Origin of the sequence: Bacillus sp. S10(2024) (genome assembly GCF_050473865.1) — a bacterium.
In the GTDB taxonomy this organism is placed as follows: Bacteria; Bacillota; Bacilli; order Bacillales; family Bacillaceae_G; genus Bacillus_A.
In genome coordinates, this window is the sequence record NZ_JBFLUR010000002.1 from 3,072,672 (window position 1) to 3,130,342 (window position 57,671).

The 57,671-nt window shown below is 36.3% G+C and carries 50 protein-coding genes, 3 pseudogenes and 1 other annotated feature (1 of these 54 only partly in view); of the genes and pseudogenes, 17 read left to right on the forward strand and 36 right to left on the reverse strand.

Annotation, left to right across the window (positions count from 1 at the left end; all coding sequences use genetic code 11):
* On the reverse strand, positions 1-498 hold the beginning of the coding sequence (abc-f, locus tag AB1280_RS15640; RefSeq protein ID WP_429756383.1) for a ribosomal protection-like ABC-F family protein. Its footprint begins 1,431 nt before the window's first position; the window shows 498 of its 1,929 coding nt (coding positions 1-498); its start codon is at positions 496-498; its stop codon lies beyond the left edge, outside the window.
* 502 nt (positions 499-1,000) lie between these two features.
* Positions 1,001-1,828, reverse strand: a pseudogene (locus tag AB1280_RS15645) (DnaD domain-containing protein).
* Between the two features lie 377 nt (positions 1,829-2,205).
* Here AB1280_RS15645 and AB1280_RS15650 point away from each other — a divergent pair.
* Complete coding sequence (locus AB1280_RS15650; protein ID WP_429756384.1) at positions 2,206-3,651, forward strand: L,D-transpeptidase family protein; 1,446 nt, start codon at positions 2,206-2,208, stop codon at positions 3,649-3,651.
* A 115-nt stretch (positions 3,652-3,766) separates the two neighbouring features.
* On the opposite strand, the gene rlmD is transcribed toward AB1280_RS15650, so the two are convergent.
* From rlmD to AB1280_RS15675, 5 genes are all read right to left on the reverse strand, one after another.
* Complete coding sequence (gene rlmD, locus AB1280_RS15655) at positions 3,767-5,152, reverse strand: 23S rRNA (uracil(1939)-C(5))-methyltransferase RlmD (RefSeq protein ID WP_429756385.1); 1,386 nt, start codon at positions 5,150-5,152, stop codon at positions 3,767-3,769.
* A gap of 10 nt (positions 5,153-5,162) precedes the next feature.
* Positions 5,163-6,026 carry a DNA-3-methyladenine glycosylase family protein gene (locus AB1280_RS15660; RefSeq protein WP_429756386.1) on the reverse strand — a complete coding sequence of 288 codons (864 nt, stop codon included), beginning with the start codon at positions 6,024-6,026 and terminating at the stop codon, positions 5,163-5,165.
* A gap of 58 nt (positions 6,027-6,084) precedes the next feature.
* Positions 6,085-6,867 (reverse strand): delta-lactam-biosynthetic de-N-acetylase, encoded by a 783-nt coding sequence (gene pdaA / locus AB1280_RS15665; protein WP_272188953.1) that lies wholly within the window; start codon positions 6,865-6,867, stop codon positions 6,085-6,087.
* 188 nt (positions 6,868-7,055) lie between these two features.
* Entirely contained in the window at positions 7,056-8,582 is a 1,527-nt protein-coding gene (locus tag AB1280_RS15670; RefSeq protein ID WP_429756387.1) for a fumarate hydratase, read from the reverse strand.
* A gap of 118 nt (positions 8,583-8,700) precedes the next feature.
* Complete coding sequence (locus AB1280_RS15675) at positions 8,701-8,883, reverse strand: SE1561 family protein (RefSeq protein WP_020061169.1); 183 nt, start codon at positions 8,881-8,883, stop codon at positions 8,701-8,703.
* Between the two features lie 864 nt (positions 8,884-9,747).
* Here AB1280_RS15675 and yfkAB point away from each other — a divergent pair.
* Positions 9,748-10,875 (forward strand): radical SAM/CxCxxxxC motif protein YfkAB, encoded by a 1,128-nt coding sequence (yfkAB, locus tag AB1280_RS15680; protein ID WP_272188950.1) that lies wholly within the window; start codon positions 9,748-9,750, stop codon positions 10,873-10,875.
* Between the two features lie 46 nt (positions 10,876-10,921).
* Here the strand turns inward: yfkAB and AB1280_RS15685 are convergent, their stop codons facing one another.
* Together AB1280_RS15685 and cax are read right to left on the reverse strand one after the other, a co-directional pair.
* Positions 10,922-11,719, reverse strand: coding sequence for a YfkD family protein (locus AB1280_RS15685; RefSeq protein WP_429756388.1), 798 nt, complete (start codon positions 11,717-11,719; stop codon positions 10,922-10,924).
* Between the two features lie 72 nt (positions 11,720-11,791).
* Positions 11,792-12,847, reverse strand: a complete 1,056-nt coding sequence (gene cax, locus AB1280_RS15690) for a calcium/proton exchanger (protein WP_429756389.1) — start codon at positions 12,845-12,847, stop codon at positions 11,792-11,794.
* Between the two features lie 173 nt (positions 12,848-13,020).
* Here cax and AB1280_RS15695 point away from each other — a divergent pair, with 173 nt between their 5' ends.
* The gene (locus tag AB1280_RS15695; protein ID WP_429756390.1) at positions 13,021-13,437 is read left to right on the forward strand and encodes a pyridoxamine 5'-phosphate oxidase family protein; all 417 of its coding nucleotides are present in this window, start codon (positions 13,021-13,023) and stop codon (positions 13,435-13,437) included.
* A gap of 148 nt (positions 13,438-13,585) precedes the next feature.
* Here the strand turns inward: AB1280_RS15695 and AB1280_RS15700 are convergent, their stop codons facing one another.
* Genes AB1280_RS15700 through AB1280_RS15710 form a run of 3 tightly spaced genes read right to left on the reverse strand, consistent with a single transcriptional unit; the run spans position 13,586 to position 16,596 of the window.
* The gene (locus AB1280_RS15700) at positions 13,586-14,590 is read right to left on the reverse strand and encodes a FecCD family ABC transporter permease (RefSeq protein ID WP_429757353.1); all 1,005 of its coding nucleotides are present in this window, start codon (positions 14,588-14,590) and stop codon (positions 13,586-13,588) included.
* The gene (locus tag AB1280_RS15705) at positions 14,590-15,624 is read right to left on the reverse strand and encodes a FecCD family ABC transporter permease (protein ID WP_429756391.1); all 1,035 of its coding nucleotides are present in this window, start codon (positions 15,622-15,624) and stop codon (positions 14,590-14,592) included. The genes AB1280_RS15700 and AB1280_RS15705 overlap by 1 nt, the downstream gene beginning before the upstream one ends.
* 48 nt (positions 15,625-15,672) lie before the next feature.
* Positions 15,673-16,596 (reverse strand): iron-hydroxamate ABC transporter substrate-binding protein, encoded by a 924-nt coding sequence (locus AB1280_RS15710; protein ID WP_429756392.1) that lies wholly within the window; start codon positions 16,594-16,596, stop codon positions 15,673-15,675.
* 333 nt (positions 16,597-16,929) lie between these two features.
* On the opposite strand from AB1280_RS15710, the gene AB1280_RS15715 reads away from it, so the two are divergent.
* Both AB1280_RS15715 and AB1280_RS15720 read left to right on the forward strand, forming a co-directional pair.
* Positions 16,930-17,979 (forward strand): NAD(P)/FAD-dependent oxidoreductase, encoded by a 1,050-nt coding sequence (locus AB1280_RS15715; protein ID WP_429756393.1) that lies wholly within the window; start codon positions 16,930-16,932, stop codon positions 17,977-17,979.
* Between the two features lie 477 nt (positions 17,980-18,456).
* Positions 18,457-18,603 (forward strand): BH0509 family protein, encoded by a 147-nt coding sequence (locus tag AB1280_RS15720; RefSeq protein WP_141525097.1) that lies wholly within the window; start codon positions 18,457-18,459, stop codon positions 18,601-18,603.
* Positions 18,604-18,625: 22 nt separating this feature from the next.
* On the opposite strand, the gene AB1280_RS15725 is transcribed toward AB1280_RS15720, so the two are convergent.
* Positions 18,626-19,228: a DedA family protein gene (locus tag AB1280_RS15725; protein ID WP_272188943.1), complete on the reverse strand. Its 603-nt coding sequence runs from the start codon at positions 19,226-19,228 to the stop codon at positions 18,626-18,628.
* 363 nt (positions 19,229-19,591) lie between these two features.
* On the opposite strand from AB1280_RS15725, the gene AB1280_RS15730 reads away from it, so the two are divergent.
* Complete coding sequence (locus tag AB1280_RS15730; RefSeq protein WP_429756394.1) at positions 19,592-22,390, forward strand: dynamin family protein; 2,799 nt, start codon at positions 19,592-19,594, stop codon at positions 22,388-22,390.
* 51 nt (positions 22,391-22,441) lie between these two features.
* Here AB1280_RS15730 and AB1280_RS15735 read toward each other — a convergent pair whose 3' ends face one another.
* Both AB1280_RS15735 and lepB read right to left on the reverse strand, forming a co-directional pair.
* Positions 22,442-22,873: a hypothetical protein gene (locus AB1280_RS15735; protein ID WP_429756395.1), complete on the reverse strand. Its 432-nt coding sequence runs from the start codon at positions 22,871-22,873 to the stop codon at positions 22,442-22,444.
* A gap of 13 nt (positions 22,874-22,886) precedes the next feature.
* On the reverse strand, positions 22,887-23,420 hold the full coding sequence (gene lepB, locus AB1280_RS15740) for a signal peptidase I (RefSeq protein WP_429756396.1): 534 nt from the start codon (positions 23,418-23,420) through the stop codon (positions 22,887-22,889).
* Positions 23,421-23,812: 392 nt separating this feature from the next.
* On the opposite strand from lepB, the gene AB1280_RS15745 reads away from it, so the two are divergent.
* Positions 23,813-24,097, forward strand: coding sequence for a hypothetical protein (locus AB1280_RS15745; protein WP_429756397.1), 285 nt, complete (start codon positions 23,813-23,815; stop codon positions 24,095-24,097).
* 36 nt (positions 24,098-24,133) lie between these two features.
* On the opposite strand, the gene AB1280_RS15750 is transcribed toward AB1280_RS15745, so the two are convergent.
* Positions 24,134-24,814 (reverse strand): lysoplasmalogenase, encoded by a 681-nt coding sequence (locus tag AB1280_RS15750; RefSeq protein ID WP_429756398.1) that lies wholly within the window; start codon positions 24,812-24,814, stop codon positions 24,134-24,136.
* Positions 24,815-24,974: 160 nt separating this feature from the next.
* On the reverse strand, positions 24,975-25,925 hold the full coding sequence (locus tag AB1280_RS15755) for a DMT family transporter (protein ID WP_429756399.1): 951 nt from the start codon (positions 25,923-25,925) through the stop codon (positions 24,975-24,977).
* Positions 25,926-26,219: 294 nt separating this feature from the next.
* Between AB1280_RS15755 and AB1280_RS15760 the strand changes: the two genes are divergently transcribed.
* Together AB1280_RS15760 and AB1280_RS15765 are read left to right on the forward strand one after the other, a co-directional pair.
* On the forward strand, positions 26,220-26,423 hold the full coding sequence (locus tag AB1280_RS15760; protein WP_429756400.1) for a hypothetical protein: 204 nt from the start codon (positions 26,220-26,222) through the stop codon (positions 26,421-26,423).
* 58 nt (positions 26,424-26,481) lie between these two features.
* A complete protein-coding gene (locus tag AB1280_RS15765; RefSeq protein ID WP_429756401.1) occupies positions 26,482-28,410 on the forward strand; it encodes a heavy metal translocating P-type ATPase in 1,929 nt (642 codons plus the stop codon).
* A gap of 192 nt (positions 28,411-28,602) precedes the next feature.
* Here AB1280_RS15765 and AB1280_RS15770 read toward each other — a convergent pair whose 3' ends face one another.
* From AB1280_RS15770 to AB1280_RS15780, 3 genes are all read right to left on the reverse strand, one after another.
* Positions 28,603-29,466: a YihY/virulence factor BrkB family protein gene (locus tag AB1280_RS15770; protein ID WP_272188934.1), complete on the reverse strand. Its 864-nt coding sequence runs from the start codon at positions 29,464-29,466 to the stop codon at positions 28,603-28,605.
* 5 nt (positions 29,467-29,471) lie between these two features.
* Positions 29,472-29,957 carry a DUF4075 domain-containing protein gene (locus AB1280_RS15775; RefSeq protein WP_429756402.1) on the reverse strand — a complete coding sequence of 162 codons (486 nt, stop codon included), beginning with the start codon at positions 29,955-29,957 and terminating at the stop codon, positions 29,472-29,474.
* Between the two features lie 158 nt (positions 29,958-30,115).
* Positions 30,116-30,580, reverse strand: a complete 465-nt coding sequence (locus tag AB1280_RS15780; protein WP_272188932.1) for a low molecular weight protein-tyrosine-phosphatase — start codon at positions 30,578-30,580, stop codon at positions 30,116-30,118.
* Positions 30,581-30,884: 304 nt separating this feature from the next.
* Between AB1280_RS15780 and AB1280_RS15785 the strand changes: the two genes are divergently transcribed.
* Positions 30,885-31,109 carry a DUF1128 domain-containing protein gene (locus AB1280_RS15785; RefSeq protein ID WP_272188931.1) on the forward strand — a complete coding sequence of 75 codons (225 nt, stop codon included), beginning with the start codon at positions 30,885-30,887 and terminating at the stop codon, positions 31,107-31,109.
* A gap of 222 nt (positions 31,110-31,331) precedes the next feature.
* On the forward strand, positions 31,332-33,998 hold the full coding sequence (locus tag AB1280_RS15790) for a cation-translocating P-type ATPase (RefSeq protein ID WP_429756403.1): 2,667 nt from the start codon (positions 31,332-31,334) through the stop codon (positions 33,996-33,998).
* Between the two features lie 27 nt (positions 33,999-34,025).
* Here the strand turns inward: AB1280_RS15790 and AB1280_RS15795 are convergent, their stop codons facing one another.
* The 9 genes from AB1280_RS15795 to AB1280_RS15835 all read right to left on the reverse strand — a co-directional run bounded on the left by AB1280_RS15795 (position 34,026) and on the right by AB1280_RS15835 (position 45,066).
* Positions 34,026-35,105 (reverse strand): toxic anion resistance protein, encoded by a 1,080-nt coding sequence (locus AB1280_RS15795; RefSeq protein ID WP_429756404.1) that lies wholly within the window; start codon positions 35,103-35,105, stop codon positions 34,026-34,028.
* Between the two features lie 18 nt (positions 35,106-35,123).
* Entirely contained in the window at positions 35,124-36,755 is a 1,632-nt protein-coding gene (locus AB1280_RS15800; RefSeq protein ID WP_429756405.1) for a YceG family protein, read from the reverse strand.
* Between the two features lie 79 nt (positions 36,756-36,834).
* Positions 36,835-37,623, reverse strand: coding sequence for a TerC family protein (locus tag AB1280_RS15805; RefSeq protein WP_272188927.1), 789 nt, complete (start codon positions 37,621-37,623; stop codon positions 36,835-36,837).
* 73 nt (positions 37,624-37,696) lie between these two features.
* The gene (locus AB1280_RS15810; RefSeq protein WP_272188925.1) at positions 37,697-38,275 is read right to left on the reverse strand and encodes a TerD family protein; all 579 of its coding nucleotides are present in this window, start codon (positions 38,273-38,275) and stop codon (positions 37,697-37,699) included.
* A gap of 29 nt (positions 38,276-38,304) precedes the next feature.
* On the reverse strand, positions 38,305-38,889 hold the full coding sequence (locus tag AB1280_RS15815) for a TerD family protein (RefSeq protein WP_272188923.1): 585 nt from the start codon (positions 38,887-38,889) through the stop codon (positions 38,305-38,307).
* Positions 38,890-38,909: 20 nt separating this feature from the next.
* Positions 38,910-39,506 carry a TerD family protein gene (locus tag AB1280_RS15820; protein ID WP_272188921.1) on the reverse strand — a complete coding sequence of 199 codons (597 nt, stop codon included), beginning with the start codon at positions 39,504-39,506 and terminating at the stop codon, positions 38,910-38,912.
* 200 nt (positions 39,507-39,706) lie between these two features.
* Positions 39,707-42,586, reverse strand: a complete 2,880-nt coding sequence (locus tag AB1280_RS15825) for an SH3 domain-containing protein (protein ID WP_429756406.1) — start codon at positions 42,584-42,586, stop codon at positions 39,707-39,709.
* Positions 42,587-43,006: 420 nt separating this feature from the next.
* Positions 43,007-44,437 (reverse strand): proline--tRNA ligase, encoded by a 1,431-nt coding sequence (proS, locus tag AB1280_RS15830; protein WP_429756407.1) that lies wholly within the window; start codon positions 44,435-44,437, stop codon positions 43,007-43,009.
* Between the two features lie 44 nt (positions 44,438-44,481).
* Positions 44,482-44,686 (reverse strand) — a binding site (T-box leader).
* Positions 44,687-44,790: 104 nt separating this feature from the next.
* A complete protein-coding gene (locus AB1280_RS15835) occupies positions 44,791-45,066 on the reverse strand; it encodes a YesK-like family protein (protein WP_429756408.1) in 276 nt (91 codons plus the stop codon).
* Between the two features lie 141 nt (positions 45,067-45,207).
* Between AB1280_RS15835 and AB1280_RS15840 the strand changes: the two genes are divergently transcribed.
* A complete protein-coding gene (locus tag AB1280_RS15840) occupies positions 45,208-46,521 on the forward strand; it encodes an ectonucleotide pyrophosphatase/phosphodiesterase (protein ID WP_429756409.1) in 1,314 nt (437 codons plus the stop codon).
* A 96-nt stretch (positions 46,522-46,617) separates the two neighbouring features.
* Positions 46,618-47,904 (forward strand): MFS transporter, encoded by a 1,287-nt coding sequence (locus tag AB1280_RS15845; protein ID WP_429756410.1) that lies wholly within the window; start codon positions 46,618-46,620, stop codon positions 47,902-47,904.
* A gap of 42 nt (positions 47,905-47,946) precedes the next feature.
* Here AB1280_RS15845 and AB1280_RS15850 read toward each other — a convergent pair whose 3' ends face one another.
* Together AB1280_RS15850 and AB1280_RS15855 are read right to left on the reverse strand one after the other, a co-directional pair.
* Positions 47,947-49,143 (reverse strand): MFS transporter, encoded by a 1,197-nt coding sequence (locus AB1280_RS15850; protein ID WP_429756411.1) that lies wholly within the window; start codon positions 49,141-49,143, stop codon positions 47,947-47,949.
* Between the two features lie 66 nt (positions 49,144-49,209).
* Positions 49,210-49,794, reverse strand: a complete 585-nt coding sequence (locus tag AB1280_RS15855; protein ID WP_429756412.1) for a TetR family transcriptional regulator C-terminal domain-containing protein — start codon at positions 49,792-49,794, stop codon at positions 49,210-49,212.
* A 930-nt stretch (positions 49,795-50,724) separates the two neighbouring features.
* Here AB1280_RS15855 and sdaAB point away from each other — a divergent pair.
* From sdaAB to AB1280_RS15870, 3 genes are all read left to right on the forward strand, one after another.
* Positions 50,725-51,423 carry an L-serine ammonia-lyase, iron-sulfur-dependent subunit beta gene (gene sdaAB, locus AB1280_RS15860; RefSeq protein WP_429756413.1) on the forward strand — a complete coding sequence of 233 codons (699 nt, stop codon included), beginning with the start codon at positions 50,725-50,727 and terminating at the stop codon, positions 51,421-51,423.
* Positions 51,424-51,445: 22 nt separating this feature from the next.
* A complete protein-coding gene (gene sdaAA / locus AB1280_RS15865; RefSeq protein WP_429756414.1) occupies positions 51,446-52,336 on the forward strand; it encodes an L-serine ammonia-lyase, iron-sulfur-dependent, subunit alpha in 891 nt (296 codons plus the stop codon).
* A 275-nt stretch (positions 52,337-52,611) separates the two neighbouring features.
* Positions 52,612-53,931: an amino acid permease gene (locus tag AB1280_RS15870; protein WP_429756415.1), complete on the forward strand. Its 1,320-nt coding sequence runs from the start codon at positions 52,612-52,614 to the stop codon at positions 53,929-53,931.
* A 225-nt stretch (positions 53,932-54,156) separates the two neighbouring features.
* On the opposite strand, the pseudogene AB1280_RS15875 reads toward AB1280_RS15870, so the two are convergent.
* The 5 genes and pseudogenes from AB1280_RS15875 to AB1280_RS15895 all read right to left on the reverse strand — a co-directional run.
* Positions 54,157-54,297: pseudogene (locus AB1280_RS15875) on the reverse strand (IS6 family transposase); the annotation flags it as partial.
* Between the two features lie 314 nt (positions 54,298-54,611).
* Positions 54,612-54,742 (reverse strand): annotated as a pseudogene (locus tag AB1280_RS15880) (IS6 family transposase); the annotation flags it as partial.
* Positions 54,743-54,832: 90 nt separating this feature from the next.
* Complete coding sequence (locus AB1280_RS15885; RefSeq protein ID WP_429756416.1) at positions 54,833-55,654, reverse strand: GH25 family lysozyme; 822 nt, start codon at positions 55,652-55,654, stop codon at positions 54,833-54,835.
* Entirely contained in the window at positions 55,654-55,854 is a 201-nt protein-coding gene (locus tag AB1280_RS15890) for a hypothetical protein (protein ID WP_429756417.1), read from the reverse strand. Before AB1280_RS15890 ends, AB1280_RS15885 begins: the two co-directional genes overlap by 1 nt.
* A gap of 8 nt (positions 55,855-55,862) precedes the next feature.
* A complete protein-coding gene (locus AB1280_RS15895; protein ID WP_272188892.1) occupies positions 55,863-56,105 on the reverse strand; it encodes a hemolysin XhlA family protein in 243 nt (80 codons plus the stop codon).
* Between the two features lie 552 nt (positions 56,106-56,657).
* On the opposite strand from AB1280_RS15895, the gene AB1280_RS15900 reads away from it, so the two are divergent.
* Positions 56,658-57,542 carry a hypothetical protein gene (locus tag AB1280_RS15900; RefSeq protein WP_429756418.1) on the forward strand — a complete coding sequence of 295 codons (885 nt, stop codon included), beginning with the start codon at positions 56,658-56,660 and terminating at the stop codon, positions 57,540-57,542.
* Positions 57,543-57,671 lie beyond the last annotated feature (129 nt).

The following is a 57,671-nucleotide window of genomic DNA, read 5'->3' on the forward strand; positions in this document are numbered from 1 at the left end:
ATCAAATTTCAGCCCCGTGCAAACCTTGCCTAATTTTTCTTCTATATCATATCCGCCCTTCACTTCATATAACTGAACTAAGTCACTGTACTTTTGCAGGGATTTTTCTAAAGCGACATCTTCTAACGTCTTCATTTGTTCTTCTAATACACGCATTTCTTTCTCTATACAATGAACTTCCTCAAAAGCCATGTTTAAAACATCAATAACCTTTAAGCCTTGTGGATACGAAGGCGTTTGCTCAAGATATGCACAAGTTGCCCCTCTCGGAAAATGAATAAGACCCTCATCATATCCATAGCTTGAGGTTTGTGGATAACCTGGATAGTAATGCATAGGCTCTATCCCTGCAATTAACTTCAGGATCGTACTCTTTCCGCTACCATTTGCGCCAACAATCCCAACTTTCTCTCCTGCATAAACCTCAAAACTTATATTTTTAAGAACAAGTGTAGCATCCATATATTTCTTAATACCGTTTAATGTTAATTCAAACATACAATTCCCTTCTTTCATCCATAATACAAGTTACGCATTTTATGGACAGGACAAAGAAGACCTTCAATACTATTTTATTTTTTAAATAAAAAGGCTGTAAGAAGATGATGTCTTCTTACAGCCTAAATAATCTGTGAATATAATTTATGTAACTATACAAGCAGAAAATAAGTATATCAAAAACACATTGTTATGCCTGTATATCTCGCCTCCTAAACAGAGGTGAAATATGTTATAAATTATAATCTCGATTTTAGTAAAGTAAGTTACCTTCTAAATTGCCTTGATCCCATAAAGAGCATAACCAAATAGACCTAACAAAATTAGGAAAATTAATACTCGTTATAAAATCCATATTAATTTTAAATTAAAATCAATATTAGCAATTAGTTGGCGTCATAACTTACTTTCCCCCTCCGAAATTTTCTTTATTATCTCACTTTTCAATATCTTTGTAAATACAATTAATGGAATCAACAGTGTACACACTCTCTCTTCTCGTTCACGGATGCCAGCCACGTTCCTGTAAAAACTTCTGAAGCTCTTCTTCAGACAATACATTTTTCTCCCACTCTTCGCACTCCTTTAGAAACTCCTCAGTCTCATAGGCAACAGACTGCTCCTTCTTCCGAAACCGCACTGCTGCTCTCTCTACTTCACTAAGCTTCGTATATCCTCTCTCATGCCAGTCCCGTAAAATGCCCTTCACATAAGCCAGCGTATGATTGTTGTTTTCATGGGCAATCTGGAGTGCTTTCCATACAAGTTCATCTGACAGATCATTCATCCACGCATTCAGCTCCTCCTTTGTATACGGTGACAAGCCGCCAAAGTTTCATTCATAAAACGTGAATACATCGCTATCCGAGTCCGCTTCACAGCTTTCAACGGCAGCTTGAGACTCTTGGGCAGGTATGCCAAAATACTCTAATAATAGAGGGATATTCATCTCTTCCTCCAAACATTTTTGAAGAAACATATGTATAAACTTTTTGCTTTTCACAGTCTTTAGCTCACGCAACACGCATTTCTCAATATTCGTGTTCGTAACTGGGTTATAGCGTAACCAATTTTGGATGTATAACTCCTTCGTTTCTGCATCATATAATATTTTCCCATAATCAATGAACCGCTGCAGCAGCTTCTCAATAGTTTCTCGGTTATAGCCTGTTTCCATCTCCGCTAAACGCTTCGGTAAGGAATAAATACCGCATTGCGTCGTTTTAGAACATGTCAGCAAGTATATGTAAAAATATCGCTCCTCCGGCGTTAACTCTAATACAAAATCGTCCTGCCAAAAATTCACCTGTACATTTCGGTATACTGCCATTTCTATTCCTCCCATCTTTCACGACACATATAAAATTGCCACATCCTTAATAGATATAAGGACGAATGAGAAAATTTGGCACTTTGATTTTTTTAAAATGACTACTACGGTTTTATTTCTTTCGAGATGATTCTTGTAGTAGTAGTTTTTTATTTTGTTTTTGTAATGATTTATTACTTGTAAGGGGCTTTTGATGTGCTTACAAGGGGTTTGTAAGGGGGCTATTCATTTCCTGCCTATAACAAAAATCCAAATTCGACCAATTTAAAACAATAAAATCTAGTCAAAAATAATGAAAATTTAAGAATAATGAGGTACACTAATCAATGGTTTTAGTTTAAAATCAGTTGACGTTGATATATACGGAGGAATAGTTTATGAACAACAACACAATAAAGGAATCAGTTGAAGAAGTTGATAAAAAACGAGTCAACTCAAGCAATCGTTTTAAAAATTGGAAATTTATCACAGCAGGTGGCGTCGTTATAATTGCACTCCTTGGGGGAATGAGTTATTATCAGGCAACTCGTTTCAATTCACAGGTTACGATTAATGACACAAAAGTCGGCGGTCTAACTGCTGATCAGACAATACAGAAATTAAAAACATCTGGATTAGAAAACAAAGTCTATGTCGGCCAACAACAAATTTTAGATGAAAAAGATACGCAGACGGAACTTACGAATGAGGATTTGCCTAAAGTTAGGAAACTATTAAAAAGCCAGTGGACATTTTTCCCTTCCTCAAAAGAAAAAAATTATTCACTGCTACCTGAAAAGGCGGATCAGTATCGAAGTGGAACGATGAAAAAACTTGTAGAAGAAAAGCTCATCTCTATGAATAAAAAATTAAAAGCGCCTCAGGATGCTATGGCGAAGCTCGAACAGGGCAAAGTTGTTATCTCAAAAGGCGTTGACGGAAAACAGTATGATGTTGCTAGTCTATTGAAAGATTACGACAAGCAGAAGTATAAAAGTGAAATCCATTTGAAGCCTGTATACATACAACCTATTAAAGAAAACGATCCGATTGTCAAAAAAGAAGAGAAGGCACTTCAGGACCTTCTTCAACAAACCATTGATTATAAGGTACAAAATGAAGTTTACTCTTTAAAAGCTAAAGATCTAATTCAAAACGCCTCTATGTCAAAAGATATGAAAGTTACAATCGACGCGAGCGACATTAAGAAAAAGATTACTGAAATTAATAATGCTAAATCAACATTAAATAAAGACTTCACATTTAAAACCCATTCTGGTTCGGTCATATCAGTAAAAGGGCAAGGCTATGGCTGGGCAATACATGCTGAAAAAGAAGCAAAACGAATCCAAGAAGCTTTCGAAAAAGGGGAAAAATCACTTTCCGCTTCTAACATTTACGGAAATGGCTGGGAAAATGAAGGCATCGGTTATGAAACAACAGCGAATAATGGAATTGGAGACACGTATGCGGAAGTGTCTATTGCAGAACAACAAATTTGGATTTACAAAGATGGACAATTAGCAGTCACAACAAATGTAGTTACAGGTAAGCATAGCACGAGTGAAGATACATCACCGGGTGTATGGTATATCCTCTATAAACGATCACCGTACACACTCAAAGGTAGTGCAGTAGGTAAACCGGATTATTCCGTTAAGGTAGATTACTGGGCTCCGTTCACAAACGGCGGACAAGGGTTCCACGATGCCGGTTGGCGGACAAACTGGGCAAATAATGCCTATTTAACTGGGGGTTCAGGCGGATGTGTCAATCTCCCTCCTAGTATTGCGAAAACTGTGTATGATAACCTCAGCACTCATGAACCGGTTGTCGTGTACTAACATATCAAAAATTTTCTTTATAAAAACAAAGAAGCAGGAAATCTTAAATGATTGTCTGCTTCTTTGTTTTTATTATTTATATCATTTACTTATGGTGCAGTTCAGCGTAATTCACTTATTTTTCTTTTTTAACAAGCCTAACAACATTCTCCACATGTGCCGTATGCGGGAACATATCCACTGGCTGTACATACTCCACGTCATAACTCTTCATTAACGTTTTCACATCACGCGCAAGTGATGATGGGTTACACGATACATATACAACCGTTTCCGGTTTAACTTTTAAAATTGTTTCGAGTAGTTTATCATCACAACCTGTGCGCGGCGGATCAACAACGATGACATCTGGACGCCAGCCTTCTTTTACCCATTTTGGTAGCCATTGTTCTGCTTTTCCAGCCTCGTATTTTGTATTTGTGAAGCCGTGACGCTTCGCATTTTTCTTCGCATCTTCAATCGCTTCTGGAATGACATCCATACCGCGTACTTCGGCTGCATCTTTTGCAAGCCACAATCCAATTGTACCAACGCCGCAATACGCATCTACGATTTTTTCTGTCCCTGTTAAAGCAGCTGCTTTTTTCGCTTCGTTATATAACATAACTGTTTGTTCAGGATTTAACTGGAAGAATGCGCGTGCAGATAATTCAAACGATAAATCACCAAGTGTTTCTTGGATCACTTCTTTTCCAGCTAAGCGGAATGTTTTATCACCGAAGATAACAGATGTTTTACGCCAGTTCACATTTTGCATAATCGATTTTACAGATGGCATTTGCTTTTGCACTTCTGCAATAAACTGTTCTTTATTTGGCAATTCTTCTTTTGTTGTAATTAATGTAACTTGCACTTCGCCTGTTTGAACGGCAGCACGCGTTACAATTGTCCGTACAAGACCTTTTTGTTTTCTTTCATTGTAAATAGAAATGTTCAGTTTTTCTAATATACGTCTGACAACTTTTGTTGCTTCGTTCGTTGCTTTATGTTGAATCATACAATGCGAGATATCAATTAAGCGATGTGAGTTTTGTTCGTATAATCCAGTGATGACCTTTTCATCTTTACGTCCGACTTGCAGTTGGCTTTTGTTACGATAATGCCATGGGTCTTCCATACCAAGCGTCTGACGAATCTTATCTTCCATACTGCCATTCATATACTTCTCAAATGCTTGTACAACGATGTCACGTTTTTGATTTAATTGTTCTTTGTAATCTAAATGCTGAAGCTGACAACCGCCGCATTTATCGTAAACAGCACACGGCGGCTTCACGCGATGTGGGGAAGCTTTACGAACTTTTTTCACTTTTGCTTCCGCAAAACCGCGCTGAATTTTCATTGTTTCTGCAACAACTTCTTCTCCTGGTAATGCCCCTGGGATGAAGACAACTTGGCGCTTAAAGTAACCTACGCCCTCTCCGTTAATCCCAAGACGCTTTATTGTCACAGGAAACGTTTGACCAACTTCTAACTTACTCTCATGTTGTTTTTGTATCATTGTTACACCTCTACTCTATACTTTTCCATAAATATAATGATGCATAGCTGCAATATGGTTCACACTCTTGTTTCATTCGTTCTAAAAATACTTCATCTGGCTTTTGTTCTAATTGAAATAACTGTTGAAGCGCACGTTGAATCCCGATATCTGCTTTTGGAAACATATTTTGGCGTCCAAGAGCAAACAGTAAGAAGTTTTGTACAGTCCACGCTCCAATACCTCGTATTGGTAATAGCATTGCTGTAACCTCTTCGTCCGTTTTTCTCTCTAATTCTTCTAAGTTTAACTTTCCACCCACAATATGCTGTGCAAGTCCAATGATATATTCTGCTTTGCGCTGACTAAACTTTTGATTTCTCAATTCTTCTACTGTAATATTCGCTACTTGTTCAGGCGTCGGAAAAAAGAAAACTCCTTTTCTTTCTGTTCCATATGTTTTTACAAATTGTTCTGTAAGTGCTGTCGCAAATTTCAGGTGAACTTGTTGATGAATAATACAGCGAAGAAGACAAGCAAAATAATCGAACTCTAAAATAATTGGAGTATATGCAAATGTTTCAAAAAGCGGCCGTAACGATGTGTTTAAAAAATGATGCTGAATCACATGAAAAGGTTGATTCCATTGAAAAATAGAAGAAATACGCTTCATAATTTCATCTTGTTTATCGCTTTGGCTAGAAATCCAAAATTGCGGCTCTTCAGTTGTCCCCCTCCCTTGTACACGAACAATAATTTGTTCCCCATCTAGGATAAGTGGGACATGAATGGTTTTATCTTCTAAATGAATGATATTTAACGGGTCAAAAGATAAACGTTTTAATACTTCTTCAAAACGATATGGATAATCTAACGTAATTTGTTCGCTCCACATGCATTCCTCATCCTTTTTACACATCATTATAGCATGAGAAAACCGCAAGCATACATGCTTACGGTTGATTGCCTTTTACTAAATCATCTAAGCTTTTAAAATGATACCCCTTCTCGCGTAAATCATCAATGATTTTCGCAAGTGCTTCTGTGTTATCCTTCGAAACAGAGTGCAGCAAAATAATGGCCCCGGGGTGAACCATATTCATTACATTATTATGAGCATATTGCCATCCTCTTTGTTGATCTACTTTCCAATCGAGAAAAGCAAGCGACCAAAAGACATTATAGTAGCCCATATCTTTTGCAAGTGCTAATGTACGTTCACTAAAAATCCCTCGCGGAGGTCTTACATATCTTACTTCTTTTTGCCCTGTTATCTTTTTAATTTCATCTGTTACAACTTGCAATTCTTCACGAAGCTTTGCGTCGTTTACCGTTGTAAAATCTGGATGAGTCTGTGAATGGTTTCCAACAATATGCCCTTCATTTACCATTCGTTTTAATAAATCTTCCTGAGTTTTAATATAATGCCCTGTCACAAAAAAGGTTGCCGGTACCTTCTTTTCTTTTAACACATCGAGAATTTTTCCGGTAAAGCCATTTTCGTATCCATTATCAAACGTTAAATAAATATCTTTTTTCTTTGTATCGCCTAAATAAAATCCTCCATTTTTCTGCAATAGCTCTGTAAATTTTTGACCAGCATCCGGAGGAATTTCATTTTTTGCACGCGGAATTCCCCAATGATTTGGCGTATTCACATAAGCAAGCACAGAAGCCGGAACAAGTACCATCATAATTGAAAAGATAATACCAATGTATAACCAATTACGCTTCATTGTATAAGCTCCTTTTCTTATATAATCGTACTTGTAGTTTCTGTGTCTATAATTTTTTCATGCTGAACACGTTTTTCCATTTATACCAATACAAAGCAAGACACTGATTCAATATATCGGCGCTTCGACATAAGATAAAGCCCCTCCGAACGCACAAAAAAGAGCTGACAAATGTCAGCTCCTCATTCTTATTTAAACACTGGTTCTTTAAACGTTGCTAACTTCTCTAAAGATGATTTATCCACATCAGCATGTAAGCTATTACCATGAGAATCCATTGTTACAACTGCTTTAAATCCTTCTACACGTAAATGCCACATTGCTTCTGGAATACCAAATTGTAAGAAATCAACATCTTTTACGTCTTTAATGCACTCTGCGTAGTACTGTGCTGCACCGCCAATTGCATTTAAATATACGCCGCCATGTTCATTTAATGCCGCCAATGTTTTCGCACCCATACCGCCTTTACCAATAACAGCGCGAATACCAAATTTCTTCATAATATCGCCTTGGTATGGCTCTTCACGAATACTTGTTGTTGGTCCTGCTGCTTTAATTTTCCAATTGTCATTTTCATCTTTTACAACAACTGGTCCGCAGTGATAAATAACTTGTCCATTCAAATCAACTGGGCAGTCGTTATCCATTAAATGTTTATGAATTGCATCGCGGCCTGTATACATCATACCGTTAATCGTTACAACGTCACCAACGCGAAGTTCGCGAATTTGTTCCTCCGTAATTGGCGCCTGTAAGACGATTTCACGTTGCATATTTGCTTCTTCGTTTGTTTCCTCGTGTTTTAGCGTATCTTCACCTTCTTGGTATAACCAGTCAATAATTTCACCTGATTCTGGGTGAATCGTTACACCTAGGCGGCGATATGCCCAGCAGTTATATGCAACAGAAACATAGAAGCTAGCTGGAAGACGGTTGTATACACCAATTTTGCAGCCAAGTAATGATGTTTCGCCGCCAAATCCCATCGTTCCAATCCCAAGCTTATTCGCATTTTCCATAATATAATCTTCAAGCTGCTTTAATTCTGGAATTGGATTTTCATCATCTAATGTACGGAACAATTGGTTTTTCGCAAGCTCATAACCTGACGTACGATCTCCTCCGATACCAACGCCAATTACGCCAGCACTACATCCTTGACCTTGTGCTTGATATACCGCATGAAGAAGGCATTTACGAATTCCTTCTAAATCACGACCAGCTCGTCCTAGTCCTTCAAGTTCACAAGGTAAGCTGTATTGAATATTTTTATTTTCACAGCCACCGCCTTTTAAAATAAGGCGTGCATCAATATAATCTTTTTCCCATTGCTCAAACTTAATGACAGGTGTTCCTGGCCCTAAGTTATTTCCGCTATTATCACCAAACAGAGAATCTACAGAGTTCGGACGAAGCTTCCCGTCTTTCGTTGCTTGTTCAATCGCTTTGTAAATTGCTTCTTTAATGTGTAATTGGTTTACCCCAACTGGTGTGTACACTTTAAAAGTTGGCATCCCTGTATCTTGGCAAATTGGCGAAATATTATCATCTGCCATTTTAATATTATTGGTAATTGTGCCAAGCGCCATCGCGGAACGAGTTCCTGCACTTTCTCGTTCTTTCGCTTGTTGAATCACACGTCGAACATCTTTCGGTAAATTTGTTGACGTTTCAACAATTAGTTTATACATGCTTTCTTGAAGCTTTTTCATGATTACTTCCCCCTCAATTGTGAACGCTACCAAAACGCATTTCAAAATTTCACAATTTGATTATACCTCTTTTTTTACATTGCTTCTAACAAAAAAGAATCAGCAGTTCGCTGATCCTTTACTCACTCTTTTTAAATTGCTCACACTTAAACTCAATATCATCTAACATTTCAAGAAGACGATCCACATCTTCTAGTTCCACGTCTTCTGGTTCAATTGTATCAATAACTTCTATAAACATATTTAAACGTTCTTTCAAATATACTAATTGTGAATCTTTATCATAAGTAGCATTTCCCATAGGTGCTCTCTCCTTTTTGTGCGAGTTATCTTGATTATTTCTTAAAAAACATAAGCATTCCTATATATTTACAAAAAATAATATATTTATATAACCCTATTGCTTCGACTCATACTAAGCATACTCATTCGTTTGCTTGTTGAATCTTTATTTTATTATACAGTAAAAATGATTACCACGGACATGAATTTTTGCATTAATTTGAGTAAAATAATATGTCCCGCTATTCCTCCACCTCAAAATTCAAGGGAAATTGCAGAAAGTTCAACTAGATGAACCCATTTTAATTTTTCAATATATAAATTGCTGCTATGCAGAAAAAAGATCCTTCTCTCGCTTTCTCCCTTTGTTTGAACTTCGCATGTGGCAGAAAAGGGCCCTGACCGCTTCTATGTGTGGCCTGCTCTCGCCCATCAAAAAGAATGGTTTTTGATTTATAAAATCATCAGTGGGGATGAAAAAAACGCCCCACTGATGGAAGTTTCACTTTATCCCGCATTAACGGTCAGTAAATCCCCTTCCTAGGATGAAGAGAGAAACAAAGAAGATAGGCGGGGATAACTGTCCGTAAAAGCCCGATTGGTTCAACTAACCAGCAGTGGGAAGGAAAAAAACGCCCCACTGATGGAAGTTTCACTTTATCCCGCATTAACGGTCAGTAAATCCCCTTCCTAGGATGAAGAGAGAAACAAAGAAGATAGGCGGGGATAACTGTCCGTAAAAGCCCGATTGGTTCAACTAACCAGCAGTGGGAAGGAAAAAAACGCCCCACTGATGGAAGTTTCACTTTATTAAAAAGCAATCTTCTTCTATCATAGAGGATGGACAAATTGTTATTTCAATAGTCAAAGGAGTATTTCATAAATGAATACATCACAAAAAATGAAGCCGATTACTCCTTCTTATGATCCATGGGAAGCTTATATGGACCTTGAAGAGTATGGCAAATTATTATTAACAAACGTTGAGTTTACAACGACAACATTATGCAATATGCGCTGCGAACATTGTGCTGTTGGTTATACGTTACAGCCAAAAGATCCAAATCCACTTCCGCTTGATTTATTATTACAACGATTAGATGAAGTTCCGCATCTACGTTCTTTAAGTATTACAGGCGGCGAGCCGATGCTTTCCAAAAAGTCTGTTGATAATTATGTAACACCGCTCTTAAAGTATGCTCACGAACGAGGCGTTCGCACCCAGATTAACTCTAACCTAACTATAGATTTAGCCCGTTATGAACAAATTATTCCTTATCTCGATGTTTTACATATTTCTCATAACTGGGGAACGATTGATGATTTCGCTCAGGGCGGATTTGCGATGATGGAGCGCAAACCGTCATATGAACAACGTGCCAAATTATTTGAACGGATGATTTCAAATAGTAAAGCATTATCAGAAGCAGGTGTTCTTGTTTCTGCTGAAACAATGCTAAATAAACGTACACTTCCGCATATTGAACACATTCACCGTCAAATTGTTGAAGAGATGGGCTGTAAACGTCATGAGGTGCATCCAATGTACCCAAGTGATTTTGCTAGCAATCTTGAAATTTTAACGAAAGATGAAATTCGCAGTGCCATTTCAAACCTTCTCGATATTCGTGATGAAAATGTCTGGATGCTATTTGGAACATTGCCATTCTATGCATGTAGCGATGACGAACGTGATTTAGAAGTATTCAAAAAGCTGCATACAAGTAAAAATGTAACAGTACGTAATGACCCTGACGGTCGTTCACGCTTAAATGTAAATATTTTTGACGGCAGTATTATCGTTACAGATTTCGGTGACGTGCCAATGCTTGGAAATGTCCAAACGAATACACTGCAAGAAGCTTATGACAAGTGGAGCGCCTCAAAAACAGCAAAAGAATTAAGCTGCCATTGTCCAGCTGTAAAATGCCTTGGACCAAATATTCTTGTCAAAAATAGTTACTATCCAACAGAAAATTTCTTAACAAAACAATCAAACATTACATTATAAGAAAAAAACGTCAGCGTACTATCATGCTGACGTTTTTTCTTAACCTTTACTTTGGATCAGGAGACGAAATAAACTTAAAAGAAATATGATCTTGAATTGGTATGGACGCTCCAATTCCTTGTGATGTAATATTTTTAATCATCAATTTTCGCTGATTTCCTTTTAAGACAAGATATACTTCACCAAATGTTACTTTTCCTTTTTCGTTAACGGCTGGCGTATACGCATATAAGTATCCAAGTTGTTTCGGACTAATATTATATACTCGTTCATGCTGGGTTCCATAACCAATAATCGTTTTAAACGAAAGAGGTAAACGTACTTTTTCCATCGCTTTTAGCAGCATCATCTTCTTCACATCTTCTGGATCCTTAATGTAAGAAGTAAGCCCACCTTCTACTAGTTTTTGCGCTTCTTGTCTATAGCGAAGCGGATAAAATCCCTGTCCACCGCGATTATCATGAATATTCCGATTGACTTGCCTGTATTCCCAGTTCATTGTTGTTTCAATCGATTCATAATTTAAAGGCCATTGTCCTAAATAAATTTTCGCGCGGTACCCAACTGCAAGTGGTGCATTAGAAATAGATGTTTCATTAAACATTCGAATTAAATCCGGATTTTCAATCTTTATTGGCGATGTCTCAAGCAACGTTTTGGCTAGTTCACTCGGTTGCAAGCGCGGCAAATCCTGTGTTGGATTTGGATACGTATTTTCTTTTGAAATGTTTAAAACAGATGGTGGAACTTTCACATTCAATTCTATCTTCGCAAAACTGCTACAAGGAAATAAAAAGATAAACGAGAACATAATGGTCATATAAATATTGCACACTCGTTTCATCCGTAAAGCTCCTTCCTAATGGGACTATACGGTTATATTCTTTTCCCTGCTCTCTATTGTTATCCAAACTTTTTATAGTAAATAAAAACCGATTCCCATAATGAAATACGCTGCAAGTAATGTTAGACCTTCAAACCAGTTCGTATCGCCATCATTTGATATAGCAATTGTCAAAAATACAGCCGTGATCATTGCTACCAATTCTGGAATCGTGAATACAAGAGGCATATTTACCGCAAAGAACATAGAAATAATAACAAGTACAGGCGCAACAAACATGGCAATTTGTAATGTGGAACCAACTGCAATTTCAACAGCAACATTAACTTTATTTTTATAAGCCATAACTATAGCCGATGCATGCTCTGCTGCATTTCCGACAATCGCCACAATGATAATCCCGATAAATAATTCACTCCAACCAAACGTTTTTGCAACAGTTTCAATTGTATGTACAAGTGCCTCTGATACATAAGCAACTGCTACCGTTGCAATTGCCAAAATAAGCAAGGCTTTTCCTTTTGACCATTCTGGCTCTTCATCATGCTCTACTACTTCTTCTTTATGCTGGTATACACCGCGATGCGTGACAAGTTTAAAAAACAATGCCGCTAAATATAAAACAATCATAATGATAGAAATGCCGACGCTAAGTTGGAACGTTTTTTCTACGTTCATGTTCATTGAAAATATCTCTGGAATGACAAAAGCAACGACAACCGCAAAAATTAATAAAGATGAATTATGCCTCGCGTCATATACATTAAAGCTTTGCCGTTTATACTTTAGACCACCTACAAAAAAAGAGAGTCCACCCACTAATAATAAATTCCCAAGAACAGAACCTGTTAACGAAGCAAGTACTACTTCTGTTAACCCAGCTCGCAATGCAAAAATAGAAATAATAAGCTCAACTGCATTACCAAATGTTGCGTTTAACAAGCCTCCTATACGAGGTCCTGACACAACTGCCAAACTTTCCGTTGCTCTCCCCATAAAACCGGCCAGTGCAATAATTGTAACGCAATATACGGCAAACATAATTGTTTGGGGCCAATGCATTACGTTACCAAGGACAGAAAGCGGTACACCAATGACTGCAAGAAGTAAAAAAATCTTATTAAACATCCTTTTCATCCTTCCATTCCTTTATCAATCACTCTTTATATTACCATTATTATTCTTTTAATTTACCCAATTTTTATCATAATTACGTTTAAAAAAGAGCATTGAAGAAAAAAGTAAGAGCGAACAAAAAATATGAATGTTAAGTATGAGATACTCGAAAGGAGCATAAACAAATGCATCTAAAAGAAAAAATAGCAAATATTATCCAAAACCAACAAATTGGTGTCCTCGCAACCATTCGTGACAACAAACCGTATAGCTGCTTTATGATGTTTTTTCACGAAGATTTTGTATTGTATGCTGCAACAGATCGGCAATCAAAAAAAATAACGGATATCGAACAAAATGCAACTGTTCATATTTTACTTGGTCACGAGGGAAAAAAATGGGACGAAGAATATCTTGAAATAGAAGGCATTGCTTCTATTGAAGAAGACAGTACGTTAAAAAATAAATTTTGGACAAATAGTTTAAAACGGTGGTTACTTGGTCCTGAAGATCCAAATTACGTGTTAATCAAAATCAATCCTGAAACAATTTATTACATTGATAGTGCTGGTACAACACAACCAGAATTTATACGTCTATAAAGTGAAACTTCCACAGCCTTTACTGCCCACGAATAGCGGGATAACGAACAAAACAAGACTTCGTTAAATTTTAAATATAGTTTGAAGGCTATGGTCAATAACAAGAAATGGAAAAAGCCTTGAGAAAGGAAATTCTCACAGGCTTTTTCTACTTTTTCAGTAACAAATACATAAAATAAGGAGCACCAATAAAAACAACCATAATACCTGCAGGAATTCCACTTGGTTCTACAATATGCCGACCAATTGTATCTGCAAGTAATAATAGCCATCCACCGATTAGAATGGCTACAGGGACAAATATTTGATGTCTTGGCCCAACTAAAGATTTTGCAATATGCGGAGCCATAAGCCCGATAAAGGCGATTCCCCCTGTAACTGAAACTGCAGTGGCAGCCAATGCAACGGCTGCTAGTAGTAGAGAGCGGCGTTCTTTTTCAATTTCGATCCCGACGCCAATCGCTACGGATTCGTTTAAGGCAAGGATGTTTAGACGGTTTGCCTTATATAATGTGAACGGGATCAGTATAGCTAACCATGGAAGGATAGCCAATACAAAGACCCAATCATCTCCCCAAATATTTCCGGCAATCCATTTTGCGATAAAATCTACTTTGGCACGTTCAGCAGAGGAGATAATTACAATCATTGTCCCTGAGAGTGCGAATGAAAATCCAATCCCCGTTAATGTTAAATTTATCGGCTGAAGTCCCGTAGCTTTTTTATATGAAAAAACATAAATCAGACAAGCTGTAATAAAAGCCCCCATAAATCCAACAACTGGTAGTAAGTATACAAATGAACCTGCATCGATTGGAAAATACAAAAAGAAAATCGCAATCGCTACACCCGCTCCTGAATTAATACCGATAATTCCAGGTTCAGCTAAATCGTTTCGAGTAATTCCTTGTAATATAGCCCCTGATAAGGCAAGTGCCATGCCGGCTAATAGTGTAATTGTAATTCTAGGCAACCTAAGAGAGAATAAAACAAATTCTTCTTTAAATGTTCCTTGTCCAAATAATGTTGGAAGCAGCCTATCGTAGGAGAGTGAAGCAGCTCCTAATCCCATACCGACTATGATTGTTGTGATAATAAGTATAAGTAAAACCATTATAATGAGTCGTTGTTTTTTTAAAATTGAATGTTGAATCATGAGAATGTTCTTCCTCCTTTCCGTACAATGAACAGGAAGAATGGTAGACCTACAATGGAAACAATGGCAACAAGTGGCGTTTCATATGGAGCATTCATTGTACGTCCGATTGTGTCAGCAAGTAGCATAAAAGAAGCTCCAACTATTGCAGACATCGGGATAACAAATCGATAGTCTGGCCCGACGATTGGTCGTACCATATGGGGCACCATTAAACCGACGAATGCCATGTTTCCAACAAGTGCAACAGAGGCACCTGCAAGCAAAATGATAACAATAAAAAGAACAGTTTTAATGAGGATGATTTTTTGACCAAGTCCAATTGCAACTTCTTCGCTTAGACTTAGAATCGTCAATTTCTTTGAAAATAAAATGGCAATGAATATACTTACTGAAATAACGGGAATAATAATTTGTAACTGGCTCCATGTTGTTCCAATTACGCCTCCTGCTGTCCACATAGATACGTCTTGCGAAATCTTGAAGTAAATCCCAATCCCTTCTGAAACCGCGACTAAGAATGCTGAAACTGCCGATCCAGCAAGGACGATTCGAAAGGGAGAAAGCCCTCCCTTTCGAATCAACCCAATGCCAAAAACCATCATTGCACCGATTGCTGCTCCAATAAAGCAGGCAATCATCATATAAACGTAATTTACAGAGGGTATAAAGGCAATGGTAATAGCAAGTGCAGCGTTAGCGCCACCAGTTAGACCAAGTAGACCCGGATCAGCAAGTGGATTGCGAGTTAGTCCTTGCATAATTGCACCAGAAACTGCGAGACCGGCCCCAACAAAAATAGCTGCAACTTCACGTGGTAAGCGTAGTTCCCGGATCACGGAAAGCTTTTCTCTTTTGGCTGAAGAAGTAAGTACTAACCATACATCCTTTACAGTTGTATCTGCCGCACCAAACAACATCGCGATTATAAAAATAAGGAAAAACGCAATGATTCCTAAAATAAATTTGTACGTAAAGGAAGCAGAGAGTAGATTGTTTTTTGTCATTCGTTTCACATCTTTTCTTTTCATAGAATAAAGGAAGAGGAATTCTTAAAATAAGAATTCCTCATTGTTGTATTATTGACCAAGAAAGCTTTTCTTGAAGAAGTCTAGTTGGAAATCTAATGTAAGTGGATCATTAAAGTAGAATTCCATCATGTTTACTTCGAATGCTCTATTATTTTTCACAGCTGGAATGTTTTTGTATGATTCTGTTTCTTGGAATGAGTTATCAGTATCTTTATTTTTACTTACAATTAAGTAATCCCCAGCATACTCAGGTAGAACCTCAGTAGATAATGCATAATAACCTGGTTTTAATGCTTTTTCTTTTACTTTTTCAGGCATTTTTAATTTCATTTCTTGATAAAGAATTTCTGTTCCACGGCCCCAGTTCTCGCCGTATACATAAATTTGCTTGTTGAAGTTTTCAATAACAGAAACGGTTGCGTCTTCTCCGATTTTTGCTTTAATATCTTTCCCTGCTGCTTGTGCACGTTTCTTGAAATCGTCCACCCAAGCTTTTGCTTCTTTTTCTTTATTTAGTAATTTACCTATTTCTAAATGTTGAGTTAAGTAATCTACTTTTCCGTATGTGAATGTAACAGTTGGAGCAATTTTCTTTAACTTATCAACGTTTTTGATATTAGATAAACCAATAATTAAGTCTGGGTTTAATTCAATAATTTTTTCGATATTTTCATCTGATACTTCAGCAACATCTTTTAATTTCGCTTGAAAACGTGGATTTTGTTTGGACCATGAATCTACCCCAACAAGATTTACTCCTAAAGACATTACGTTACCTGCAAATGATGATAATACAACGACGCGCTTTGGATTTGCAGGGACTGCAACTTTACCATTTTCGGATTGGTATGTAATTGTTTCTGATTTACTTCCCTTTGCACTTGAATCGTCTTTCTTATCTGTTGATCCGTTGCTACAAGCACTCATAACAAGTACAAATAGAACTGTAAGTAAAATGAATAATTTTTTCATTCGTCTTCTCCTTTTATAAAATGAATGTAATATATAGCTTTCTAACAGGATGATATCTCATAATTCGTTCTACATTGTGCTTACAAATCTTGATATCGAGATTTATTGCAATAAAAGTACTTGAATGATTTATAAGTCAATGAAACGTTATATTCCCTCCAACTTTGTTAATAAGTATAAATTGAAAATGATTATCAATGTCAACCACTTAATAATATAATTTTATCTTTTTAGATTGTCAATAGTAATTTAGATTGTAAATCTAATTGAAACAGGTTATATTTTATTGAGAATGATAATCAATATGAATTAAAAACTGAGGAGTGAACGCGAATGAATCAAGCGGAATTATTTGATGTAACTGTGATCGGCGGTGGACCTGCAGGGCTTTATTCAGCGTTTTATAGTGGATTAAGAGAAATGAAAACAAAGATTATTGAATTTCAACCACAATTAGGTGGAAAGATACATGTTTATCCAGAAAAAATGATTTGGGATATTGGAGGATTGCCACCAGTTATAGGGGCTAAGTTAATTGATCAACTTGTAGAGCAAGGATTAACATTCCATCCAGAAGTCGTATTAAATGAAAAAGTAGAATCGATAACTCGTAATGAAGAGGGAATCTTTGTGTTAAAGACATCCTCTGGAGAAAGGCATTTTTCAAAGACTGTTATTGTAGCAACAGGAAGTGGAATATTAAAGCCACAAAAATTAGCAATTTCAGGTGCTGAAAGATTTGAAGTATCGAATTTAAATTATACTGTAAAATCCTTAAAACATTTTCAGGATAAAACGGTCATTGTGTCAGGCGGAGGCAATTCTGCAATCGATTGGGCTAATGAATTGGAGCCGATTGCAAAAAAAGTGTATTTAACATATCGAAAAGATACTTTGTCTGGTCATGAGGCACAAATAACACAACTTATGAATAGCTCTGCAATATGCTTCTTGCATACAACGATTACCAAGTTAATTGCAGGTGATAATCATGAAGCCATTGAGCGTGTGGAATTAACAAATCATGAAACAGGAGAAGTTTCATATTTATCAATTGATGAAGTCATTATTAATCATGGATATGAACGTGATATGACATTATTAGAAAATAGTGAACTAAATATTGAAATAATAGATGATCACTTTATTGCAGGTAATGCAAATAGTGAATCTTCCATAGAAGGATTATACGCTGCGGGAGATATTTTAAAACACGAGGGTAAATTGCATTTAATCGCTGGTGCTTTTCAAGATGCTGGAAACGCCGTGAATAAAGCAAAACAATTTATTCATCCGGATGCAAGTGAATATGGCATGGTTTCTTCCCATAATGATGTTTTTAAACAACGTAACCGGGAACTTATTAATCAAATGATGAGATAAAAAGCATTCGTGAAATAACGGATGCTTTTTATCTTTTCTTTACGCACAAAAATAGTTGGAACTGAGATTATGGTATGAGTTTGTTAAGTGTACTTGACTGCAAATAACGATGTTTAGGAAAGAAGAAATGTTATCAATGTTTCTACAAGTGGAGTTATGTTATATTGTAAAATGCGTTCCTGAAGAAAGAAAAACTCAGCTTAACAAGCATACCGAAGTAAATGATGAGTTTTTATTAAGTAAGCAAACTATAAAAAAATTGGTATTTCTCGTATTACACCGTATCGTAAGAAGCGACACATTCTTACTCTACTTCTCTAATACATATATATTTAATATTTTGCGACGTCTCGTTTTGTCGAAAAGTTCTTTTCCAAAAAAAATTGAAAAAGCTGGAACTTTCTAAAGATTCTGTTATATAATAGTATTAACTTAAATAAACTGTATTAAAACAGATTGAGAGGAGAAATAAACATGATAAGAAGAGAAGAACGGAAAAATATGATTGAATTTATTGAAAAGAAAAAAGGCATTGAACGTGAAGAACTGATGTATATGACCGATGACGAAGTAGAACATATTTACAATGTGACATACTTCTTATATGAGGAAATTGCAGAATAACATAAAAAGACCGCTATATACATTAGCGGTTTTTTTTAGCTTTTTGCATTTTTACATATGTATAAACAATCAAAACAATGATGATTGAAACAACACAAATCCAAAATCCATATCGATGTAAATTGTACTCTACATCTCGCCACTTTTCTCCTAATTTCCACCCAAGCCCAATAAAAACGCTCACCCAAATGAGCGCACCGCCATACGCATATAAAAAAAACTTCCCCCATTTTAAGTCAGACATTCCTGCAAAATAAGCAGTTAAATGTCTAACACCAGGTATAAAATAGCCAAACACCAATAAAAAAGGACCATACTTCTCAAATAAAATATGCGTCTTCTCAATTTGTGCTTCTTTAATCCCCACTTTAGAACCATACTTTTTCAATACAGGGAGTCCTAATTTCAAGCCAAGCATATAACTTAATGTAATCCCAATTATAGCCCCAGCCATGCCGCTCGTAAAAGCTTCTGTTCCTGACATATATCCCCTTGAAATATTATATCCGACAAATGTAAGTAGAAATTCATCTGGTATTGGTAATCCGACGATTCCTCCAGCAAGCGCAATAATAATTCCATAATAACCGTAGTGTGCGATTAATTCACCAATATGTTCTTCCATTCGCACGACACATCCTATACGTTATCGTTATTCCACATTGTACCCTCTCTATCAATAAAGCAAACATGGTATACATATTCACTATACATTGTTTTTATGACGAACTCTACATTCAATGTTACAACTTCATGTAGAATATTATAGTCGTATTATGTTATTAGGAAGAGCTAATGTTGTTTCAGAACTGAAAGGAAATTGAAAAAAAACTGAAACTTTATGCATGAAAATTCAATCCTACTCTAAAAATGAAAGGAAATTGAAATTTTTTAAAAGAAAATCTTTGCTAGAATAAAAAACATCAATGCAAGAAAGTGTTGACATATGAAGGAATATTCATTTTTTAATATATAGTGGAGGAAAAACATGACACTAGAAAAACAGTTAATAAAAAAAATATATTATGAAACATTTCTAATGGAAAATGAAACACATCCGCCTCTTCAAGTACTTGGAGAAGCATATTTAGCTGAGCAAAAAAATGAATTTTCGGATGGATCTTATATTCGTTTTGCACAAGGTGAGTTTTATTATCACCATCAAGATTTTGAATCAGCTATTTTTAAATGGGAGAAAGTCAATAATGAATTAGAACCATGGGCACAAAAGAATATTGCAGATGCTTACTTCGAACTTAACCAATTATCAGCTGCCGAAACTGTGTATACGTCCATTACTACTAATAATAAAATACTTATGACCGAAATTTCATTGCAATTACTCTCTCTTTACATAGAACAAAACAAACTTGACTTAGCTTTCGCCGTTATTAAAGAAGCTGTTTCTGCAAATCCCGATTATCCAAACGTTACAACCATTGCTCGTTCCTTTTATGAAGAACAGCAAGATTGGGACAGTGCGGTGGAACTTGCTGTAAATGAAATAATTCGAACAGAGTCCTTCCAATGGTTTGAGATTCTAAAAGAATATATTGATCAAGGATTTACGAAAACCATTTCACCAGATTATTTTTATAAAGTACTCGTTACATTACATCATGTAGACTTAGTCCAATTTACACAAATTGTTTCATCACTTTGGCACAGCTATAAGAACGAACAAACTTATTTGCTTTGGCTTAAAACAATAAATGACTTTTTCTCACATATCGAAGTACATTCAGCCGATGGATGGGACGACATTTCTTCTCTTTACGAAGAAACGTATTTTGAATTAATTCAAGGCCAGTATATGCTGAGACAATTACATGATATTGTTCCGAATATTTTAACGAATTGGTTAAAAATGGTCATTCCTTCTCATGCTGTGTTTCCATCTGCAGCAGTGTTGGCATGGGATGAGGTTTTCCCTGCTAAAATAGATGCGGCAGACGTGAGCCATGCAGAAAAATTGTTATTACATTCTACCAATTATATGGATGGCTTAGACTATAGTTTACATCTTTTTGATTCTATTACACAGTGGGCACAAAACAATGATTTAGAAATGGGGCATCGCTTTAGATGGTTGGTCTATGAGCTTGCAGATTTAAGAACAAATCGTCTTTTAGTAACAGGAACTTCCGGAAGCGGAAAGTCTTCATTTATTAACTCTGTACTAGGAGAAAATATATTAGAAAACGCAAGCTCAAATGCAGTTATCTTTAAAGATGACGCTCATACGGAAATTAATGCCATAACAGATGCGGCAATTTCAACCACTAATAATTTCTCTGATTTCCATAACATGATGTCTATGCACCGACAAACATATAGAGAAAAAACATGTATTGAATTTAAATTACCTTGCAATTTTTTAAGTAAAAACAAACTAGCATTCGTTGTTACACCTAGCTTTAATAGAAACAGTGAGTTAAAAAATGAAACATTCGGCTATTTAGACTCAGTAGACAGTTTGTTATTCGTGTTGAATGCAGATTCACCTTTCACTGACAAAGAACGCGACATTTTATTAAACATTCAAGAACATGCACCAGATTTACAAATTCATTTCTTGTTAAATAAAATTGATAACATTTACAGCGAAGCAGAAATAAAACGAGTGATGCACGATACACAAACAAGAATAAACGCATATTTTCCACATGCGAGAGTTTTACCTTATTCATCGTTATATGCAAACAGTCAACAGCTAAAAGAGTTCGCTGATTTTATTCATTTTAACTTTGAGTATAAAAATCTTGAGCAAGAACGTACGAAAAAAATACTATTTTTCATTCGAAAAGCAATTCAATATCTGTTAGATAAACGAGTTGAGATGGAAAATAACTTAGTAGATTCCATTAATTGGAATGAAGACATTTTAATGAGATTAAATGGCTTTATTAATAATGTTACTGCTTTTGAAAAGGAAAAAATCCATTTCATTACAGATTCATACCGTACAATGAAACATACAATTACGAATGACCTTACAGAGCATATTCCGAAACTGCTGCACAGCTGCTCTGATCTAATTAGTGAGGACAGCAATTTTAGACACATGGATACTGAATTAAATGCAGCAATGAATGAGAGAATTCGAAACTATTTAGAGCAAACCGTATTACCTAACTTCGCTTCATCCATGCAGAATTGGATTGAAACTTCTAATAGTGAGTTCCTTCAAAGTCAATCATATTTAGAAGAAATAAGTGAAGGGCTTAACTCTTTATGCGGTGAAAATCGAATCCAGTTAGAATGCGACTTTAAAATACTTGATGATTGGCGACGCGATACGGATCGAATGACGAATCGAATACAGATGGAAGAAGTAAATATCTTCCGCCGCTTTACGCCCACGCAATTTTTACTAAAAAGTGCAGGGAAATTATTCGGAGCTCTTCCTAAAAATAAAACAATGCTCTATACCAAATACAAGCAGTATTTAGAAAATGAAGATTTTACCGATGTAACTACTTCTATTATAAACAAGTTTTTCTTACAGTTTGAGCTATTTGAAAATGCACTAGAAAGGGATATTACTATGTTCTTTAGAGATCCGTTTAGTTCATTGAAACAAGCTGTCGAACAGACTCATTTAGAAATACAAGAATATCAAAATACATTGCATAAAATGAAATCAAATCCTGAAGTTTATCGTGATCCTATCACACTATTTGAACTTAGATTGCGTCAGTATGAAGTAGTCTTAAGTATAGATGAACGGAACATTGATACAGAGTCAATGTTAGGAACAAACATAGAGGAAACACCAACTTTTTAATTGTAATAAACCAACAAAGCAGCCATTATCGGCTGCTTTGTTATTATGCGATTAATCCTTCTGTATATCCCATATCACATCATTGACCTTTGCTTCAATACGGATTTGCTGGATAAATCGCGTACGTTCGTTTTCATTACGAACCAGCTTCTGTACATACCGCCGCTTACTCAATAAGCGTAGATAACGCTTATCTGTATGAATCACACCGCGGCATTTTCTATTTTCATATATAACCTTGAACCAATCATGTCCCTTTAACTTTTCCACATGACGCGCAAATCTTTTTTGTTTTCGCTGTTCTCGTCCTTCGAAACTTTCTAGCACTAACTCTACAAGTTCTTCTGCCAGAGCTTCAAATACAACTCTTCCAACCCCGATTGTTCCTCGAACGATTGCTTTAGCAGCATCTGCCGCTACTTCCCCAAGTGCAACTGCTCCCCGTGCGATTCCAGCTAAAATATGGCCGACAATCTCTTCCATAGCCTTCCTCCTTCTAATCTATCGTTTGCACCCGCTTAAAAGGATAGTAAATTGCAACTAAACTTCCTAATACATCATCTTTATCAATGAACCCTAATCCATTACGACTATCACGACTAACTAATCGATTATCTCCCATGACAAAAATTTTATTTTTCGGAATTTTCATCGGACCAAAATCCTCTGTTAAATTCACCATAAGTTGCTTTGCATGCTTCTTATTTTTTCCTAAATAAGGTTCCTTTTGCAATTGACTGTTGATGTACAGCTGATCGTTTTTCATTTCAATCGTATCTCCAGGTAAACCGATAATGCGCTTCACATAATAATTATCCGTTTTAACCACAATGACATCGCCATGATCATAACTATCCATTTGCTTTGTTACCTTATTTACAATGACCTTATCCCCTTCGTAAAGGGTAGGCTGCATAGAAGCTCCTTGCACGGTTGTTGGAAAAAAGACAAATACTTTCATGAAAAAAGCAAGCACACATGCAATCGCAACTACTTCAATGAATTCCCGCAAACGACTTTTCTTCTTCATACGCCTCTCCCTTATCCCTCTATTATCTATATTATAAAATACATTTACCAATAAATTCTATATTATCAGTAAATTACCTGGACAATTTCCCCAATAAAATCTAACATTTTCTATACAAATTCATATTGTTTAACAACAAAAGAAGAACTGCTTAAGGGCAGTTCTTCTTTCACATTTTATATATTAACTTTTTACGTTTCATCCACTCTCGACCTTAATGTAAGGGGATCACTGCCCATTAACGCGGGATAAATGTTATAGCATACACAACCGTAACTTTCACCGAATATTACAATTATATTATACGTTGTATCATAATATATAAATATTTGATATAATACTTCTGGTCTTTTTATTTGGTACATAGAGTATGAGGAGGAATCGTTTTCATTATGAAAGTTATGCTTAAAAATGAAAAAACTGGGCAGATCAAACAAACGAAACTAGGATTTAGTTGGACTGTATTTTTCTTCGGCTTCTTCCCAGCATTGTTTCGTGGAGACTGGAAATGGTGTTTGGTTATCTTAGTTGCAAGTATGTTTACACTTGGTTTTTCTAATTTAGTTTTCTGTTTTATTTATAATAAGCTATATATTAATGATCTTTTAGCTCAAGGGTATAAATCTGCTGATGAGTATAGCTTAGCTGCTTTACAACGAAAAAATATTGTAGCCTAACGCAAAAAACAAGCTGGTTAAATACCAGCTTGTTTTTTATATACCAACATAAATGATACACATTTGCGCTCCCACATATGTTGCCCAAACTAAAAGAGGATCATACTTTATATTCCGTCCACCTATATCAGTAATTCCAATAATAAAGTCAGAAATGACAAATAGAAAACCACCTAACGCCGGAATCCACCACATTCCTTGATTGAAATAAGCGAGCGCAAACGCAAAACACGCCATTCCGCCAACCCAAAGTCCATATACAAGCGCTCCGATTGTAAATAATCGATCTTGCTTATGATTTCGAATAAAAAAGAACCAACCAATAATTAAAAACAAGCCGTATCCCGCTAAACCAATATATAAGCCATTCCACGAAATACCCGTTTCTAAAAAGGCAGTAACATACAAGCAATGTGCAATCGCAAATGTCACCATCCCACCAATGAGACGATGCCCAAATGGAATTAAACCGGCCATAAATAAATCACCAATTGTTGATAAAATCATCCCAATTGCAACCCACTGACGATAAGGTATTACCGGGTCCTGTACCCACATCCATATCGCCGCTCCAGTTAATGAGAAAGTGAGGAGTAAACGAATAAATAAAGGTAATGGTTCATTTTTCTTTGTTTGTTCTGATTGTCTTATTGCATAAATGGTCCCGAACAAAAATAAAACTACTTGTCCAATTAACAGTACGTACATTTCATTCATATTTTTCTCCTTGATGAATTAGTATCTATGTTATTCGATATAAAATCATCATTTTCCTTTCTTTTTCTATAATTACCCTCGAAAAATCGTTCCAAATTTCACTGAGATATTCATGAAAGTTTCACTTTCCATATGAAAAAGAGGCTCTCCATGAACCTCTTCACACTACGCTACTTTTTGTATTTGATTTGTTTCTTTCACTACGTGTACGATTCACGATAATAATTCCAGTTGCTACACACGCCAATCCAAATAATACAAAAGAATGAATTGCTTCGCCTAAAATCAAGCTCGATAAAATCACACCAAATACTGGAATGAAAAACATATACATCGATACTTTTCCAACTTTGTTGTATTTCATCACAGTATTCCAAATACAAAATCCCGCTGCTGATAAAAATGATAAGTATAGGAGCATAAGCAACGTTTGCATATCAAATGTAAACGGCATAAATCCAACTTGTAAAACCCCGATGAACAATAAGCCTAGAGAACCAATAATCATCTGATATGCGGTCATATAACCTACATCCATCGTTTTGCTTCCTTCTTTCGCCAAAATGTTACCGTATGAGTACAACATTGCCGCACCTAGTAATAACAATTCACCAATGCCAAAGTGAAAATTCATATCTCCTTTTGGTATGTTAACAAGAATAACACCGCAAAAACCGATAGATACGCCAATGATTTTTCTCATATTTAAAGAATCGTCTTTATATAGAAAATGCGCTAATACAATTTGAAAAAATGACGATGTTCCCGAAATAACTGCTCCTTCAATCCCAGTACTATAGCTCAAACCGATATAAAAACAAACATATTGTAAAAACGTTTGAAACAGACCAATTTGAACAAGTTGCTTCATTGTTCCTTTTTGAAAAGATAAGTTTCTCCCTAACAATTTAAAGAAGAATAAAAGCATCACTCCTGCTAAGAAAAAGCGGTAACCCGCAAATAAAATTTGCTCGCCTACTTCATGAGGTTGAATGTCTAACTGTATATAACTTAATTTAATAAATGGAAACGCACTACCCCATAGAAAAGTTGCACTTAATGCTGCAATAAATACACCGAGCGGATGTGTAAAAAATCTTTCTGTCTTCACTAGATGTCTTCCCTTCCGTACTTTTTATGAACAATATTCATATATAACAAAGCGGAGTCAAAAAGACAAGTATTTTCACTTCTACCTTGCTTCTGCCATTTCCCTACGTATAACGAAATAAGTAAAAATCTTTTCGGATAAGGTAACATATGTTACAATCTAGAATAGTAATAATAATAAAGTAAATAACTACACAGAGTGTGTTTTCTAAGAAATGCTGCTATCCGTATGGATGGCAGCTTTCGTTGTTTTATAAGGGTGTCGATCATGATTCTTTTTCTCAAATAGAGAGGAGTGAAACGAGATGAATTCACCAGTAAAAATGTTCGCAATACAAAAGAACATTTCAACTTAGAAGAATGCTGCTATCTAAATGGATGGCAGCTTTCGCCGTTTTATAAGGCTGTCGATGATGATTCTTTTTCTCAATCGAAAGGAGCAAAAACGATGAATGCTGGAATAAAAGCATTATTAAAACAAACAGGAACACCGCCTTAAAAGAAAACAAGAGTTTCCATAATCAATTTTTTCTCAAATAGAAAGGAGCAAAAAAGCTATGAATTCTGAAGTAAAAACATTATCAAAGCAACAAGGAACTCAGGCTTCTTCATCTTGGCTTGCAACATTTCAAAAGCATTATGAACTCATTTTTGCGCTTACATCCGGCGTGTTAATTTTAATCGGTTGGTTATTAACAAAGAATGACATGACAACACCTGCAACTATATTTTACGTATTCGCTTATATCATTGGAGGTTATGCAAAAGCAAAAGAAGGTATTGAAGACACACTCGCAGAAAAAGAGCTGAACGTCGAAATGCTCATGCTTTTTGCAGCAATTGGCTCAGCCATTATCGGCTATTGGACAGAAGGTGCCATCTTAATTTTTATCTTCGCCTTAAGCGGAGCGATGGAAGCTTATACAATGAGCAAAAGTCAAAAAGAAATTTCAGCACTGCTCGACTTACAACCTGAAGAAGCACTGCGCATCTCGCGCGGAGTGGAAGAACGTATTCCAGTTGAACAGCTGCAAATCGGTGACATCATTTTAATTAAACCAGGTGAACGTGTTCCAGCAGATGGTATGATTCGCACGGGTGAAACGAATATCGATGAAGCGACGATTTCAGGTGAGCCCATTCCAAATGAAAAGAAACCTGGAGATGACGTATTTGCTGGAACTGTTAACTTACGCGGTGCGATTGAAGTAGAAATTACAAAACATAGCGATCAAACATTGTTCCAAAAAATTATTCGCCTCGTGCAAAATGCCCAAAGTGAAAAGTCTCCGTCACAGCTTTTCATTGAGAAGTTTGAAGGAACGTATGTCAAAGGTGTACTTCTCGTTGTATCACTTATGATGTTCGTTCCTCATTATGCGCTTAGCTGGAGCTGGAATGAAACATTTTACCGTGCGATGATTCTACTCGTCGTTGCTTCACCGTGTGCACTTGTTGCAGCGATTACGCCCGCTACTTTATCAGCAATTTCAAACGGTGCACGCCATGGCATTTTATTTAAAGGCGGTGTTCACTTAGAAAGATTAGCTTCGTTAAAAGCCATTGCCTTTGATAAAACAGGGACATTAACACAAGGAAAGCCAACAGTAACAGATGTATATACGCGTGATGGAATATCAGCAAAAGAATTACTACACATTACAGCATCCATTGAAAGTCATTCTACACATCCTCTAGCGGAAGCAATTGTGAACTATGCAAAGCAGGCATATGAGATTACGTTAACAAAACCAGAAAACGTAGAAGATGTTACAGGGTTTGGTCTAAAAGGAACACTGCAAAATAAAGCGTACAAAATTGGAAAAGCTAATTTTATTGGAGAAGAAACAAAAACATTTCATAGCGGCATTTCCATGCATTTAGAACAAGGAGGAAAAACAGTTGTATATGTAAGCGATGAAAACGGTGTTCTTGGTCTGATTGCTCTAAAAGATACATTGCGCCAAGAAACAATTGCAGCCATTCGTGAACTGCAAAGCCTTGGCATCGAAGCAATTATGATTACAGGTGATAATGAACAAACAGCAAAAGCAATCGCTGCTGAAAGTAATATTAAAGAGTATTACGCATCTTGCTTACCAGAAACAAAAGTAGAAACAATAAAACAATTGAAAGAGAAATACGGTACAGTGGCAATGGTTGGTGACGGTATTAATGATGCTCCTGCCTTAGCAACAGCAAGTATTGGCGTTGCAATGGGAGAAGGAACTGATGTTGCTTTAGAAACAGCTGACGTTGTCTTAATGAAAAGTGAACTTTCCCGCTTAGCGCAAGCCATTCGCTTATCAAAACGAATGAATCGCATCGTAAAGCAAAATGTTATCTTTTCGTTGACTGTCATCATGCTGCTCATTTGCTCAAACTTCCTGCAATTTTTAGCACTTCCATTAGGTGTTATCGGTCATGAAGGAAGTACGATCCTTGTTATTTTAAATGGATTACGGTTATTAAAGGCAAATAATTAAAAGGGTTCCAATATGGAACCCTTTTTTTAATGATAACTATTATGTCCGTTTGCACTGCTGCTCGTTTTATGTTTTGGCTGCGAGCTGCTGTGTTGTTTACGCTGATTTTTGTCATTTTTGCTGTTACCAGTCTTATTTTGGCCCATGAATAATCCCCCCTATTCCTTTTTAGTATGGGACAGAGGATTCTTTTTAATTACGGGAATTATTGTCACTCGTTCGATAATAATTTAGGAGTGCGTTAATTTCTCCGCCAAGTAAAATTACCCAGCCAGTTAAATAAAACCATAATATTAAAATAATAATACCACCGAGACTACCGTATGTAGTAGAATAATTTCCAAAGTTATCGACATAGAACGCAAATGAGTACGATACCACAATCCATCCAATTGCAGCGAATAATGCGCCTGTCATCACTTCTTTTCTCTTTACATGGCGATTTGGAGCAAATTTATACAAAAAGCAAAATAAACCGAACAATACAAGAAAACTTAGTAGTAATCGAACAATACTCCACACAAACGAAAATTCATCGGATAAACCTAAAATTTTAAAAATTGCTGATCCAATTAGTTGGCCGAATACAGGTAAAATTAAAGCGAAAACAATCATAAAAATCATCGCTAATGTTAATACAATTGACAATGCTCTTGTTAAAATAAACGAACGGGTTTCATTGATATCATAGGCGCGGTTAAATGCCTTCATCACTGCATTAACACCGTTGGATGCAAACCATAACATGGCAAGTAAACCAAACGATAATAACCCACTATTTTGTTTATTCATTATTGTATGTACATTTGCTTCAATTAAACTCATTGCATCTTCAGGAGCATAATTTCTTAAAAAGGTTAATATATCTTCCGTCTCAATTGGAATATATCCAAGAAGCGTTATTAAAAAAACGAGCGCTGGAAAAAGGGAAAGCAAGAAGAAATAAGCGAGCTGTGCTGCTAAGCCCGCCAGATCATCTCGCATTGTTCGATCATACAAGTCTTTTCCAAATGTGAAAACATGATGAGTTCTTGCCTTTTGTACAAATGTTTTCATCTCTTTTAAACGCTTTGCTTTTCTTCTTTATTTTGTTTTAATTCAATATACGCTTCTGATTGCTTCTCTTCCGCAATCGGTTCCTTCGCGCTGCGATCTTCCCCTGTAATTAGCTCTTCTTCTACCTTTACCTCTTCTTTTGGTACAATTGCCTGAATTTCAATTGTTTCTGGTTGTTCCTTTACAGCGTTCTTCTTCCTAAAAATATCTTTCGTCTCTTTTAACGTTTCCACAACAGCTGGCGTTAATTTTTTAATTTCCGCTACTTTTGCTTTTACAACATTAAAATCGGCAAGTTCGCGTCCTTTATCGGTAACTGTTTGTACCTTTTCTTTCAGCTTTGCATTTTCACCAATTTCAATCATTTTTGTTTTTGCTTTTCCTGCTGTCAGTTTTACCTTTTCACGATTCTCCTTCTTTAACATAGAAACCGCCACACCTGCTGCTACACCAATTGCAATATTTCGCACAAGATTTCCCTTCTTTGCCATATTCCTTCACCCTTTCATCTATTTTGTTAGAAAGTTATCTTACTCGAACGAACAAGAAAATCTCAAAGAAAAAATTTTAAGATTAAACTTACCATAAGAGCTCGATTCACTCAACTCATCACTCGGAGCCAAGCATTTTACTTTCTGAACTAACATTCTTATATTCCTTGCTCATTTCGAATGAACGCTAACAATTTTGCACATCCTTCTGTTACAAGGTCATATACTTCTTGAAAGTTCCCTGTAAAGTATGGATCCGGAACATCTGTCCAACCACCGTTTGGAACAAAATCAGATAGTCTGCCGATATAGCGACCTGCCTTGCCTAAAGCCTTTAAATCGTCTAAGTTTTTATTGTCCATTGCAATAATATAATCAAACTTTGTTAAGTCTTCTTTTTCTACTTGACGAGCTTTAATTCCTTCAAAGGATACTGCATTTTCCATTAAAATTTTCTGTGTGCCGTGATGAGGTGGATGGCCAATATGCCAATCCCCTGTTCCAGCCGAATCAACAGCAATTACTGTTTCTAATTTTTCCTTTTTGACAAGCTCACGAAAAATTGCTTCTGCCATCGGAGAACGACAAATGTTTCCTAGACAAACAAATAAAACTCGAACCATATTTGTTTTCTTCCCTTCATACTGCATTTGTTATCTTTATATATCCATTTAAATTTTTCGATATATAAGTCGCTGCTATGTAGAATACAGCATGACCGCTTCTATGCCGGTCAGATGCTCTGATCTCCCCCAAAAAGAAAGGGATTTTCACGTCGGTTTTTTAACTTGTATATTTAGTATAAACAATCAACAATTACTTATAAAGGAAATAGATACTAATTTAATGTGATCGCAAACTTCCGTTAACGAAAATGAGAAAAAAATGTTAAGATAAGTCTATGTTATTTTAAAGGGGGAAACTTCCGTGGATTTATCCGTAAAAACACAAGAGAACGTTGAATATATGGTAGAAGCAATAAAAGAAAAATTACGTATGGTAAACGCTGGTGCAATGAGAGCTGCAAGCTTCAATGAAGACATGTACGAAGACTTACGCGACATTTATGAACACGTTATGAAACGCGACACATTTAGCATTAGCGAAATGCAAGCTATTACAGAAGAATTAGGAACACTAATCAAGAAATAGTAACAAGTGCCTATGGTAGCGGATTCCAAAAGTTTGATACATGTTAATCTTTTGAAATCCGTTTCTTTTTATTCCCAACAAATTTATGACAAATTCCCATATTTATTCGCAAACCTTCAAAATATTGTAAAATAATATCAACCCCTCATCAGAGACTTCACATCAAATCGAAAATTTCCACACTACAATTGCTAACTGTTTTTCTATTGGAGGTGCTTTCATATGAGCAATTGGTACAGTAAGACAAAAACTCAGACATTGCGTGAACTAGAAACAAATGAACAACAAGGTTTAAGTGAAGAAAGAGCGAAAGAGCGATTAAAAAAATACGGAAAAAACGAACTCGAAATGAAGAGAAAAAGAACTTTGGGTCAACGTATTTTTGCCCAAATCAATGATATTCTCGTTTATGTCCTTTTAATTGCCGCTCTTATTTCTGCCGTTGTCGGCGAATGGGCTGATGCTAGCATTATTGCTGTTGTTGTCATTTTAAATGCTGTAATTGGGATCATTCAAGAATCAAAAGCAGAGCAAGCTTTAGAAGCTCTAAAAAAGATGGCGACTCCAAAAGCAATTGTAAAACGAGGTAGTGAATTAAAAGAAATCCCATCCGAAAATGTCGTTCCCGGAGACATTGTTCTGCTGGATGCAGGTCGCTATATTCCGTGTGACTTACGGCTCATTGAAACAGCCAATTTAAAAATTGAAGAGTCTGCTTTAACGGGCGAATCCGTTCCTGTAGATAAAGATGCAGCGTATAATCCTTCCAAGCACCATAACAAAAAAGTACCACTAGGTGATCAAAAGAATATGGCCTTTATGTCTACACTTGTTACATATGGTCGTGGTGTTGGCGTAGCTACCCAAACGGGTATGCATTCACAAATAGGAAAAATCGCCACTCTCTTGCATCAAGCTGAAGATGATACAACGCCTCTTCAAAAAAGCTTAGCGCAAGTTGGAAAATATCTAGGCTTTGTCTCTGTAGGAATATGTATCATCATGTTCTTAATCGGTTTTTTCCAAGGCCGTGATACGTTAGAAATGTTTATGACCGCGATTAGTTTAGCAGTTGCTGCGATTCCAGAAGGCTTACCAGCTATCGTTTCTATTGTTCTCGCTATCGGTGTACAGCGTATGATTAAACAAAATGTGATTATACGGAAACTACCAGCTGTCGAAGCACTTGGCTCTGTTACAATTATTTGTTCAGATAAAACGGGTACATTAACGCAAAATAAAATGACCGTTACCCACTTTTATAGTGACTGTACATACGATGCATTAGAAAATTTAAACATAAATAATGATGTTCAGCGCCTATTATTAGAAAATATGGTTTTATGTAACGATGCCTCTTACAACTCTGAGTCGCAAACTGGGGATCCAACAGAAATTGCCCTTCTTGTTGCGGGATTGGCCTTTGACGTTCAAAAAGATGCAATGGAAAAGAAACATAAACGCCTAAGTGAATTCCCTTTTGATTCCAATCGTAAAATGATGTCAACGCTGCATGAATACAAAGACAACTACTTTAGTATGACAAAAGGGGCAATCGATAAACTCTTACCGAAGTGCACACATATTTTTAAAAATGGCACTGTGCAGCCATTAACTGAAAGTGATCAAACTGAAATAGTAGCAGCGGCACAAGCGATGTCAAAAAAAGCGTTACGAGTACTTTCGTTCGCTTTCAAAAAGTGCAGTGCCGAGCCTATTAACATGTATGAGGCAGAAGAAAATCTTATCTTCATTGGTCTTGTAGGGATGATTGACCCGCCTCGCCTAGAAGTGAAGGCAGCTATCAAAGAATGCAAGAAAGCTGGCATTCGCACCGTTATGATTACAGGAGATCATAAAGATACAGCCTTCGCCATTGCAAAAGAACTTGGAATTGCTAAAAAAGAATCCGAAGTAATAATTGGAACACAATTAGATAATCTTTCAGATGAACAGCTCGCAAACGAAATTAATCATTTAAACGTCTTTGCTCGCGTTTCTCCTGAACATAAAGTAAAAATTGTAAAAGCATTACGTGCAAAAGGAAATATCGTTTCCATGACTGGAGATGGTGTCAATGATGCCCCATCTTTAAAACAAGCAGATGTTGGTGTCGCAATGGGGGTTACCGGAACAGATGTAGCGAAAGGTGCAGCTGATATGGTATTAACTGACGATAATTTCTCTTCAATTGTCAAAGCAGTCGATGAAGGAAGAAACATTTACCATAACATTAAAAAGTCTATTTTATTTTTGCTTTCTTGTAATTTCGGAGAAATCATTGCACTCTTTTTAGCTATTTTACTCAGCTGGGCTACCCCCCTTCGTCCCATTCATATTTTGTGGGTGAATTTAATTACAGATACACTTCCAGCATTATCACTTGGAGTTGATCCAGAAGATCCGGACGTTATGAAGGAGAAACCGCGTCGCGCAGCAGAAAGCTTATTTAGCGGCAGTGTACCATTTCTCATTCTAAACGGAATTGTCATTGGGCTCATCACGTTAATTGCCTTTATTGTTGGCGCAAAATTATATACAGGGGATACGAATCTTTTTCCTCTCTTTCCATCGCAAATTGAAGCAGATGCTTTATTACATGCGCAAACAATGGCCTTTGTCACACTGAGTTTTTCACAGCTCGTTCACTCTTTTAATTTACGATCACGTACAAAATCAATCTTCTCTATCGGAATATTTACAAATAAATACTTAGTTTTCTCTCTTCTTATCGGAGTATGTATACAAGTATGTATTATTTCGATTCCATCTCTTGCAAGCATATTTGGTGTCCATGCTTTAACAGTAAACGATTGGGGCTTTGTTTTATTACTTAGTAGCATTCCACTACTAATAAATGAAGTAATAAAAATATTTAAAAGGCAGTGAGGAATCTCCTCACTGCCTTTTCTGTTCTTATCCTTGCATTTCTTTCTTAATTCGGTCCGTTAAGTCTGCCATACGCTTACGGCTTTCTTCACGCTCACGTTTGTTTTGTTCTTCAATTTGTTTTGTTTCCTGAACACCTTTCGAAATAATGTTCCAAGTCTCTTCAAGCGTTTCCATCTTAATACTTGAGGAACCTGCTAATTTCGCTACTTCGACACTTTGCGTCGCGATATTTTGTGCATTTTTCTTTAATAGTTCGTTTGTACGGCGGTCAAGTTCTGCCATTGAATCCGCAACAAGCTTTTGTCGTTTTGCATTTACAGCTTGAATAATACCATTTTTAAAAATAGGAATTGTCGTAATAAACGCTGTATTAATTTTTCCAATCAACTTGTTGTTACCACGTTGAATCATACGAATTTGCGGTGCTGTTAATAGCGCAACCATACGTGCTTTTTCTAAATCGTCAATGCGTTGCTCTAAAATCTCTACAGAGTTCTTTAGTGATTCCAGCTCGATTCCTGCAAGTTGATCATTGCTCTGAACACGCTCTTCATACATTGGAACTAATTCTGTTTGCAGACGCTCAAGTAACATTTCACCCACAACAACGTATTTCTCTAAATCTAAATAGTATTTTAAGTTTTGCTCATACAAACCATCTAACGTACCAATTGAACGTTTCATTTCATCTTGATATTTCGTGATTTCCACGTATACTTTATCCATTTCGCGTCCCATCGTTTGATACTTATTAAAGATTTGTTCAATCATTTGATTTCCTTTTTTAAATAAACGAGAGAAAAAACCGCTCTTTTCTTCAACAAAATCTTTACTGTCAAACTTGTCCATAATTTTTCCAAGCTGCTTTAATAGCTCACCAGAATCTTCTACTTTAGATAATGTCATTGTATGTAAAATTTGATCAGCAAACCTTGAAATCTCTACAGATGGCTCTTTTCCTAGCTCAATTAATTCCAATTGATCTTTTATATCTACACCATTATAAATGCGCTGTACTTCAGGATCTTCTCTTAACTGCAGACGAATATTTTGTGATGTTTGTTCAGTCAATTCTGTTGTTGGATCTAGTACGATTGGATTCATATATGTATCTTCCTTTCTTTATAAAAATGGCTTAAACAACCCTTTTAAAGTGTTTGATAAATTTTTATAGGACGACGCACCGTGAAACTCTACATCAAAGCTCACTTCTTCTAACCAATGGGAATCAAATGCGCCCGCTTCAATATACTGCTCGATATCATTACGTCCTGTCGGATTAAAATGTAACACATCGACACCAATTTGATTTAAAAAGAGCATGACTACCGCGTCAGACCGCGTCAGTTCTCCACTTTTCTCATTGTTAAATATGACTATTTTCGGCACTTCTTGTGAATAATCAAATTTCTCAAGCTGCTCAAGTATGTTCGGCGGGATTTGCGAAAGCTGGGCAAACACATATAAAGCAACATCTTGCTCTTTTTCAGATCCCACTCTTTTGCAAAGCCCACTTTCACATGTATGAATGATTGCCTCTGCAATCCCATATTGCAATCCTTCTGGTAAACGCTTATGCGGCCACCAATGACTTTGAATGATGTTCTGTGCATCAAGTTTTCCTGAACGGTTTAACGCATCACGATAATGGAATTGAAAATTTGCTTTCTGTTCCTTCATAAAAGGAAATTGATTGATTAGCAAACTATTTTCATATGATGTTAACGTTTTTAATCTTTGAAAATACTCTTTCTCATTTTTAGAGACACCAGACACTTTTGCAAATAACGATGGAATATAAATATGTTGGTTTTCTACAAAGAATGTTGGTCTTATAAATGCTTTTTCTTTTGTAATGATAAACAGTTCATCATACGTCGTTTTTAACGTCCGGGCAACTGGTGTGTACGCCCTGAATTGCCATGGTTTATACAAGAGTGAATTATCATGATGAAGCACCTGTTCAATCTCTTTTGAAGCTTGATACGCAACAGTTGCAACGCGCTCCCTCTTTTTATCTGGAAATGGCTCTAATGAAATTCGACTTGGATGCGAAATCACAAATGTTCGACTTTCTTCATCGATTGTTTCAAAACCATCTTTTCCTTCTGGGTGATAATACAATACGTCACATCCGAGCATAATAAGAAAGTATAAAAAGTAAATTCGACTTTCCGACGCATCACCGTACCATATAATTTGCGGCATTTGTACTTTATAATCTTTTTGTGAAAACCATTTCGAAATGTAATTTTCACTTAACTTAATCATATCAATTAAAAAACGGCGAAAACCTTCTGTTTTTAACGATTGATTATGCTGTTTTTCGTACAGCTTTAAAATTGAAATAAATGTTGTATGTATGTAGTGTTGTATATCAGGATTATCTACTTCCGGCAACAAACGTTTCCCCGTTAAATGAGCAACGAGACGATTAACAGTTAAACCGTTTGCGGCTTGTTGGTGCAGTGAAAAAACTTCCTGAATATCGCGAAGCTTCTCTGAAGAAATGACCTTATTTAAATTTTGCTCATGAAGCACAGTGATTTTCTCATTTTGACTATACTCAAATAACTGGTTATAATACTCATCCGCATCATTTGGCACACCAAGAATGCGACATCCTATATAACTAAAATGCAGATTATTCTCTGTCAATTCATAATGCGGCCGCTTTGCTAAACTGACTTCAAACTGTTTTAATACTTCTTCCCCGCCGAGTAGCTGTGGATGAAATGCAAAACGTGAAAACACACTCGTTCACCTCCAAACGAAACGTTTATAAAAAATGGGCGCTCATATGACGAGCAAACCCATTTAGTCTATTAACCTATTAATCTTCTTTCTTAGAAGCTGCCACCTCTTCACGAGTTTGGCGAGATGTTTTCATATAATGTAAAATAAATGTCGCACCAAATGCAATAACTAAAATGATGAAGAATAACCAGTGCTGCATTTCAATACCAAATACAGAAAGCAACATTTTCGCAGCAATAATTCCAATTAATATATATGCTGTCGTTTCTAGTTCTGGAATACGCTCTAGTAATCGTAAAAATACGCCGGCAATACCACGCATCATTAAAATACCAAGCATTCCGCCAAGAAGTAAAATCCATACTTCATTTGAAACACCAAATGCTGCAAGAACGCTATCCACAGAGAACGCAATGTCCATTAACTCAACCATTACAACTGTTCCCCAGAACATGCCAAACATTCTAAATAGAATGCTATCCTGCTTCATACCGTGACCTTCTTCATCTTCTTCATTTCCTTTAGATTTATCAATGAAGTGTTTCACAGAAAGCCATGCAAGATAAAGAGCACCTAGTACTTTTACCCATGCTAATTTAATTAAGTACATACCAATTCCGATGGCAATAAAACGAAATGCATACGCACCAATAAGTCCATAAAATAAAGCTTTTTTACGCTTTTCTTCGGGAAGATGTTTTACCATAACAGCTAATACAAGCGCGTTATCAGCAGATAGCAATCCTTCCAAAATGACAAGCGTACCAATTAATCCCCAAGATACTGGATCTGTTAATACTTTTACCCACATATCTAAATCAAAGAATTGGGCATACGTATCAAGAATTCCGTGTAAAATCTCCATACAGCTTTTGACTCCTATTCTATTTTTAAATTTCTAAAAAGTGGAAAAGAAGGAAACGAAAGTCGCTTCCTTCTTATGCATCCAAGCCGTACGCTCTTACAAGCGCACCTAGTCCACCTTGGAAGCCACTTCCGACAGCATTAAACTTCCACTGTCCATTATGACGGTATAATTCACAAAAGACAACCGCTGTTTCAATGGAGAAATCTTCCCCTAAATCATAGCGAAGCACTTCTTCATTTGTTTCTTCATTTGCTAAACGAACAAACGCATTGGCAACTTGTCCAAAGTTTTGACGACGACCCTCCGCATCATAAATGGTAACTGTAATCGCAATACGGTGTACATCAGCTGGGATTTTGTTTAGATCAACAACTAATTGTTCATCGTCACCTTCACCTTCTCCAGTTCGGTTATCACCTGTATGTGTAACAGAACCACAAGGAGACTGTAAATTGTTATAAAAGATAAAGTCTGTTTCTTTCGTACATTTACCTTCTTGATTTAATAAGAAAGCAGATGCATCTAAATCATAGTCAGATCCACCATCATATTGTTTAATATCCCAACCAAGACCAATAATCGCTTTCGTAAGGCCTGGGCTTGTCTTACCTAAATCAATTTTTTGTCCTTTTTGTAACTGAATGACCATCGCGATTCACCTCTATTTACATAGATTCTTTACTCTACATCTAAACCAAAGTTTTTACATAAAGCTGCTAATCCACCTTGGAAGCCGCTTCCAATCGCATTGAACTTCCAATCACTGTTATGACGGTATAATTCACCGACTACAACTGCTGTTTCAATCGAGAAGTCTTCACCTAAGTCATAGCGAATTAGCTCTGTTTTCTTCTCTTCATCTAAAATGCGCACAAAGGAGTTAGATACTTGTCCAAAGTTTTGATGACGACCTTCTCCATCATAAATTGTAATCGTAAAGCAAATACGCTCGATATGCGCAGGAACATTTTTCAAATCAACTTTGATTGTTTCATCGTCCCCTTCACCTTCTCCTGTACGATTATCACCTAAATGCTGTACAGATCCGTTTGCTCCAGTTGGATTATTATAGAAAACGAAGTCTTCTCCTCCGCCAACTTTACCATTTGCTCCAACTAAGAAAATACTTACATCTAGATCAAAGTCAGCCTGTCCATCATATTTATTTGTATCCCAGCCAAGACCAACAATTACTTTTGAAAGACCTGGATTTGTTTTCGTTAAATCTACTTTTTGTCCTTTTTGTAATGAAATAACTGCCATATGTAGCGCCTCCTTAAAAGTTATTGATAACGCGTAACGATTTCACTTAAATTTTTAGCTTGTGTTCCTTCTCCAATTGCCGAGAACTTCCATTCATTATCATGACGGTACATTTCGCCAGCAATTAAAGTTGTCTTTCCGCCGTAGTTATCCGTTAAGCTATAACGTGCTAACTCTTCACCTGTTTGCGGATTTTGAATACGAATATACGCGTTGCGAATCATCCCAAAATCTTGACGACGGTTCACGCAATCATAAATATTTACAACAAAGATAAGGCGGTTTATTCTAGATGGAACTTTGTGTAATTCAACAAAAATGGTTTCATCATCCCCTGCACCTTCTCCTGTTAAATTATCACCTGAATGAGCAACACTTCCGCAAGAAGATAACTTATTGCCAAAATAAATGAGATCATGTTTATGTAAAAATCGATCATTCTCAAGCATGATCACAGATGCATCACAATCAATATTTGGCTTACTTCCAAACAATGAAGATAAAAATCCACCCGCTTTTTCAATCGGATCCCAACCTAGGCCAACTTGTAGCTTCGTTAACCCTGGTTTCCCTTTCGTTAAGTCGATCTTCTGTCCTTTTTCTAAAATGATAGGCATGAAGTCTCTTCCTTTCTACGAATCACTTTCCAGCTAGGAAAATATTGTATTCTTTCTTTATATTGTAGCATTTTTCATAGATTGAGAAAAAGAATAATTTTTCGATTATATGAAAACATCTAGTTTATTTCTCTGCACCGATGTCAGAAGTGAACAACCCAAAAATTATTTCCCTGTAACATTATCAGTCTAGCTATTTTTTAATATGAGGATACAAGTTTTACAGAACTTGCTTTCACATACACACTATTATACGCTGTGTTGTCAGAAACTAGCTCATAATAAGTTCCACTTGAAGTTTGAATCGTGTTCTTAATTGCAACTGTCATATTAAGAGGTGCTACACTCGCTTGTGCTCCACCTATATTTTTGAATAACACAGATCCAACTTGCACCGTACCTAACTGATATCTATTCAAATCTTTTCCACCATTCATGGTGTCAAGTCTATTCATAAGAGAAGCAATTTGTTGGCCCCAATTTTCATCACTTGCATACATGACGTTCATACCTTGTGATTTATCTCCCAAATTCCCGCCATTATATGTCCAGCCATTTGGATTTAAATAGTTTTTGTCGATATACGAAGCACAGAAGTTAATACCTTCTTCCCATGTTTTAAATGACGTTGCACCATTATATGGATCAGAATCTACCGCTTTAAAACCAAATAAATTTTTCTTATCTCGTGCAATACGACTTTTTCCCCAACCGGATTCTAAAATAGCATGAGATAGTAAATAGCCCGCATTTAAATTATATTTTTGTGCTGCATTAACAAAATACTGTCCAGTTCCAATCAACGGACTGTCTGCACTATTCTTTCTTAAGAAATCATCAATGTCTTTTGCTGTATAAGTAGAGGTAGCACGAATCGGCACATATTCAAAATATTGATAACTATCTTGTCCACCAATTTGTGTTTTATCAAATGCCTCATAACGCTGCCCTTCTTGTAAGTGCTTTGGTGCATTACCAATTTGGTACGGCGTATACTTACTCGTAGAGTTATTGTATACATAGTGATAAAGCTTTCCGTTTTTCACTGTATAATATGACGTTGATTCATGAACCATATTTGGATATAAAGTAACATCATTTATATTGACATATCCTGTTGTACCATCAATTTTCACATGCACACGATCTCCATCGGCTTTTATGAACTTTAAGTCAGCTCCTTCTCGTACATATGTTAACTTTTTACCAGTCGCAATGTCATAAATATTAATCAACTTATTCGCTCGCACAAAGCCTTGTTTCATATTCACAACTTTGCCATCGCTAACAATATAACCATCTTCTTGCCTTGTCTGCAGTTCTTTTTCTGCTTCCGCCCCATTCGATTTTTGAACTTTTCCTGCCTCTGTGACCACTTCATAAGAAGATGATTGTTTTAATTTTAAGAACTGTAGAGAAGCATAACCTTCTACACCATTTACTCGAACTTTCGCCCAACCATTTTCCTTTCCTAATACTGAAACGGATTCACCATTTTTCAAGTGGGCTACAATTGAAGCACTTGTTGAAGGACCTTGGCGCACATTTAATAAGGATGCATTTACAACTCCTCGTTCTTCTGTCACTTGTCCATTGTTTCCACTAGTTCCATTGTGCCCATTCGAATTCGTACTAATTTGTACAAACTCTAGTGATACATAGCCTTCTTTTCCGTTATACGCAATCTTCGCCCAGCCGTTTGCCTTTCCTAATACCGTTATCTTCTCACCTTGTTTTAAGTTTCCGAGAATGCTACTGTTTGTGTTCGCTGCGCTTCTTACTCGCAGACTTGTTGCTGTGATTGTTCCTGTTTCTTGCGTACCTGTCGCAATATTTTCTGGTGGTTTTTCAGCCGGTTTTTCTGCTGCCTTACCTTCTAATTTCACAAACTCTAGCGATACATAGCCTTCTTTTCCGTTATACGCAATCTTCGCCCAGCCGTTTGCCTTTCCTAATACCGTTATCTTCTCACCTTGTTTTAAGTTTCCGAGAATGCTACTGTTTGTGTTCGCTGCGCTTCTTACTCGCAGACTTGTTGCTGTGATTGTTCCTGTTTCTTGCGTACCTGTCGCAATATTTTCTGGTGGTTTTTCAGCCGGTTTTTCTGCTGCCTTACCTTCTAATTTCACAAACTCTAGCGATACATAGCCTTCTTTTCCGTTATACGCAATCTTCGCCCAGCCGTTTGCCTTTCCTAATACCGTTATCTTCTCACCTTGTTTTAAGTTTCCAAAAATGCTACTGTTTGTGTTCGCTGCGCTTCTTACTCGCAGACTTGTTGCTGTGATTGTTCCTGTTTCTTGCGTACCTGTCGCAATATTTTCTGGTGGTTTTTCAGCCGGTTTTTCTGCTGCCTTACCTTCTAATTTCACAAACTCTAGCGATACATAGCCTTCTTTTCCGTTATACGCAATCTTCGCCCAGCCGTTTGCTTTTCCTAATACCGTTATCTTCTCGCCTTGTTTTAAGTTTCCGAGAATGCTACTGTTTGTGTTCGCTGCGCTTCTTACTCGCAGACTTGTTGCTGTGATTGTTCCTGCCTCTTGCGGACCATTATTAATTGTTGGTTGCTGCGGTGGTGCTGGTTGCGGTGCTACTCCTGCTTTCTCTCCCACTTTGATAAATTCTAATGAAACATAACCTTCTTTTCCTTTATATTCAATTTTGGCCCAGCCATTCGCTTTTCCTATAACGGTAATAGTCTCTCCTTTTTGAACACTTCCAAGAAGAGTGCTACCTACAGCAGGACTATTACGAACATTTAAACGTGTTGCTGTGACAACACCTGTTTCACGTTGTCCATTATTAATAGTTATTTGTTGCTTCGATTCTATTGTAGGCTTTCCTCCTGCCATCTTTAAAAACTGCAGTGAAACATAGCCCTCTTTCCCATTGTAAGAAATTTTTGCCCAATCTTTTTGTACTTCTAATACCTTTACAGTTGTTCCTTGCTTTACTTGTCCGACAATTGGACTTTGAGTCGTTGGTTGTTGACGTATATTTAAATTTGTGGCATTTACTGCAGCTGTGCTTTCTTCTTGCGCAAAAGCATTTGTAGAAACAAGAGATGCTGCCGTCACTAAAAATGTACCTGCTATTATTTGCTTTGTTGTTTGTTTCATGATTAATTAGAATATAAGGATATTTATATTCTGAAGTCACTTCCTTTCCTTATTTCTTATCTCGTATTATAGCATAATTACCATCACACCTTCTGTTTGAAAGATATTAAAATCTATAAAATTATATATATTTTTATATAAATGTTAATATATCAGCGATTCGACACGATATAAAGTGAAACTTCCACCAGTGATGCTTTTTTCACTGATGGAAGGCCCGCCCAATTGGGTTTTTACGGACAGTTTTCTTCCCTGTTCTTCTCCAACCTTTACCGCCCACAAATAACGGGATAAAGGCCATTTGATAATGTTCAATATTCTAAATGCACAAAAAGGAGCTGACATTAGTCCTTTTTCGAGTCAGCTCCTTCTCATTCTTTAATATGCCTTCCCCCAATACACCATATGTTTTGCCTCTTTCTCACAGCACACACAATGCTTACCTAATTCTTCTTGTTCAAATGGCATACAACGTGATGTAACGCCTGCTTCTTCTTTTAACTTTTCTTCACAATCAAGACTTCCACACCACATCGCTTTAATAAAGCCTTGCTTTTCTGCTGCTACTTGCTTCATCTCTTCAAAAGTAGTAGCTATATACGTTTTTTCTTCACGCAAAGCTTTTGCTTTTTCAAATAGAGACTGCTGAATATCCTCAAGTAACTTTGTAATGCGTTCTTCTAATTCATTTATAGCTACAAATTCTTTTTCTTTCGTATCACGGCGTACAAGGACAACTTGATTTTTTTCAATATCTTTTGGCCCTACTTCTAAACGAACTGGTATACCTTTCATCTCATATTCATTAAACTTCCAGCCTGGTGTTTTGTTGCTTGCATCCATTTTTACGCGCGCAACTTTTTGAATACGAGCTTGCAGTTCAGCTGCTTTTTCTAATACACCTTCTTTATGCTGAGCAATTGGTACAATCATCACTTGCGTTGGTGCAATCTTTGGTGGTAATACAAGTCCATTATCATCGCTATGCACCATAATAAGACCACCAATCATTCTTGTTGATACACCCCAAGATGTTTGATGCGCATATTGCCACTTTCCATTTCGATCGAGAAACTTAATATCAAATGCTTCTGTGAAGTTCGTGCCAAAATTATGCGACGTGCCCGTTTGTAATGCTTTTCCATCATGCATTAAGCTTTCAATTGTATAAGTCGCTTTTGCCCCTGCAAATTTTTCTTTTTCCGTCTTCTGCCCTTTTATAACTGGAATCGCTAAATACTCCTCACAAAACGACGCATATATATTTAAAATGTTAAGTGTTTCTTGCTGTGACTCTTCTGCTGTTTCATGAATTGTATGACCTTCTTGCCATAAAAATTCGGTTGTGCGTAAAAATGGACGTGTTGTTTTTTCCCAGCGGACAACAGAGCACCACTGATTATATAGCTTTGGTAAATCATTATAAGACTGTACAATTTTCGAAAAATGCTCACAGAATAACGTTTCTGATGTTGGACGAACGCAGAGACGCTCAGCTAATTCCTCATCCCCGCCGTGCGTTACCCACGCTACTTCTGGCGCAAAACCTTCTACATGATCTTTCTCTTTTTGAAGTAAACTTTCTGGAATAAACATTGGCATATATACATTTTCATGACCTGTTTCTTTTAACTTTTCATCCATTACTTTTTGAATGTTTTCCCAAAGTGCATACCCATACGGACGTAAAATCATACATCCTTTTACACTTGAATAATCAACAAGTTCAGCTTTTTTTACGATATCCGTATACCACTGTGCGAAATCTTCTTCCATTTTTGTAATGGCTTGTACTTGTTCTTTTTTCATTTTCTTTTCCTCCTTCTCAAAATAAAAAAAGCCCGCATCCCTAAAATAGGGACCGAGCTTTTTGCCGGCGTTACCACCCTGATTCATATACAACATGTATATGCTCTCTTGTTCGATAACGGGAATATCCCGCTGCATACGCAGAACTCAAAGGTAGGTTCCAAATTGTCTTTTAAGAATCTCTCAGCCACTGGATTCTCTCTCTGCGAAAAGATTGAATATGTACTAATCCTTTTTCATCGTCATAACAATATAAATTTGTTGATTATCATAATACACACCACATTATAACGCAATAGGGAATTTTTTGATTTTTATATATTCTTTTCAGTTTATTTTGTTTTATACTCGTATTACATATATTTATTCCGGAAAAATTTCACCATTTGATGAAGTAACATCCCAATAAGTGTCCCAATTGATATAAAAAGACATAAGAAACCATATCCCATACCTTCCCATCCACCAATGAAAAATAACGTACATAAAAAACCAACCAAGCAAATGATAATCATAATAAGTCCAAACGAAATATCAAGCGAACGATTGGGGAAACTTTTGCGTAATGTGAAGGAAATCAAAAAAACAAGAACCATTGTGATTATGCTACTCATTAGAAAAAATTCCATTCTTTTCACTCCTTTAATTATATTATACGTTTATAAGTCTAAAAATTCTAAAAAAACTCTCTTATTGGTAGTAGTTTTTATTATCAAGTATTAATAGTAATATATAAAAATAGGCTATAGGACTTTTGGAGGTATTATTCTATGAACAGACCTGCAACAAAACATGTTATTATCTTATCTTTTGATTGTTTATCAGCTTTAGATTTTCCTATATTACAAAACCTTCCGCACTTCCGTTCTTTACTAAAGCGTGGTGCATACGCTAAAAAAGTTGAAAGTATTTATCCATCTGTTACATATCCATCTCATACAACAATTGTGACAGGCAATTATCCTGCGAAACATGGGGTTGTAAACAATACGCTGCTACAACCAGGGAAAGAATCACCGGATTGGCACTGGTACCGCCGCTCGATTCAAGGAACAACCCTTTATGATGAAGCGCGAAAAGCAAACTTAAAAACAGCTGCACTTCTATGGCCTGTAACAGGAAGAGCAAAAATTGACTACAACATGCCAGAAATTTTTCCAAATCGTCCATGGCAAAATCAAGTGCTCATCTCCTTATTCAGCGGGAGCCCACTGTATCAACTAGAGTTAAATCAGCGTTTTGGTCACATTCGGAATGGTTTGTCACAACCGGAGCTAGATGATTTTGTACTTGCTTCTGCGGTACACACAATTCAAACGAAAAAGCCAAATCTTATGTTTGTTCATTTTACTGATTTAGACACACAGCGCCATTATCATGGATTTTCTTCTGAGGAAACAGTCGCAGCGATTCATCGCCATGACAAGCGTCTAGGTGCAATTGTTGATGCACTCCGCGAAAGCGGTATGTATGACAAGGCGACGATCATTGCGCTTGGAGATCATAGCGCATTAGATGAGCAGAAGGCTATTCAATTAAATGTCTTATTGCGTGAAAAAGGCTTTCTTACTGTGAATCAAAAAGGGGAAGTAACAGATTGGAAAGCTTATTGTCAAAGCTGTGACGGCTCAGCGTATATATACGTAAAAGACAAAAATGATACAGAAACCATTGGAAGTTTACACCGTTTACTACAAGAGCTCATACAAGATAAACAAAATGGCATAGAATTTCTATTAACCGATGAGGAAGCAAAAGATTTAGGTGCCGACGGGAATTGCCTCTTTATGCTGGAAGCACGAGAAGGATATTACTTTTTAGAGAATCATACTGGAGACTTGATAAGAGAGATTACAAGAAAAGATGTGACCTCTAATAAAAAATATACGTTTGGTACCCACGGTTATTCTCCATCAAAGCCAAATTACGAAACGATTTTTATGGCAGCTGGTAAAGGAATTCGTCAAGGCACCATTATTCCGCACATGCGACTGATTGATGAAGGTCCTACAATTGCAAGATTACTTGGATTATATCTTGGCGAAACAGACGGAAAGGTTATAGAGGATCTATTAGAATTGTAAAGTTTCGTAAATACTGTGTAAATATTCAGTTAGTTTCTCTTTTTTACTTACGTATTTCTGTACAATAACATTACATTAGTTAGAGGAGGAACATATATGAAGAAAATGTCCAGGCAAGAAAAAAGCTGGATATTATATGACTGGGCAAACTCAGTATATTCACTCGTTATTACAACTGCTATATTTCCAATCTACTTTAAAGCAGCCGCTAAAGAAGCTGGACTTGCAGGTACAACATCAACTGCATATTGGGGGTATGCAAATTCCTTTGCGACACTTATGGTGTCTATACTCGCTCCAATTCTTGGTACAATTGCTGATTATAAAGGTTTTAAGAAACGTTTCTTCACATTCTTTTTCCTATTAGGCATTACTTTTACAAGTATGTTGGCAGTCGTACCAACTTCGCAGTGGATTCTTTTACTCGGCTGTTATATGCTCGCTTTAATTGGATTTGCAGGAGCCAATATTTTTTACGATGCGTTTTTAATAGATGTGACGACAGAGGAACGAATGAACCGTATTTCAACACGCGGATTTGCCCTTGGCTATATTGGGAGCACGATTCCATTTATCGGCTGTATGACCCTTATTATTCTTTCACAAAAAAGTATCGTCCCATTGTCAGTCGGCGTGGCAAGCCAAATTTCATTCGCAATTACAGCGCTTTGGTGGGGACTCTTTACAATCCCTATGTTAAAAAATGTTGAACAACATTATTATATCGAACGTGATCCAAATCCTGTTGCGACAAGCTTTAAACGCCTTGCTTATACGTTTAAAAATATCCGTCAATATCGAACAGTTTTTTTCTTCCTCCTTGCCTATTTCTTCTATATTGATGGCGTCGACACAATCATTACTATGTCAACAGCATACGGAACGGACCTTGGCATTAGCGCAACAAGTTTAATAATTATTTTATTCGTTACGCAAATTGTCGCCTGCCCATTTGCACTATTATATGGTAAGTTATCTGAAACATTTACCGGGAAGAAAATGCTATATGTTGGTATTATTATTTATATTATTATTTGTACGTACGCTTATTTCCTAAAAACAACGTTAGATTTCTGGATTTTGGCAATGCTCGTTGCTAGTTCACAAGGTGGTATTCAAGCGTTAAGCCGCTCCTATTTTGCAAAGCTCATTCCGAAAGAATCCGCAAACGAATTCTTTGGGTTTTATAACATATTTGGTAAATTCGCAGCCATTATGGGCCCGGTTCTCATCGGTGTCACAACGCAGTTAACTGGTAAAACAAACGCTGGTGTTTTAAGTATTGTCGTACTATTTATAATAGGAGGATTTCTGTTAACACGTGTACCAGAGAGTTCTTCGCCTTCTGTAACAGAACCTTCTCAAAAACCAGAAACATTATAATTAAACGCTCTCTCAACTTTTATGGGAGAGCGTTGTTATCTTTTATCCTTCTTGTGTTTGTGTCATTTTCATTCGAAGTACCGGTAAAATAGCTGCTAACCCTAATACTGCCGCTATGCTAAATACGATTACGAGCGAAGTTGTCTCCTTCAATATTCCTCCTAGCGAAACACCGATTAACAGCGCGCTCATGAATAGTGGTAATACCGTTCCGTTTACCCGGCCAATCATGTTCCCATCTACAAGGTGGATCATAAACGTTCCGACTACAATATTTACACAAGCTAAACAAATTCCTGTTATAAACCGCATGCATACTGTAATCCAAAACGAAGTCGAAAATCCTTCTACAACAAATGAAACAGCTAAAATAGTCATTCCAAAAACGAGTAAATGTTTCTGCTTTACTTTTTTAGAAACACCAGCTGCCAAACCGCCCCCAATTAACATCCCGATGCCATCAGCTGCAGTTAAATATTGTACAGCCTCCTTCTCCATCCCTAATCGCTCCACAACGAGAAAGATTTCAAGCGGTTGGACTAACCCTGCAGCCAAACCAATAATCGAAAAAGTAGCCGTCAACATTCGCAAAGGGTTCGAACGTAACACATACAACCAACCTTCTTTTATATCATTCCATAATGAAGATTTCCTCACCTCTTTATCTTTCATCCACCCTGGCAGAAATGAAAGACAAAGAGCTGATAACGCAAAAATAATGATTAAGCTGTAGAGTGATGCAAGTAAACCGAGCTGCGTATATACGAATGTTCCTACAACTGGACCAAAGATAAGGAACAATGCTTGTAAACTTTGAGATATAGCAATGGCTGCACTAACATGTTCCTCTTCAACATGATGCTTAAAAACTCGTGAAGTTGCTGGCTGTGAAAATTGGCTGACGACCGCAGACACAAATGTTGCAGCAAATAACGCTTGCCAATACCCAATATTTAACAACAAAACAATCATAACGATAGATAGTGCACTTAATATATCCCCTGTAATCATTGTTCGCTTTGGATTCCACCGATCAGCCAAGGCACCTCCAATAAATGAAAAGATAAATATAGGAGCATATTCCATGACAGACAATATAGAAACAGCAATAGGATCATTATTTGTCTGTTCCATAACAAAAAACAAAAGCGCCATATTTCGGATCCAAATCGCAAATTGTTGTAAAATATCAGAAGCAATTACAAGCAGAAACACTCGATTTTTTAGCAAAGCACTCATCAATATCTCCCCCTTTATTAAACCGACCGTTCAGTCTAATTTGTTTTAAAAGAAAAGCTGCTGACATTACAATCCAGCTGCCATTCCCTTTAATAAAACATCAATTGCCTTTTTATAAATCCGTTTCATTTCTTCTACATCCAGCTCATAATATAATGGTCCAAGCCCAGCTAACAGACCGTTCACAACGTACATGAGATCATTTACATCGTCTTGGCGAAATTCACCTGATGCCATTCCTTCTTCGACTAGCTTCTTGAAGATGCTATACGTTTCACGAGTTAAGGCTATCATTTCATCCATTATATCTTTCCTTACAACTTGACTCGTTAGAAATTCTTCAATTGTACTAGAAATTGGGTTTTGGACATCTTCCACATAATATTCAGCAAGGCCATATAGCTTTTCCGTACTTGTACGATACTGTTTTTCTTTTTCGGCCCACTTTTCCAACCAATCGTACGTATGCTGCTTCACTACAAATAAAAACAATTCTTCTTTACTTTTAAAGTGATAGTAAATACTGCCCTTACTCCGCTCAGTAACTTCACAAATGTCTTCCATAGATGTTGCTGCATACCCTGTTTTTGAAAATAATTCTTCTGCTTTATAAGCAATTGCTCTTTTAATTTCTTCAGCGCTCTTTCTCATCATTACACCTCATTAAACCGACCGTTCAGTCTAATTTTAACGAAAATGTCCCTTTCTTACAAGAGGCAATTTTCTTATTTTAGGGTCACTATATAAGACTAACTTTCTGCACTTAATCGCTACTTTTTCCCTGGTTGCAAGAATGCTGGTACTGGGCCTTATAGTAAAGGTGTGATTCTGTTAGGGATATATGCATTTTATTCTCCTTTTTGCACCAGAAGCTAAATAACTGTTCTTTTTCTATACTAATCAAACACATTTTGTAAAGGAATAATATCAGTATGTCCAGGATTTGCGAAAAAGAAGTTCATTTTTTCTGAAAAATGTATATAAATTCAATACGAATAATAAATACCCAAAGAGGATTTTATATTTCCTTAATTTACTCCTTTCCATCTACATTCATTATTTATTACAATGGCCTTCACGTCTAAAATAAAATGTTCAAAAAAGGAAACTATAAGTATCTTTATAACGTTTTTTCAATATAATCAATATGTTAATAAAAGTAACTCTGTGTTATTTTTGCTTCTCTACTAAACTAATACAGCTTCAAACAATGGACACAATTGCTACACGCCAAGTGGAATTCATTACCTATTCAAGATTTTGTTTATTCAATCTTTCTAAAAATAAAAAAATATTAAGCTCATAAATATACTAGTTATAATGAGGGTGCCGAGAGATAATCTATTACCTACAGAAAAAATAGCAAACCTGGTTCTGGTGCAAAAATTCTAAAGACCTTGCAAGTAATCTTCTAAAATTGGACATACTGATACGATTACTCTAAGAAAGGTGTGTAATCAGAAGGGAAATTTATTCAACACGGAAATGAAAGCGTTATCATTTAAATTTTATTTTGAATTGGTGATTCTAATAACTTAGATTCAACTGCAATTAAAAATAATAAATTATGGGGGTGCTTATATGAACATGAATGTGGCATCTATTAAAGAAAAAAAGGTTGTTAAATACAAAAGTTGTTTTGATGTGATTGGGCCGGTAATGATAGGTCCTTCAAGTTCACATACTGCAGGGGCTTTAGCTATTGGAACAGTTGCCAATAAATTATTTCAAGGTCTTCCAAAAAAAGTCGTGGTAAGGTATTATGAATCATTTGCTGAAACCCATAAAGGACACGGAACTGATTTTGCAGTTATTGCTGGGATATTAGGATTTGCTACTGATGACAGCAAAGTGCCAGATGCTATTAAAATAGCAAAATCTAAAGGAATTGACATTACCTTTATTGAAAAAGCAGGTGATAGTCCTGCCGGTCATCCAAATACGGCAGATGTATATTTAGAGGATGAAAGTCGAAGTATTAGAACGATAGGTATTTCAGTTGGCGGCGGATTAATTGAAGTCAAACATGTTGAAATTGACGGATTTAGCTTAGATCTGCAGGGGCCATTGCCAGTTATTATTGCGATTTCCGAAAGAGCCGACTTTGAATTTGTCTTACGCAGGATCTTTAAACAATATGATGTGGAAATTAACGACTTTCATAGCTTAGAAGAAAACGGAAAATGTTTACATGCATTTGCTTTGGATTCACTATTGCCTTGTGATGTTCAGAAGGAACTTAGAAGTTTAAGCAGTATAGCTAATATCATTATTCTTTAGTTACATTCGGGGGTGAAAAAATATGTATATGTCTATAAAAGAAATTGTAGATGCAGCTAATAAAAGAAAAAAGCCAATTTATGAATTAGCAATCGAACAGGAAATCGACCAAACTAAAACGTCTTATAAAGAAGTTTGGAGCAAAATGGAAAAAAATTTAACAACTATGGAAAATTCCATAAATAAAAGTATTGAGGGCGACGGGGTATTTTCTCCGACCGGTTTAACCGGAGGCGATGCTGTTAAAATAAAAAAATATCGAGAAAAAGGAAAAACTCTTTCTGGAGATTTGATGGTGTTAGGGATTCAAAGTGCTATCGGTGTTAATGAAGTAAATGCTTCATTAGGGGCTATTTGTGCGACTCCAACAGCAGGTGCGAGTGGGACGATCCCGGGAGTCCTATTTAGTATTAAAGATACGTTACAGTTAAGTCATGAAGATATGATCCATTTTCTATTCACCTCAGCATTATTTGGAACGATAGTCGCAAATAACGCTTGTATTGCCGGAGCGTACGGAGGATGTCAAGCTGAAGTAGGCAGTGCCTCAGCAATGGCGGCGGCTGCAGCTGTAGAAGCTGGCGGAGGAACACCACAGCAATCTTCTGAAGCTTTCTCAACCGCATTACAAAATTTACTCGGTTTAGTTTGTGATCCGGTCGCTGGTTTGGTAGAAATTCCTTGTGTAAAGAGAAACGCTATTGGAATGGCAAATGCTTTAACAGCAGCTGACATCGCATTAGCTGGCGTAAACAATATCATCAATGCTGACGAAGTTATTGAAGCGATGTATAGAGTTGGAAGACAGATGCCTCGCGAATTAAGAGAGACAGGTTTAGGCGGAATTGCTGCCACGCCTACAGGGATTTCCATTAAAAGTAAAATATTTGGAGAGAAACAATTAAATACATAAACAGTTATTGGAAATATTGTGAAATAGTTAACAATCCTATTCTCTATTGTTCTAAGGATGTCTGTATAGTAAGAGCCATTATCACTAAAATATACTACTATACAATTAAAGTATACTAATATATAATTGAAATGTTTTGCAAGCGCTAACAAATACATTAGGTTGGACACACGATGTGGCGCACCTTGTAAGCAATTTATTTTTCAACAAGAATGATCTATATTCTTAAGCCTTAAAAAGAGACGTAAGAATAGGATACAAGGAGGAATTATTATATGAGCGGGAATACTGCAAAAAAAATAAAATTTCAAGCTGAAAATACTGCAGTAAAAAATGAGCAATATCTAGACCCTAAAAAGTGGCATAAACAGGATACTACCTGGGCATTGAGCCTTTTTGGAACAGCAATTGGAGCAGGAGTACTCTTTTTACCTATTAATGCAGGTTCAGGTGGTTTATTATCATTACTGTTAATTACCATACTTGCATATCCTGTTATGTATTATTCACATAGGGCGCTTGCTAAAATGATATACGCTTCTAATTCTGCTGATGAGGGGATTACAGGTACAATAAGAGAGTATTTCGGAAATAAGGCAAGTGTAATTTTTAACATAGTATATTTCGTCTCAATTTATACGATCGTGCTGATGTATTCAGTTGCACTTACAAATACTGCAAGTAGTTTTATCGTGAATCAATTGCACATGAAGGAGCCTTCAAGGGCCATTTTATCACTTGTATTAGTACTCGGTCTTATAGCTATACTAAATTTCGGTCAAGATATTACTGTAAAGATAATGAGTATGCTAGTATATCCTTTCATAGCTTCTCTACTTTTTATCGCAATATCTTTGATTCCACAGTGGAATACGTCCATGCTTAGCTTTTCAAGTGTTTCTACTGCTTCAACAGGAACAGGATATTTTGGAACGATATTGATGATACTACCAATCATAGTATTCTCGTTCAATCATTCGCCTATGATTTCATCATTTGTTATGAAACAGAGAGCTACTTATGGAATAGAAGCTACTGATGCCAAATGTGCTCAAATACAAAAAGCTTGTTATATCATGACATTCGCTGTTGTTATGTTCTTTGTTTGGAGCAGTACATTGAGTTTGACTCCAGATGATCTTATAATGGCAAAAAAAGAGAACTTGTCAATTCTATCATATCTTGCTAATGAGCTTAATTCGCCTGTAATCACTATTGCAGCTCCTATCATTGCTTTTATGGCTATAACAAAATCCTTCCTTGGCCATTATATAGGAGCATATGAGGTAATGCGTGACATGATTATCAAAGTCGGTAAAAAACGCGGGAAAAATATGGGGGAAAAAACAGTTAAGACAATGATCCTTACTTTTGTTGTATTAACATGCTGGTATGTTGCTTATGCAAATCCAAGTATTCTTGGAATCATTGATGCCCTTAGTGGTCCATTAGTTGCTGCTATCTTATGTCTATTACCAATGTATGCGATCCGCAAAGTACCAGTACTAGCTAAATACAGAGGGAAAGCGAGCAATGTATTTGTCATTATTATAGGTATACTTACTGTCCTAGCAAGTATTAGATCATTATTTTAATTCACTATTGTTGGTTCTGTTGCAAAAATAGTGGGAAATGAAAAAAGAACGAAAGATTCCTAGCAGAATTGAATTTTATCCCGCATTAACGGGCAGTAATACTCCCACCTCAAAATTCAGCGAAAGCAAAGGAGTTAGGTGGGAGATAAACTGCCCCTAAAAGCCCGATTGGTTCAACTAATAATCAGTGGGGATGAAGCCCCCCCCACTGATTAAAGTTTCATTTTATATTGTTAAACCAAAGAGATCATGGTTTTGGACAAACTTCTCACCTTGGAGAGTTTGTCCTTTTTTGATTATATGTATAACTTCTATTCCAGCAATCACTTTTTTAGCTGTTTGCAATGATTTTAATCCAAGCATATTTTAGGTGATATCGAACTCTTTTTAGACGAAGATTTATTAAAAGCTTAAATAGTATCCCATAGATAAACGATAGCGACAAACCTTATTCAAAGTTCTTTAGGAATGTAACGCTAAAAGAATTAAAAAAGTAAAAGTGTATAAGAAAAAGCCCCACCACCGCCAAGTAGAGAAGAGCTTTTCCAGGTAAACTACGATAAAGGCAGTCGCGAAGTATTATATTAACGGGTTCTGGTGCAAATATGATTTATTAGAAACATAGAACCTCAATATCCTTTTCATCCATGAATTATGATGCTAATCCAAACAATTTATGGATGAACCCAACGCATAATCGTTGTATGAGAAATGGATAAACTCCGTTCCTCCATCATTTCCACTAAATCACGAAAACTAAGATAATATTAGGCTGATAGTGCTTCCATTTGAACAAATTTTTCTTTTTCATACCAATCACACACCTTTTTAGAGTAATAGTATCAGTATGTCCAAGTTTTAGAGATGAATTCTTTTCAAATTAAAATTTTGCACCAGAACCCTAAATTCTCTCAACCCACATACCATATGACGGAAAAGTATCTTTCAACTTTGCAAATGTTTCATCACACCATGATTTGGAGTTGAAATCACCAATGATGATACGCTGATTACCATCATCAAGCGATTGTGTCCATATCCCGTAGTCTGGGAAAGTATCTTTGGTTGTTTGATATACTTCTTCTATCCATTCCACTGAATTGAAGTCTCCTATAAAGATCCGATAAAGTTCCTGATCATTCGTGAACCATTCGATCGTTTTATCTCCATTTAAAACATTTAGATCTACTTTTCCTATTCCATCAAGCCATCCCCCTGTTTCACCATCTGCATATTGCCATAAATCACACTCATATTCAGGCTTATTTCCCCCATATCGTGGAATCCATAAGAAGTCAGCTTTTATATTTTCTAATCCATAAGATCCATACATATGGTGCGATACATATAAGCCAACTTTCCAACCAGCATCCCGACAAGTATTGATAAATGCCTGTGTTGCTTCTGCCAAGTATGTACCTCCACAACTTCCTAGAGTGTCATCTTCAACATCTAATACAAGAAATTTTGCATTTGGATTTACACGCGCTAAAAAGTCTTTCGCTTCCACAATAGCATCTGCAATGCTTACATAGCACCCGTAGGCATAAGCAGCATGGGGGATTCTATATTTTTCTAAATTTTGGATATGTTCATTATACAGTGTATCTATTTTTTTTGATCCATATTGTACACGACAGATTGCTAAGTCCAATTGCGGTGCAGCTATATCCCAATCGATATTATCATTGTATTTTGATAAGTCTACGATATGTTTAGTCATTATTCAGCATTTCCTTTCTCTTCATGATCTGTCCAAATACCAAGTGCGATACCGACCGACAATAAATAAGGCGCCAATTCGTCTAAGAAACTTTTTGCCTCCGGAACTCCTAATTTAGTAAATAGAAACCCAATTAATGAAAAAGTTGCAACCCACATTTGCCAGTTACGAAGACGTTTTTGGATATTTTCTTTATTCATATTTTCACCTACTTTCCTGCAACTTTAAATAGAGTCATAATAGCCCCTGTAATGATTGCACCCACTACAGTTGTTCCAATCCAAAAAACTAATTTATCTAACCTATCTATACGTAAATGCGCATTTTTAGCAAATTGTTGAGCCTCAATTGCAACTTCTTTTACGTTTCCTAATGTATCAAGTTTTGTTTCTACCCTCGTTAATCCAACTAATAGCTCTTTAAAATCATCTTGCTTAATTTGTTCATTCATTGATTCATCCCTCCCTTACAATAAAAAGAGAAACAATACAACTTATTTTCTTACAACTGATGCATTTTTATATAAAATTCGTATTCCTCAGACCTGGGATTTACTGCCGATTTCCTTCAGATTCCGCTTCACCACAGACACCATTGTCTTAAGCTAATCGCTACTGCTGCCCTCATGATTCGAGACTTGAACCCTAAAGAATATACGCACGCTGGGCGCACAAAAAGAGCGTCTTTCAAAAGGAAGACGCTTGTTGATTAAAAGTTTCCATAAACAGTTGGATTACTTGAATAACCAACTTCAATATCAGTATCGCACCAAAGGTTACTGTCATATACCAAGTTACCGCCTTTTTTATAACCATTTGTACAGAGATAATAAAGTTGTTTTAAAAACGCCGATCATGCTATTCAGCAATTGGGCCAGATTATGGAGTGACTTTATTAATTGTTTCGTTAAGGTTGTGAAGAAGTGTACTTAAGCCAACGTGGCAGTTTAGTTGAATAAAAAATGTTATAATATTATTTAAATTTAAGAAATGGAGTTTGGAAAATGAAGAGTATTAAAAGATTGATTCAAGTCATCTTATTAAGTACATCAATCCTAATTCTTAGTGGATGTTATTTCTCTAAAGATAATTTCTCTAAAGATAGTTTGAATCAACCAATACAAGAATATTTAAAAACAAACTATGGAATACAAGGTGAGTTTTCTGTTATTAAGACAAGTAATAATGGGTTTGTAGATATTGGCCATCAAACTTATGTAGAAATGAAAAAGCCATATCGTGCTTATCCGTTCCTAATGATTGAAAGAGATACTTTGAAAGTCTTAAAAGATGATAGTGACGATATCTATCTCGAACAATTCAAGGGTGCATATATTGAGCAACATCCAGAAGTAGTTCAAGTAATGAAACAGATCATAAAAAAATATGGGTTAGTAAAATATCCTAATAAAGCTGCCCCAGAAGAAAATGGTCCTATTTATATGTTTCCTTACGATAATATCGGGGTTAATGTAAATGATTACCAATATCTACTTGATGATTTTAAAAAGACCCAAAAGATAAATACTACTGAACTTTTAACTAAATTAATACCAAGTGACCGTCGAAATGAAAAGCGTAATGGCAAGTATTTAGGTGTGGTGAATTTTCTATTTGAATTTGACATGAATAAAAATAAACATCCTATTCCAAAGGCCAAAGATCTAATTGAGGACTTTCAAAAAAGTGGAATATTAACAAAAGGAATATACAGTATCGAGATGAAAGTAGATGATTCAACTCACTATGTGGGATCGGAATATGATAATGTAGCTTTGTTTGAAGTCGATGGAAATGGTGAATATACAATAATTGCTACTCCTAAATATGATGATTTTTATAGAACTTACTATTATGGTGATTACGCAGCTGAAAAAAATATAAAATAGAACTTTAGTTTCAATTACTTAATTGGAATTGACTAAAAATACACCTGGTTCTATCCCTATTAGGGTTTCTTTACCCATCCCCCGAAAAGGTAATAAGACAGAAAATACCAATTGATAAACAATCAATGT

Excerpts from the sequence above, each read along its gene's own strand:
- AB1280_RS15675 (WP_020061169.1), bottom strand. The coding sequence starts at position 8,883 with ATGGGAAATGCTACTTATGATAAAGATTCACAATTAGTATATTTGAAA.
- AB1280_RS15770 (WP_272188934.1), bottom strand. The coding sequence starts at position 29,466 with ATGAAAACATTTGTACAAAAGGCAAGAACTCATCATGTTTTCACATTT.
- AB1280_RS15705 (WP_429756391.1), bottom strand. The coding sequence starts at position 15,624 with ATGAAAAGAAAAGATGTGAAACGAATGACAAAAAACAATCTACTCTCT.
- AB1280_RS15745 (WP_429756397.1), top strand. The coding sequence starts at position 23,813 with ATGAAAGTTATGCTTAAAAATGAAAAAACTGGGCAGATCAAACAAACG.
- AB1280_RS15795 (WP_429756404.1), bottom strand. The coding sequence starts at position 35,105 with ATGAATCCAATCGTACTAGATCCAACAACAGAATTGACTGAACAAACA.
- AB1280_RS15810 (WP_272188925.1), bottom strand. The coding sequence starts at position 38,275 with ATGGTCATTCAGTTACAAAAAGGACAAAAAATTGATTTAGGTAAGACA.
- AB1280_RS15765 (WP_429756401.1), top strand. The coding sequence starts at position 26,482 with ATGAATTCTGAAGTAAAAACATTATCAAAGCAACAAGGAACTCAGGCT.
- AB1280_RS15845 (WP_429756410.1), top strand. The coding sequence starts at position 46,618 with ATGAAGAAAATGTCCAGGCAAGAAAAAAGCTGGATATTATATGACTGG.
- AB1280_RS15725 (WP_272188943.1), bottom strand. The coding sequence starts at position 19,228 with ATGGAAGAACATATTGGTGAATTAATCGCACACTACGGTTATTATGGA.
- AB1280_RS15710 (WP_429756392.1), bottom strand. The coding sequence starts at position 16,596 with ATGAAAAAATTATTCATTTTACTTACAGTTCTATTTGTACTTGTTATG.
- AB1280_RS15885 (WP_429756416.1), bottom strand. The coding sequence starts at position 55,654 with ATGACTAAACATATCGTAGACTTATCAAAATACAATGATAATATCGAT.
- AB1280_RS15670 (WP_429756387.1), bottom strand. The coding sequence starts at position 8,582 with ATGAAAAAGCTTCAAGAAAGCATGTATAAACTAATTGTTGAAACGTCA.
- AB1280_RS15685 (WP_429756388.1), bottom strand. The coding sequence starts at position 11,719 with ATGAAACGAGTGTGCAATATTTATATGACCATTATGTTCTCGTTTATC.
- cax (WP_429756389.1), bottom strand. The coding sequence starts at position 12,847 with ATGTTTAATAAGATTTTTTTACTTCTTGCAGTCATTGGTGTACCGCTT.
- AB1280_RS15835 (WP_429756408.1), bottom strand. The coding sequence starts at position 45,066 with ATGGAATTTTTTCTAATGAGTAGCATAATCACAATGGTTCTTGTTTTT.
- lepB (WP_429756396.1), bottom strand. The coding sequence starts at position 23,420 with ATGAAGAAGAAAAGTCGTTTGCGGGAATTCATTGAAGTAGTTGCGATT.
- AB1280_RS15820 (WP_272188921.1), bottom strand. The coding sequence starts at position 39,506 with ATGCCTATCATTTTAGAAAAAGGACAGAAGATCGACTTAACGAAAGGG.
- AB1280_RS15735 (WP_429756395.1), bottom strand. The coding sequence starts at position 22,873 with ATGGAAGAGATTGTCGGCCATATTTTAGCTGGAATCGCACGGGGAGCA.
- AB1280_RS15750 (WP_429756398.1), bottom strand. The coding sequence starts at position 24,814 with ATGAATGAAATGTACGTACTGTTAATTGGACAAGTAGTTTTATTTTTG.
- AB1280_RS15895 (WP_272188892.1), bottom strand. The coding sequence starts at position 56,105 with ATGAATGAACAAATTAAGCAAGATGATTTTAAAGAGCTATTAGTTGGA.
- AB1280_RS15890 (WP_429756417.1), bottom strand. The coding sequence starts at position 55,854 with ATGAATAAAGAAAATATCCAAAAACGTCTTCGTAACTGGCAAATGTGG.
- AB1280_RS15780 (WP_272188932.1), bottom strand. The coding sequence starts at position 30,580 with ATGGTTCGAGTTTTATTTGTTTGTCTAGGAAACATTTGTCGTTCTCCG.
- AB1280_RS15850 (WP_429756411.1), bottom strand. The coding sequence starts at position 49,143 with ATGAGTGCTTTGCTAAAAAATCGAGTGTTTCTGCTTGTAATTGCTTCT.
- AB1280_RS15900 (WP_429756418.1), top strand. The coding sequence starts at position 56,658 with ATGAAGAGTATTAAAAGATTGATTCAAGTCATCTTATTAAGTACATCA.
- AB1280_RS15660 (WP_429756386.1), bottom strand. The coding sequence starts at position 6,026 with ATGTGGAGCGAACAAATTACGTTAGATTATCCATATCGTTTTGAAGAA.
- AB1280_RS15650 (WP_429756384.1), top strand. The coding sequence starts at position 2,206 with ATGAACAACAACACAATAAAGGAATCAGTTGAAGAAGTTGATAAAAAA.
- yfkAB (WP_272188950.1), top strand. The coding sequence starts at position 9,748 with ATGAATACATCACAAAAAATGAAGCCGATTACTCCTTCTTATGATCCA.
- AB1280_RS15805 (WP_272188927.1), bottom strand. The coding sequence starts at position 37,623 with ATGGAGATTTTACACGGAATTCTTGATACGTATGCCCAATTCTTTGAT.
- sdaAA (WP_429756414.1), top strand. The coding sequence starts at position 51,446 with ATGTATATGTCTATAAAAGAAATTGTAGATGCAGCTAATAAAAGAAAA.
- AB1280_RS15775 (WP_429756402.1), bottom strand. The coding sequence starts at position 29,957 with ATGGCAAAGAAGGGAAATCTTGTGCGAAATATTGCAATTGGTGTAGCA.
- proS (WP_429756407.1), bottom strand. The coding sequence starts at position 44,437 with ATGAAAAAAGAACAAGTACAAGCCATTACAAAAATGGAAGAAGATTTC.
- AB1280_RS15695 (WP_429756390.1), top strand. The coding sequence starts at position 13,021 with ATGCATCTAAAAGAAAAAATAGCAAATATTATCCAAAACCAACAAATT.
- sdaAB (WP_429756413.1), top strand. The coding sequence starts at position 50,725 with ATGAACATGAATGTGGCATCTATTAAAGAAAAAAAGGTTGTTAAATAC.
- pdaA (WP_272188953.1), bottom strand. The coding sequence starts at position 6,867 with ATGAAGCGTAATTGGTTATACATTGGTATTATCTTTTCAATTATGATG.
- AB1280_RS15840 (WP_429756409.1), top strand. The coding sequence starts at position 45,208 with ATGAACAGACCTGCAACAAAACATGTTATTATCTTATCTTTTGATTGT.
- AB1280_RS15730 (WP_429756394.1), top strand. The coding sequence starts at position 19,592 with ATGACACTAGAAAAACAGTTAATAAAAAAAATATATTATGAAACATTT.
- AB1280_RS15715 (WP_429756393.1), top strand. The coding sequence starts at position 16,930 with ATGAATCAAGCGGAATTATTTGATGTAACTGTGATCGGCGGTGGACCT.
- AB1280_RS15790 (WP_429756403.1), top strand. The coding sequence starts at position 31,332 with ATGAGCAATTGGTACAGTAAGACAAAAACTCAGACATTGCGTGAACTA.
- AB1280_RS15870 (WP_429756415.1), top strand. The coding sequence starts at position 52,612 with ATGAGCGGGAATACTGCAAAAAAAATAAAATTTCAAGCTGAAAATACT.
- AB1280_RS15855 (WP_429756412.1), bottom strand. The coding sequence starts at position 49,794 with ATGAGAAAGAGCGCTGAAGAAATTAAAAGAGCAATTGCTTATAAAGCA.
- rlmD (WP_429756385.1), bottom strand. The coding sequence starts at position 5,152 with ATGATACAAAAACAACATGAGAGTAAGTTAGAAGTTGGTCAAACGTTT.
- AB1280_RS15815 (WP_272188923.1), bottom strand. The coding sequence starts at position 38,889 with ATGGCAGTTATTTCATTACAAAAAGGACAAAAAGTAGATTTAACGAAA.